Raw genomic sequence first — 57671 nt, forward strand, 5'->3', positions numbered from 1 at the left:
CGATAGTCGATAGTCGATAGTCGATAGTCGATAGTCGATAGTCGATAGTCGATAGTCGATAGTCGATAGTCGATAGTCGATAGTATTATTTTATGCATACCGTTAGTATATATATAATTATTCTATTTGTCAATATAAATATATCATATATGAACAATTTTTTAATATTTAAATACTAAAAATATAATATCACTTTTTCATATAATAAAATATATATAATAAACTTAATATAACGGAATCAATAACTATTATAATAAATAATAGTTATTGATTGAATAATAAAAATAGGCATTGAAAGTATACTGTAATTATTCTATTTGTCAACACTTGTTAATATATTTTTTATTGTTTATTAAAATTATTTGATTTTTTTATAAACTTGTTATATTTGTATTTTTATATTAGAATACTAAATATATTATAAAGAATTGGCGGTCATTTATGGAAAATATAAAATATAAACTTAAAGAATTAATAAAAAAACAATATTTGATAATAGACGGAGCTACAGGCACAGAATTACAGAAAAAAGAAATAAGGAAAGAAGATTGGATTATAGACGGAAATAATTTAGAAGGATGCAATGAAGTACTAAATATAACAGCTCCAAATATAATGAAAGAAATACATATAGATTATTTAAATGCTAATGCCAATATAACAAAGACTAATAGTTTTGGGGCTATACCTTGGGTATTAAGTGAATATGATATTGCTGATAAAACTTATGAACTTGCTAATAAGGCTGCTTTAATAGCCAATGAAGCTAGAGAAGAATATTTAAAAAATCATAATTCTAAAGGAGATTTAAATAGAGATATTTTTATTGCAGGCAGTTTAGGACCTGGTGTAAAATTACCAAGTTTAGGACAAATTAGTTTCGATGAAATGTATAAAGGATATATAGAAGCTGCTAAGGGATTAATAGACGGAGGAGCAGACATTATACTTCTTGAAACAGCACAGGATGTTCTTCAGCTAAAATCTGCTATACTTGCAGTTAATGATGCAGCAAAAGAATTAAATAAAGAAATTCCAATAATGGTTTCTGTAACAATAGAAAAAGAAGGCACTATGCTTTTAGGCACTGATATAGAAACAGCATATACAATACTTTCAAATTTAGATATATTTTCTATAGGTATGAACTGCGGTACAGGACCTGATATGGCGATGCGTCATATAAAAAAACTTTCAGAAATATCATGTCTTCCAATATCAATACACAGCAATGCGGGACTTCCTGAAAACAGAGGAGGAAAAGCGTATTATAGTATGACTCCTGAAGAGTTTGCTGATATTAATAGTGAGTTTTTTAATTTGGACGGACTTGCATTTATAGGAGGCTGCTGCGGTACTACTCCTCTCCATATAGAATCATTGGCTAAAAAAGTAAAAGGAGTAAAACCTAAAAATCCTGCATTAGAAAAACCTAGACCTTATATAGCAAGTCTTTTTAATGTTGTGAGCATTAAGCAAGAACCTGCCCCTTTAATGATTGGAGAAAGAAGCAATGCTACTGGAAGCAAAGTATTCAGAGAGCTTATGATTGCAGGCGATATGGACGGAATGCTTGATGTTGGTATAAAACAGGTTAAGGCTGGAAGCCATGCTATAGATGTTAATGCTGCTTGGGCTGGACGCGATGAAATAGAAGATATTACAAAAATTATTTCAGCTTATGTTAAACAAATTTCTCTGCCATTGGTTATTGATGCAATAAAACCTAATGTAATAGAGGCAGCTTTAAAAGTATATGGAGGAAAGCCCATAATAAACTCGGCTAATATGGAGCAGGGAGAAGAAAAATTTGATGCAATATGTTCTCTTGCTAAAAGATACGGTGCTTCTGTAATGCTTCTTACAATAGACGAAAAGGCTATGGCATTAACTTGCGAGGATAAATTAAGAATGTGCAGCCGTATGTATGACAGAGCGGTTAATATACATAAAATTTTACCGCATGATATAATATTTGATCCTCTTACTTTTACGCTTGCAAGCGGCGATGAGAATAGTTTTTTAGCAGGTGTTGAAACTTTAAATGCTATAAAAGAATTATCAATTAAATATCCAGAAAGCTCAATAAGTTTAGGTGTATCAAATATTTCATTTGGTCTTAAAGAAGAAGCTAGAAAAATAATGAACTCAGTATTTTTATATGAAGCAATTAATCATGGACTTACTACTGCTATAGTTAATGTTGCTCAAATAATTCCTTTATCAAAAATAGATGAAAAAGAAATAGATCTGGCAAGAGAATTAATATATAATAAGAATAACAGCAAAGAGCCTCTTATAAATTATATAAATCATTTCTCTGACAAAAAAGAAAAGAAAGAATTAAACAGTGAAGAAAATATAAAAAAGCCTATAAGAGAAGCCATAAGAGATGCTATGCTTGACGGCGAATGGAAAGATATGCAGATTTTATTAAACGAAGTGAAAGAAAACAGCGAAGAGTTTGGAGGAGAAAAATTATTTGCTCAGGCTATAATAGATGAGATACTTCTTCCAACTATGGCTGATATCGGAGTAAAATTCGGAGAAGGTACTATACAGCTTCCATTTGTTTTGGGTTCTGCTGAAGTTATGAAAAAAAGTGTGGATTTTTTATCTGAGTTTTTGGAGAAGAAAAAGCAGGATAAAACAGCTAAAATAATACTTGGTACTGTGGCAGGAGATGTGCATGATGTTGGTAAAAATCTAGTTGAAATTATTATAAAAAATAACGGATTTGAAACAGTCAATCTTGGCACTAAAGTCCCTATAGAAAAGTTTTTAGAAGCATATCATGAACATAATGCTGACTGTATAGGTATGTCTGGACTTTTGGTAAAATCTACTGAAGTGATGAAGGATAATCTTGCATACATTAGAGATAAAGGATTAAAGATACCAATTCTGCTTGGAGGTGCAGCATTAACAAGAGAATTTGTAGAAAATGATTGTAAAAAAGTTTATGGGGACAGCGGTAAAATTTTCTACTGTAAAGATGGATTTGATGATATACTTGCAATAAAGGAGATAATAGCAGACAGGGATAAATGAAAATAAATTCGATAATGTATCCACTTTTTCTAGTTTGCTGACATAACAATGATAAAAAGTTATAATTAAAAAATAAGTATGAAGCCAGATAGCTTATTACAGGCGGATGCGACCAAGTAGGCACCCTTACAGGTGACATAACAACAAAAAAAGCGAGAACGAGCAGAAACTATACGGCGAGTTCGAGCATAATAATAAATAGAAGTGAGCCGAAGCCAGCTAGTGAGTTTACTCGCTAGCTTATTACAGGCGTAGGCGAATATAACAATAAAGGAAAGAATTATGCCAGAAATAAATCACAAAAATCATGAACATTATGTAAATAAGCCTCCTTTCTATGGAAGAAAAGTTTTTGAGTTTAATAAAGATATAGAAAAAGAAGCTTTTGATATGATTAATAAGGTTAGGCTTTTTAGAGTTGGTTTTGGCTACTCTGCTAAAAATCAGGATATGGAAAAATATAATGAGATGATTAAAACTAAAGTAGAGCCTAAATACGAAGAGATGAAAAAAAATATCATAGAAAATAATTTAATGGAAGTAGTAATGATTTACGGATTTTATAAAACTACTACAGAAAATGACAAATTATATATATATGATGTTGATTTTGATACTAATCAATTAAAAGATGAAAAAATAGAAATACCATTAGAGCGTATGGAAAATGAACCTTATAATTCTATAGTTGATTTCTTTGATAAGGAAGAAGATACTATAGGTTTTACTCTTGTAAGTCTTGGAACAAAATTTGCTGATTTTTTGAAAGGGCTATATGATAATGACGATTATAAGGATTATTATTTCTATAATGCTATAGGAATACATATTATAGAAAATTATGTGGATATACTTCAAACTAATATGGATAATCTTTTAAATTTAAAAAATAATGGAAAAAGAAAACATGTAGGATGCAGATATTCTTTCGGTTATAAGGCCCTAAAAAATATGTATGGAAACAGAATCATATTTGATAAATTAAAGCCAGAAGAGTTTAATGTTACGCTTACAGAAAGCTATATGATGTATCCAGAACTTAGTACATGTGCAATAGTTTCATTTTGCGAAGATGCTTATTATTTTGCTAATTAATATAATTAGTAATTTTATGGAATTAAGGTTTATTATTTGCATGTTCCGTTAATTATTGTTATGTTAACTTTAATTATGAAAAAGTAATAATTTTATATATATTTTATTCATATTAAATTATGTTTTATACATGAATTATGATATTAAATTGATATTTTATGTATAATATTGACTTTATATAGAAATATAATATTATAATACTTACATAACAATAATTAGAGGTATATGTCTATGTTATATAATAATTATAGAGATTTAATAAATAAGAGAATAGCTTGGTTTATACCTATAAAAAGTTTAAGGGATAAATTTAGAAATATATTAGATGATATAGTTAATACTATGTATAAAATAGAATATCTAGTAGATAAAAATAATACTTTAGAAAACAAAGATGAACGCTTATTTATAATATGGCAATGCGATGGTTTTGCAGGTCAAATATGGAAATATATATTGGGAGAATCTATAAAGCAGAATCAAAACAATATAAGAATAAAATATGATATAAGTTGGCATATAAATAATGGTAAAGATGCTTATGGTAAAGATAAAAGAGTTTTTGATTTAGTTAATTGTTTTCCAGATTTAAATATAGAGGTAGCAGAAAAAGAAGAATTAGAAATTTATAGAAGATTGTTTACATATAGAGGTCCATATAATTATGATATAGAAAACATAGTATTTACAAAAAAGAATGCATATCTTGATGGATATCCGAAGTTATTAAAACATGATATCAATATTATAAAAGAAAAACTTGATTTAGATAAGCATCTATTTCATAGACTTAAAGATGAAAATTTAAATGTATATAATATGATAGTTAACCATGAAGCATCTGTAACAGTTCATATTAGAAGAGGAGATATAAATTTACATGGAGAGTATGCTTTTTTTAATAATAGTGATAAAGTATATAAGGAATATATAATAAAAGCTATTAATAAGATGATTGATAAATTAAAACCTATTACCCCAAAATTTTTCTTTATTTCAAATGATATGAATTGGGTAAAAAATAATATATTAAATAATTTTAATAATTCTATTGATTATTATGAAGTGAAAGGAAATGATGATCAAGTATATTTTGATTTATATTTGTTATCAAAAGGAAAAAATATGATATTAACTATAGGAGGATTTTCACATTTTGGAAAATTTTTTAATAAAAATGAAAATCCTATAATTATTAGTCCAGATAATATAGATTCTATTTAATATTTTTTAATAAATTAACAACAAAATCATAATTGTTCATACTCATTATATGCATCTTTTTATGAACTTTAATCATACTGTTAAATAAATTAATAGATAATTCTTCCGCAGTCTTTTTTTCTTCTTCTGGAGATTTATCGCTGGCATCTTTTAATTTATTTAACCATTCTTCTGGTATATAAGCACCTGGAAGTTTATAATATATAAAATATGCAGTTTTGTAAGTTAATACTGGAAAAAATCCAGGTACAAGTATAGGTTTTTCTTTTAATGGAAGCTCATCTATCCATTTTAAAAATAATTCTAATTGACTAACCTCATATATTGGCTGTGTAAAAATTGCTTTTACCCCTGATCCAGCTTTTTTGGCTAATCTTAATTTTAATGTATCATTATTTTTAGCATAACTGTTTATAACACAAAACGGATATATAGGCTTCAATTCTTCTTTAAAAGTAAACTCCCCTAAACTTTTTGAATTATTTAAATTATTGATTATTTTTATTAATAGTTCTGAATTACCTTCAAATACTCCTTTAGCTTGTTTCTGATTTCCATTAGCTACAGCATCTCCAGTAACAGCAAGCACCATTCTTATATCAAAATAATTAGCTCCTATTAAATCATTCTGCAATGCTATTGAATTTTTATCTCTCATAGTCTGAGTTGTTATAAACGGTTTATCATTATTTAATCTTTGCTGTAATTGTAAAGCAGCAAGTATAGATGAAATTTTTAAATTGGCAAAAGGAGAGTCAGTTACAACAAATGCATTTATATATTCATCTATTTTTGATTTACTTATTTTATCTTCTATATAGCTTAAATCATATTTTGCCTGAGGTGAAATTTCCAATGTAAAAGTATATTCATTATTATTTTCTAATTTAGATATAAAATTTTCTACTTTATTATTCATACTTATTTATCCTAATTATTATGTTTACTTAAATATCGTACTAGAAAAATAAAAAAAGTCAAACAAAAAAATCATATTGAAGTTATATAAAAAAGGTATATACTTTGATATATTGCTTGGAATATATTTTATTAATAGGTATTTGATATGGAAAATGATATAGTTAATGATGATTATAAAAGGCAGGAATTAAAATATAAAGAATTAACGGAGAAACCTGTTGAAAAACTTGTAGCAAAAATGGCTGTTCCAACAATAATAAGCATGCTTACAACTTCATTCTATAATATGGCAGATACATTTTTCGTAAGCAAAATAAATACGCAATCAACAGCAGCCGTAGGTATAGTATTTTCTATGATGGCTGTTATACAGGCTATAGGCTTCTTTTTTGGACATGGTTCAGGTACATATATTTCTATAAAGCTAGGTGCTAAAGATACTGCAGAAGCATCTAAAATGGCAGCTACTGGTTTTGTTTCTTCTATTATTATAGTGGGACTTTTTATACTTATATTTGGAATAATATTTATAAAGCCCCTAGCCTATATTTTAGGATCAACAGAAACCATACTTCCTTATTCAATAGAATATATGAAGTATATTTTAATAGGTGCTCCGTACATGACAGCTTTATTGGTGCTTAATAATCAATTAAGACTGCAGGGTAATGCAATTTTTGCTATGGTTGGACTTATAACAGGTGCCATAACAAATATAATATTAGACCCCATACTTATATTTACTTTTTCTATGGGAATAAAAGGAGCGGCAATAGGAACTATAATAAGTCAGTTTATAGGTTTCTGTATATTGTTAGTAGGTACTAATGTTTGGGGTACTTTGCCTATAAATTTAAGAGATTTTTCACCTAGTTTTCAAAAATATAAGGCAATTATAGCAGGAGGACTTCCAAGTCTTTGCAGACAAAGCATTGCCAGTGTATCAACTATGCTTTTAAATACTGCAGCAGGTCCGTTTGGAGATGCTGCAATAGCTGCTATTTCAATAGTAAATAGAGTGGCAATGTTTACAAATTCAGCAGTTATAGGTTTTGGTCAAGGATTTCAGCCTGTATGCGGTTTTAATTATGGAGCTAAAAAATATGACAGAGTTATTAAAGCATATTATTTCTGCATAAAAATATCTACTATAATACTTTTAATATTTTCCAGTATTATATTTATAAATGCTTTTCATATAGCAATGTCTTTTAATGATAAAGATGCTTTGCTTGTAGAAATTGCTTCAAGAACATTGAGATATCAGGCATTAACCATTCCATTATGGGGATTAATAACATTATCAAGCATGATACTTCAGACAACAAGGAAAACATTTAGGGCTTCTTTACTTGCTGTATCAAAACAGGGGTTATTTTTAATACCAGTAATATTTATGCTTCCTAGATTTTTTGGATTAACTGGTATAGAAACGGCACAGCCTGTTGCTGATTTTCTAACTTTTTTGCTTTCAATACCTCTTGGATACAGCATAATAAGAGAGATGAAATTAGAAGTCAAAAACTCTGCAAAAATAGTTTAACATAATATATTATAAATTGTTATATTTATGAATATGCTTTATTTTTTACTAAAACTAATATAAAAAATTAATGCTTGAACTTTAATATTATAGGTATATAATAGAGAATTATGGAAATTAAAGATTCTACAAGAAGTGCATTGATTAGAAAAGGAAATGAGCTTTTTAATCAAAAGGATATAGATGGGGCTTACCGATGCTATTTAACAGCCTCATATTTTGGCGGTATAGAGAAAATTGCGGATTATTATAATTTTGAAAAGAAAAATATTATAAAAGCAATGCAGTTATATAAATTTATCTTAAAAGAAGACTCTAATCTAGGAGGTAATGTAAGAGCCAAGCAAAAATTGGATAAATTATCAGAATCTGTGGTTAAAGTTTTGAGAAAATGGCTTAAAGAAGATGAAACTTTTGATGCTGAAAATAAAAATACTAAACTTGAATTGGATAGTAAAAATGCTGTGCTTCCTTCTAATTATAAAAAAAATAGTTTGGAAGATATACTAAAAGAAAAAGAGAAATTGGATAAAAAAGCTGAAAAAGATTTAGAAAATAATAATAATGATTTTTATTCCAAAGCATCAAATATAAAAAAGCCAGTTTTTGAAAAAATATATACAAATAAACAAAATAAAAAATAAAAACTATTAAACATAAAAATTAGGAGTTCTCTTTATGGAAAAAAATGTAGTAGAAATAGAAAATGCCCTTGCTTCACTTTCATCAAAGTTCTCAAAAAATGATACTTTGGTTATTATATTGGCTGCTGGTCATGGTAAAAGAATAAGAAGCTCCACTTCAAAGATGCTTCATACTATATGGGGCGTTCCTAGTATAGAAAGAGTTAGACTTGCAGTTAGAAACGGCATGCCTAAAAGTAATATTACTATAGTTGTAGGAATAAAAGCATTGGATGTAGCTAATGCTGTTGGAAAACAAGCCAATACAAATTTTGCGTATCAGGAAGAGCAAAGAGGTACTGGACATGCTGTCAAAGTAGGACTTGAAAAAAGCGATTTAAAAAATATTAAATATTGTTATGTAATATATGCTGATATGGGACTTATAGATTCTGAAACTATGAAAGAATTTCATGAAGAGTTTATTAAATCTAAAACAGATATGATAGTTATGACTGCTTTATATGACGGACCTAAAGGCAGTAATTATTATGGAAGAATACTTAGAAGCAGAGGCTTAACATGTGATGGTAAAGTAAGTAAATATAAACAAAAATCTCAGGGTAATGTACTTGGTGTTATTGAATATAAAGATATACTTGCCATGAATGATGATGATAAACTTTATAAAACATATAAAGATGAAAAGTTTTCTTATGAAAAAGATGAATTATTGGACAATTTTAATGAATATGTAGCTGGTATATATGGTTTTAAAATGAAGCCTTTAGAAGAGCTGATACAAAAGTTAGAGGCTAATAATGCCCAAAATGAACTTTATTTAACGGATTTAATAGAAATATTTTTCAATAATAATTTATCTATTTCTACATACATGCCTAAAGACAGCAGAGTTGTTTTAGGATTTAATGATAAAACAGTTCTTAAAGAGATGGAATCTATTGCCAGAGCTAATGTTTATAATAAGTTAAAGAATATTATTACTATATATGATGCAGAAGATTTCTTTATTGATGATACTGTTGTAGAGCAAATACTTGAAAGAGATAAAGATGAAAAACCTCTTGATATATATGTTGGCAAAGGAGCATATATTGGAAAAGGAGTTACTCTTAATTATGGAGTTACCATATCTCATGGAGCTAAATTAGAAGGAAATGTTTATCTTGGAGAGCATACTTATATAGGAGATAATGCTCTTATTTCATGCTTAGAAAATCAAAAACTCATACTTGATGATGATGTTCAAATATATTCAGGAAACCAAATTAAAGGAAATGTTTATATAGGAAAGAATACAATATTAGAAAGAGGAGTAAATGTTACGGGAAGTGATAATCATCCTATAAATATAGGAAGCAATGTACTTATAAAGGGAGTTAGTTATCTGTATGGTTCTATTGTTGATGACAATGCTTATATAGAACATTGTATATTCTATTATTCACATATAAAGGCATTATTAGATGATAAAGGGAATGTAATAAAATGCCGATTTATAAGACCTAAGGAAGAAGGTTTAGAATCAGTAAGTAAGATAGAAGATGGTAAAAAAACTAAGAAAAAATAGTATATTATTTATAATAATAGCATTGATTATTTTTTTATGTGCTAGTTTAACTGCCCAATATCAAAAAGATTTAAGAAATGATGCTCCTCCTCTTACAGAGCATTATATAAGAATGAGCGGATTTGAGTCGTTGATTACATGGTCTGTTGCTTCTTTGAGGGAAGAGCCTAATATTACTGATTTATTTGTTGATATAAGAAATAATATACATTTTGCTTATTATGATAATGTGCTGAATACAGCAGTTTATGTTACTGGAAAAGACGGCAAGTTTACTAGAACCTTGCTTGATGATAATAGAGATTTAGGCGGATTAATTACTTTAGCCACCAATAATAATAATATTCATACAGCATATAACAGGTCAAGCAAATTATTATATGCTAATAATAACGGCGGTTCTTTTAATAATTATGATATGGATTTAACAGCAAATAAAAAAATAATAGACTTAAAATTAGTTGTATCTGCTTTCTATTATCCTACATTGTTTTTTATAGACAGCAGAGGAATTTTATCCGTATCAAGATTTTATAGAGATAATTTCTTCTCTGATTTCGTTTATACAAATAATATAGTTGATAGTGTATATCCAGTGGCAGAAAAGGACGGATATGCTTTATTTATACATGATTATGAAACAGGAAATATATTTTATGGTTCTAGAAAAACAAATACAGCATTTAGATTTTTTGATAACAGAGCCATAGTAACTAATTCTGATATTTATACGGTAATACATGAAGAGCATAACAGATTCAATGTACTTTACACAACAAAAGATAATCAAAATGAAATAAGATATATGAGATTTTATCATGGAAGTTTTAGTAATGGAGTAATAACAGAAGATGATAAAAAAATTACTTCATTAGATGCTACATTAAATTATGGTTATGAGGTAACAGCATTATATTTAAAAGAAGATGGTAATAAAAGTTTGTATATGGATGGAAGAGTTATAGATTTATCAATACTTGGAACAAGTAAAGGTAATGTGAAAGTTGCTGCTGCTCAATATCCGTATTTTTATCTTTTATATTATAATGATATATTTCAAGAATTGAGGGTAACTAAGATAAATATAAGTGATGTTGAAAAATCAAAATAAGACGATAATAAATTTGACATTTTTACATTTAAAATGTTTAATTAAATAATTGTAAGAAATAGGATGTTTTTATGAGTGATGAACAACCAAAAGTATCTTTTATAGAAAAAAATCCAAGAACTTGTCCTGTATGCAAGGGTGATTTTTACCATGAAATGCTTCTAAGCGGCGGCGGAAGATTAATAGCAGGACAATTAAGAAATGACTTAAGAAGAACCTATGAAAAGAGTAAAAGATATGGTACTGTATATCCATTAATATATGTAGTTGTGGTTTGTCCGCACTGTTTATATGCTGCTTTTCAGGAGGATTTTCAATTAATAGATCCTAAGAAAAAGGATGCTGCTTCAGATTCTGCTGTTAATAGAGCTAAGTATATGAAAGAATTTTTCGGAGATGATGTAGATTTTACAAGAAACAGAACATTGCTTGAAGGTGCGGCAAGTTATTTTTTAGCATTGGATGGCTATCATTATCATGGAAAAGATACTGCCCCTACTTTAAAAAAGGCTTTATGTTCTTTGAGATTAAGCTGGACATTAGAAGATTTGGCAAGTGTTTACCCTAATGAAAATTATGAAAGACTTATACCATTTTTTCAATATAAAGCAAGCGAATTATATTCAGCTTCTATAGAATGTATGCAAAACGGAAAAGAAAATTTTGAGAAATTAAAATCTTTCGGACCTGATATAGATAATAATTTTGGTTATGAAGGTATGCTTTATATGGGGGCTTTGCTTGGAATGGATGCCTCTAAATTTATACCAGACCCTAAGGTTAAAGCTCAAACTTTAGTACAGGCTAAAAGAAAAATAAGTAAAGTATTTGGTTCTGGTAAGACAAGCAAATCTAAACCTTCAGCATTGCTTGAAAAAATAAAAGAATTACATAATAATATAACAGATGAACTAAATCGTCTTAATGAAGAATATGGTATAGATGTGAGTTAATGAAGAAGCTAAATCTGTATTTATTAAAAGAGTTCCTTTCTTTTTTCTTTGGATCATTATTTTTATTTGTTATTTTAGTTACAATAGCAGATTTAAGCAGCAGATTATCTTTTTATACTGCACATCCTGAATTAATGAGATATTTTGTTACATACCATTTGGCAAGAGCACCTCATAATACATATTATATATTTCCAGTAGCTTTAATGTTCTCTTCTACATATGTACTAGGAACTTTCGTAAAAAATAAAGAAATGATAGCTGTTGAAAATTCTGGTATTAGTTTATTTAAATTTTCTAGTCCGATATTTATAATAGTTATATTTTTATGTTTATTTCTTGTATTTTTTTGGGAATTTGTAGCAGCTCCATTAAATAAAGTATCATTTGATGCTAATGATAAGATGCATGGAAATACTAAAAGTTCAAAAAGCGGTCCTTGGCAGCTGTTTGGAGGAAATAATTATATTTACTTTATAGATACATATTTTTATCAAGAACAATATATGACAAATACGATAATATTAAAATTGGATGATAGCGGATCTATAAAAATGAGAATATCAAGTCCTTATATTCAATGGAATAATAATGATAGAAAATGGTATGTATCCAGCGGAATATTAACTACATTTAGTGACAATAAGGAAATAACTGTTCAAGAGATAACAAATTATCAACTAGATGTTTTGGAAAGACCGGAACATTTTTACGGACGTCCTCCATTAGATTCTATGAGCATAAGTGAAGAAGCACGCATTATAAGATTACAGAAAGAAGTAAATATGAATACATCAAAATTAGAAACGGATTTGCATTATAGAATATCATACTGTTTTTCAGGATTTATTATAGTTTTATTAGCATCATTATTTTCTAAATTTTCTACTCAAAGTGTATTAGTTGTAAGTTTAGTATTGGTTATATTAGTAGCATTGTTTTATTATTCTATTGTTATGATATTCAGATCTATGGGTGAAGCCGGAAATATGAATGCTTTTATTGCTGCTTGGATGCCTAATATAATATTTGGCATACTATGTATATTGGCTTTTAAGAAATTCCACTAATTTTATCAATTTGTTTTTCCATTATAATAGCGTCAAATTGATTATTATAATATTTGTTTCTAATTGATATTTCTTTAAAACCATTTTTTATATAAAAGTTTTTAGCTATTATATTTTTTTCATGCAAATCTAATTTTATGCTGTTTACATTATTATTTTTGGCTTCATTAAATAAATATGATAATAATTTATTACCATATCCATTGTTATATGGATAAACTGCTATAAATATTATATCTATTTCTGGCGGAAGCAAAAAATATATTAAAAAACCAAATATAGATTTATCATTTTTTATTATAACAACCTTATTATATTCATCTTCTATATATTTTTTTATAGTTTCTTTTGATAAATTTATATATTCACTTTTTAAAGATATAGAAAAAATTGAATCTATGATATAATCATCAGAATTATTTATAAACTCAATATTTTCCATATATTATAATTTATTATTAATTTCATCAAATAATTCTTGTTTCTTTGTTTTCACATATTCTATTATTTCATCAGCTTTTACTTCAATAGTATTAGATGAATTTCTTAGTTTAAACTCTACTACCCCACGCTGAAGAGATTTTTTTCCAACCATTATTCTCATAGGTATTCCTATTAAATCACAATCATTAAGTTTAACTCCAAGCCTTTCCTTTCTATCATCAAATATAGTTTCAATACCAATATTATTTAAAGACTTATATATTTCTTCAGCCTTTTTAAATGATTCTTCACCTTCCTTATCAATAGCAACAACAATAGCTTCATAAGGAGCAACGCTTATAGGAAATATTATTCCTTTATCATCATAATTTTGTTCTATAATAGAAGCCAAAGCCCTAGTAACTCCAATCCCATAGCATCCCATTATAGGAATTATCTCTTTATTATTTTCATCCAAAACTTTGAAATTAAATGCTTCAGTATATTTATCGCCAAGTTTGAAAATATGACCTAGCTCCAAACCTTTCTTTTGATAAAGAACTTCTCCGCATTCAGGACATTTATCTCCTTCTTTAGCTAACCTGAAATCTCCCCATACATCAATATTAAAGTCCCTATTTATATTAACATTTTTTATATGCGTATCATCCTTATTTCCTCCAACTATAGCATCAGATACCGATTTTATAGTATTATCAGCAAAAACTCTAACTTTTTTCTTTAATCCTATAGGCGAAGCAAAACCGACTCTAGCACCTGTAACTTCTTTTACAGTATCTTCATCAGCAAGTTCTATTTCCAATCCTCCTAATGCATTGCAAAGTTTAGTTTCATTAATTTCTAAATCACCTCTAATTACAACAAGTATAACTTCTCCCTCTTCTGTTTTGTATATTATACTTTTTATAAAATTATCAGCAGTTGTATTGAAGAATTTTTCCAAATCATTAATAGTTCTTATGTCAGGTGTATATACTTCCTCTAAAGGCTCATCTGTATAAGAATTAGAATACTCTTCATCTTTAACATTAGCTTTCTCTACATTAGCTCTGTAGCTGCATTTAGAACAAAAAATTATTGTTTCCTCCCCTACTTCGCTTAAAACCATAAACTCTTCACTGCCTTCTCCTCCCATAGCACCGCTGTCAGCTTTAACACTTACTGTATCAAGCCCCATTCTTTTAAATATTTTTGTATATGCTCTGCTCATATCATTATAAGTTTTATCCAAGCATTCCTTGGTTATATGAAATGAGTATGCATCTTTCATTATAAATTCTTTTGATCTTATAACTCCAAATCTAGGACGTATTTCATCTCTGAATTTTGTATGTATTTGATATAAAGTTAAAGGAAAATCTTTATACGAATGTATTTCATTTTGTGCAGTTATAGTAAACGCTTCTTCATGAGTAGGTCCCATAGCCATATCAGCATTATTTCTATCTTTTAATCTGAATAATTCTTTTTTAAATCTTTCCCACCTTCCTGAAGGAGTAAGAAGTTCTTTTGAAACAAGTATAGGCATTATGCATTCATTGGAATCTATGGCATCCATCTCTTCACGTATTATATTTGATATTTTATTCAATACTCTTACACCTAAAGGCAAATATGAGTAAAGTCCATTGGATATTTTTCTAGCAAGCCCCGCTCTTAGCATTAATTTGTTTGAAGCTATTACTGCATCTCTAGGAGCTTCTTTCAATGTTGGAATAAACATTTTTGATAAACGCATAATATTCACCTCATAAAATTATATAAAATTGTATTAATAATATATTATAAAACTAAAATTATCAACTGTTAATATAAAATGGTTTTTAATAATTATTTTTTCATTGAATCTATCATCCAAGCAGTTTCTTTTCTTATCTCATTATCCATATTTATAATATTTTCTATAGTTAAAGGAATATTTATTTTTCTATTGCATATTTTACTTACTATATTAAATATATCAGTAAATCCTATTTTCTTTTCTAAAAATGAATAAACACATATTTCATTTGCAGCATTCAAAATGCATGGATAAAGACCGCCTTTTCTTCCGCATTCATAAGCTAGTTTAAGCATAATAAATTTATCTATATCCATTTTATAAAAGTTTATTTCAGGATGTTCATATAATCTTAATTTTTCAAAAGGCGTATTTTTAATCTCTGGATAAGTAAGTGCATGCTGTATAGGAAGCCTCATATCATTTTTTCCAATCTGAGCATAAATTTCTCCGTCAATAAATTCTGCCATAGAATGTATTAAACTTTGAGGATGAATTATTGTTTCTATCATATCATAATCTAAATTAAATAAATGATGAGCTTCTATAACTTCAAAACCCTTATTCATCATAGTAGCACTGTCAATAGTTATTTTGCTTCCCATTGACCAAGTAGGATGTTTTAATGCCATCTCTACCGTAACATTTTTTAATTCTTCTTTCGGAGTTCTAAAAAAAGGACCTCCTGAAGCTGTTATTATTATTTTTGAAAGAGCGTTTTTAGGGAAATGTCTAAGCATTTGGAATATTGCAGAATGTTCGCTATCTATTGGTATTAAACTAGCATTATGTTCTTTTAATAGTTCATTTATTATATCTCCTCCTACAACTAAGGTTTCTTTATTTGCCAATGCTATAGTCTTTCCTTTTTTTATGGCCTCTATTGTAGGAAGAAAACCAGCATATCCTGTAAGGGCATTTACTAGTATATCAAAATCTGTATGTTTTACAAAATCAGCTATGCTTCCTTCATAAATGTTTATATTATCGGTGCAGTCATAGTCTTTAAAAATGTTTAATGCATTTTTATCAGATATATTAACTGTTTTAGGTTTAAACTCTGTGCATAAAGTTCTCAATACATCTATTTTACTGTTTGAAGACATGCCAACTATTTCAAAATCATTATTAAACTCTCTCACAACAGAACAAGTATTAGTGCCTATAGAGCCTGTAGCTCCCAACAAAAGAATTCTTTTTTTCATTTTCAATATCCGTTATAATATATATTTAAATGTTGTTTAATTTTATCATTGTTTTTTATGCAAGTAAAGAAAATTATATAAAAATAATTTTATTAATAATTTTTTATTTTTATTTAGTAAATCACAAATAAACCGATACTTAATTGAAGAATTGTATATAAATTAACATAACTATTGAAATTTATACTGGTTTATATATAATACTTATTCAAATTAATAAAAAACGGATTATTAGCTAATGTCAAATAAAAAATTTAATTTAAAAATTGCAATGATAGCATCTTGGGTGTTATTATTTTTTGCTTGGATATTCTTTTATGCTGTAACTCAAACTCCAACTCCTGTATTTTGGGTTGTTCTTGTAATATCTGCTATTTTAACCATTACAACATTGGTTATAGATAGAAAAAATATAGTATCTCTTTTAAAAATGAGATTCGTACATAAAGCATTTTTTGGCATATTATCTCTAGTTATAATATTAGCAATACTTGTAGGACTTTACATTATAAGTATAAACTTCCCTATAAGGTTTGATTTGACTCAAAATAAATCTTATACGGTATCACAGCAGACTATGGATGTACTATCAAGAATAGACAGTCCCCTTTCTATAGTTGTATTAAGATCTCCCAGCACTGACCCTACTTCAGCAGATTGGAAAGCTGACTTGCTGTTAGAACAATATAAAAGAATAAATAAACATATAACCGTTGAATATATAAATCCAATAGAAAAGCCTTCAGCTAAAAGTAAATATCAAATGACTCAGGTTGGAGAGATAGTATTCACTTACGGACAGGGAAAACAGGTAAGAGTATATAGAAAAGATTTGACGACTCAGTCTAAGGTTACTTCAGATCCTTTATTTGTTGGGGAAGAAAAATTTACTCAGTCTATATATACATTATTAGATAATGAATCTTATGTTATATATTTTACAGTTGGTCATGGTGAAAGACAGCTTCAGGACAGAGGCGGAGAAGGTTTATCTTATGTGAAAACATACTTAGAAAATGAGAATTATAAAGTTAGAGATTTAAATATAATACTTGAAAATATACCTACTGATGCAGCTTTATTAGTTATTGCAGCTCCAGTTGAAACTTTCAGTGATTTTGAAATAGAAAAATTAAACAATTATGTAAAAACAGGAGGAAAACTTTTAGTTTTATATGATAGTTTCTTGGATAGAAGTAAATTTAATTGTAATTTAGGTGATTTCTTATCCGATTGGGGATTTAAAACTAAAAATGACTATATAATAGATACAGCTTCAAGTGTTGTTATACCAGTTAATATAGTTCCTCAATATACTTCTCATCCTATAACTCAGACGCTTAAAGAAGGCAATGTATTTGCATGCTTAGTTGTAGCAAGAAGTATATTAAGAGGAGAAAACAAATATAACGGCAGCTTTGAAGATATAATAACTACTACTCCTCAGGGATACGGTAAAGAGGAAGCAACATTTGATTTATCTAGGGCTAGATTTAATCCTAGAACAGATATTTCAGGTCCTGTGCCTTTGGCTATAAGCGGTACTTATGAGATAGAAGGAAGAAAAGAGCCTGCAAGAATAGTTGTATTTGGTGATGCCACTTTTGCTTTGAATGCATATATAAATCCTGAACAAGGTCAGTCTGTTGATATTGCTTTTGCAGGAAATAAGGATTTATTTATGAATACAGTTGCATATCTTTTGGAAGCAAGACAAAAAATTACTATAAGACCGAAAGAAGCAAGCATAAAAAATCTTACTCTCACTACTACGCAGACTAACTTTATCAGATATGTTGCTCAAATAGGTTTGCCTTGTTTATTCGGAATATTAGGTATATTAATTTGGTTCTTAAGAAGAAGATAATAATATTACTATAATAAAGGTTATTAAGTTAATATAGTATGAATAATATTAAAGAATTATATAAAAAATATTCATATTATATTAACTATGCCATGCTTGTATTTATAAATGGTATTGCAAGCGTACTAAATTATGTATCTTCAATCTATATAAATAGAAGTTTATCAATATCAGATTTCGCACACTATAATGGTATAATAAATATATATTCTATAATAGTTTTAACTGTATCAAGTTTCAGCTATTATATAATGCATCATTATAAAGATGATGAAGATGCAAGGGCTTATTGGGCTTATGGATATATACTTGCGGTAATAATATTTATAATTTATATTTTATCAATACCTTTAATGGATATATTATTCAATATAAAAAGCTATAGTTCTCTTTTGATAATGTCGGTCGGTATATTTGCTTCAATTTTGGTAATAGTTTCTCAGTCTATATTAAAAATTAATAATTATATAGCTTATGATTATGCGGCAAGTTTGGCGGCAATATTTATAGCTAAAATACTGCTGTTGGCATATTTCATTATTACAGGACTTACTTTAGACAGGGCTATTATATCAGTATCATTATTTTGCGTTTTATATCTTATAATAAATTTAATAGAATTAAAAAAAGTAAATCTGCCTTATTATGCATCTCTAAAAAATATTAGAATGTATTTTTCTTCTAAAAATTTGTCAGTGTTTTTAACATATATAATTAATATTGTAATTATTAACTTTATATTTAACTGGATATCATTAAGCGATGTTTTAATGGCAAACAGATATCTGGATAAAACAAGTGCAGGCTACTACTCTACTATATCATTGATAATAAAAATGTTTTTCTATATTGGCACTCCAATAGCTTCAGTAATGTTTTCTTATATATTAATAGCTATGAGAGAAAATAATAAAAGCAAAGAAAAAAAAGTTGTTTACTATTCCATAGCTCTTTTGGTATTAGCTTCGCTTTTTTTATCAATATTTTTGATTGTATTTGCAAAACGGATAGTATTAATACAATTTACAAGCAGATATGAGGCTATTATTCCATTAATTCCTCAGGCTGTGATATTTGGTTTTTCTCTAGCCTTTACAGTACTTACATTTAATTATGGGCTTGCTTATAAATTATTTGCCCCATTTTACGGTTATTTGGTCATATTTGCCTACGTATATTTTTCATTAAGAAACGGACTTAGAACATTTGAAAACTTTATGTTCATAATGAAAATATTTTTTATAGCTTTGCTTATATACAATATTTTAATTATATTAATACATAGAATAATATTAAAAACTAATAAAAAAGTAAAATAGAAAATTATATATGAATGTTATTAACTTTTAAATCGGCAATAATAAATTATTTTTTATTACTTAGCATATTTTTCAATAAGCATTTTTGATATTTCATCTTGCTTATAAATAATAGAGAACATTAAATGACTAATCCCATCCTCAATGTTAAGATTTATATTAATTTTTTTTATTATCCAAATAATATACTTGTTTCAAAACTAAATTTATTAATATTTATAAATTTTTAATTTAATATTTTTTTAATTATAGTTGGGGCTTTGCCCCAAACCCCACTTCTTTTGGACGCTGTCCGCTTTCGGTGTGGCACAAAGAAGCATACGAAGTACGCCTGTGGCGAAAGACTGCATATTTATATACTAAAATGATAGTTTACACAACATATAAAACATTACTTTTATAATCGGTAAATTACGGAATTTTTATATATAATCTTGTCAAGTACTTTTGAAACAAGTCTAATTTGAAACACCTTCACTATTACCATAAAATTATATATAATAGAAATTTTATCTTCACTTAGTTTATTAAGTTTTGTCTTATTAGAATATTTTAATAAAAAATAACAATATATAAAAATACATTCTTTATAAAATAAAGAAGCAAACAAAGTTTTCATCCTATACGCCATACATGGCAGTACCAAGAGACACTATGTTTGCTTCGTATTAGTATTCTTTAAAATTATAAATAAAATTACTTTTTATTACTTAGCACCTTTTTGAATGAGCAGATGCTCTATTTTAGAATTATTTTTCTCTCTTGCATAACCCAATGCTGTTTTTCCGTCTTTATCTTTAGCATTAATATCTGCCCCAGATTCTATTAATAATTCAGCTATTTCTGTATTATCAGCAACAATAAACAACATTAAAGGTGTAGCATTTTCTAATTTTATATCACCATTTTTACAAGATAATTTAAGATTAATATCAGCACCAGCATTTATTAATAATTTCGCTATTTCTTTATCTTGGTTAAGTATTAAAGGAGTAATATTTTTCATATACACCCCATTTTCATTTAATGAAGTTTTTATATTGACATCAGCTTTTTTTTCTATAAGGATTTTGGATATTTCTGTTCTATTATACATTATAGAATGTATTAGAGCGGTAAATCCAGACTTGTCTTTTACATTGATATTAGCACCTTTTTCTATGAGCATTTTTGCTATTTCATCTTGCTTAAAAATAATAGAAAATATTAATGGTGTAGCACTATTTTTTATTCTAGCATTTATATTAATTTTCTTATTATCTATAAAATTTGAAACTTCTTCAATATTACCAGATGCTATATATGATAAGAATTCTGCTTCATTTTCAGAGTTTGATGGATACAGTGCATTAAAACTAAATAAAGTATACAATACTGTCATTAATACAATTTTTTTCATATAAACCTCTTTTTTAAAAATTTTTATAAAAAAGTATATATTAATTATATTATTTTGTCAATATTGATATTTTATTCTCAATAATAAAAATCAATATTGAGTATTTTAGTATAATAATATTGTGAATTATAACGAGGTTAAAGTGAATATGCTAAAAAATATATATTTTAAATGATTATAATATTTTAATAAAAAAGCTTGTAACCTAAATAATCAGTTCTCAGTTTGAGCGAGCGAACAATTTTTATTAGCAATAATAAAAAAATAATAATTTTTTAAATATTAGAATGCCAAATATAAAAATTGTGAGCGTCTAGTAAATTTATTTACTAGAGTAAAATAGCGAACAATTTTTATTAGCAATAATAAGAAATTATGATCTCTTTCTTTTTAAATCAATTTGTCTTTGAATCTCTTTTAAGTTTCTTACATATATTGTATTTGTTTTAATATCAATTTTACCAGTTTTTGATAATGTATTTAAAACTTTTTGAACATCATTAACTTTAACACCGCACCAGTTAGCAATATCATTTATTGTAGCATTTAATTCCTGAGGTTCATAATATTGATCTCTAGGTATATTCTGAAGTTCAGCAAGCAAAAGCAAACAATCATATACTCTTAAATCTATTTCATTTAATTGAAGTATTAAAAGTCTTCTCTTAGCATCGAATATTCTTTTTGCGAACATTTTTGAAAGTTTAAGTGCCATAACAGTATTATTTGATAATATGGATTGGAAATTCTCTTTTCTAAGCTCTATTAATACAGTAGGTTCATTTGCTATTGCAGATGCACTTCTAGTGGTATCTTCTAATATAGCCATTTCCCCAAAAAACTCTCCCTGATAAACTATATCCAATAACTTTTCAACATCTTTAATAACTTTTGTGATTTTCACAGAACCGCTTTGAATCATGTAAAATTTATCACCTTTTTCATATTCTAAAAATATAATATCATCAGTGTTGTATTTCTTTGTATGTGAAGATATATTATTATCCATTTTTGTTCCTTTTATTAAAATTAATTAAAGTTTAGACACTCTGGCATTAGCTTCCTTAGAGAAATTATCCATAGGAGGCATAGAAATAACTTTTTGATAATATGCCTTGGCTTTGGTTTTGTCAGCTTTAGCTTCACATGTTTTAGCCAAAAACAGTATAGCCTCTTTAACATTTGAAGATTTAGGATATTTTTTTATTGCTGATAAAAGCACTGTAGAAGCATTATCATATCTATTTAAATTATAGTAGCATTTTCCCATAAAAAACATTGAATTTTCAACTACTTTTTCATTACTGTTTTTAAGAAGTGAATTAAATATTTTTATAGAAGCAACATAATCATTATTATTATATAATTCTACAGCTTTAGTATAATCAGGATTATTAATTTCTTCTTTTTGTTTATTATCGCCTTTAGAATATGAAACAGTATCAGGAGGCGGTGCTATATCGCTGTCATCAGTTATATCAAGTTCATCCTTACATTCTTCAATCTTTTCTTTCACAGTATTATAGTAAGATGAATCTTCATCAGCATATTGAACATATCTTTTATATGCATATAAGGCATTTTTAAATTTTTTATTTTTGAAATAGAACTCCCCTATACTGTATAATCCTTCCAAAGGATCAGGTCCTTCTTCATTTATATCATTTTCTACAAGAACTCTAACTCTTTTATTTATTCTTCTAAGCTGATTAGAAAATACTTTAAGCATTTTTATTATTATAGGCTTATTTTTTTCTATAAGACTTTCAAACTCTTCATAAGTTATGATAATTACCACACAGTCACTCAAGCACTGAACAGTATCTTCCTGAGGATATGTTCCTAGTATACTTTTTACTCCGAAAAATTCACCTATATTTATAAGTTCTCTTGTTTCATAACCAGTTTCCTCAGATAAAAATATACTCTGTGCCTGACCTTGTTTTAATATGTAAACTCTATCAGAAGTATCCCCAGCAAAATATACTATAGAACCTGCTTTATATACTCTTGTTTGCATTAAAATTTCCTCAAATAATATTTATTCTAATTAAAACTTCATAGAATATATTAAAGATTTTTTTATCATTAATTTATTCTATCACTTATGATACTTTTTTCAAGTTATTTTTTTTATTATTTTCTCATTTTATTAATCATAATGATTGTTTCATTATCGATTATTGTACCCCTATTCTTCAAGTCATTTATAATAATATTAATATCATTATCGGGAATATTTTGCCCAAATTTTGCTTTTGAAGTAATATTCTCGGCTTTTAAAACCCCTATAAGTACATTTTTTTGTGAATAATCAAAAATATCATTATTTATGGATAATGAATAGTTGTATGGTTCATATTTTTTCACTATTTCATAAAGTATTTCTTTTCTCTTATCTGTATTATTAATAATTTCAAATTGACCTTCAATAAATACCGAAAAGAAAAACTGTGTAGGAACCATTTTACCAAACATAAATGAGGATGGTATATAAGAATATAGTTTTGAAGCGGTAAAAGAAACTTTTGGATTATTTTTTAGAATTTCATATTTTCTTCCAGCCATTGCACCATGAAAATATACCTCATTATTTTTATAGCAAAAACTTATAGGAACAGCATAAGGAATTTTATCAGGCAATGCCATAACCCCAAATTCTATACTATTAAGAATGGCTTCTATTTCTTTAGTATCTTCAAAAATAAAATCTTTTCTTCTCATTTGATTTTCTTTCAATAAAAATGTATACTTAAATTAATATTTTTTGTTATATTGTTTATATATACGGTTATTTATTTAAATTATTTAATGTTTTATTTATGGAGTATGATATATGAAAATAGCAATTTCGCAATTAGAGATAATTCCATCTATGCCATGTGATAATACTGTTAGAATTATAAGTTTTATAAGCAAGGCTAAAAAAGAAAATGCTGATATAGTAATATTTCCAGAATTATGCATATCAGGATACTTAATAGGAGATATGTGGGAAAGCGAATCATTTATAAGAGAATGTGAGGAACTTGGAGAAGAAATTATAAAGGCTTCTAAAGGTATATATGTTATATTTGGAAATGTAGCTTCAGATAAAACTAAAAAGAATTTTGACGGCAGAATCAGAAAATATAATGCTATGTTTGTATCAAAAGACGGAAAATTAGTGCATAATAATTCAGCTCCTTATCCGTATATAATAAAAACATTGCTTCCTAATTATAAGGAATTTGAAGACCCTAGGCATTTTTATAGTTTAAAGGATTTAGCTTTTGAAAATGGTGCAGATATTAAAGAATATTTGAAACCTTTAGAAATAGAATGTAATAATGGAAAAAAAATCAATTTAGGATTAACTATATGCGAAGATGCTTGGAGTAAGAACTATTCTGTATCTCCTATGGATGTTATAAATAGAGATAAAAATGTTGATATATTTATAAATATTTCAAGTTCTCCTTATACTTTGATTAAAGATTCTAAACGTCATCAAATGTACGGAGAGATAGCATGCAGGCATAATGTTCCGCTTGTATACGTAAATAATGTGGGTATCCAAAATAATGGAAAGACTGTATATAGTTTTGATGGAGGAAGTTCTGTTTATGATAATAATGGAAGGCTTCTTATTTCTGGAGTGAGATATGAAGAAGATTTATATTTTGTAGATATTGATGTAAAAAATAAAATATTTCCAAAGTACATTGAAATAAAAGAGAATAATGAATATAAACTTATATATGATACAGTAATTTATGGTATAAGAAAGTTTTTGAAATCTATAGGAATTAATAAGGTTGTTATAGGGGTTTCTGGCGGTATAGATTCTGCATTATCATCTGCAGTATATGTTAATGCTATAGGCAAGGACAATGTTCTTCTTGTAAATATGCCTAGCAAATTCAATTCTGATACCACAAAAAATTTAGCTAAAACGCTTGCTGATAATTTGGGATGTGCTTATATGGTTGTTCCTATACAGGAATTTGTAGATTATACTGTAAAACAATTGGAAAGCTCACCTATTATAAGAGATAATAAAGAAGATCATTTAAAGGTGTCATCATTTGTTATAGAAAATATACAGGCTAGAGATAGATCATCAAGAGTCTTATCTGCAATTGCTGCGAGTTTTGGAGGAGTATTTACATGCAATGCAAATAAAACAGAAACTATGGTAGGATATTCAACCATGTACGGAGATGGAGCTGGATTTTTTGCATGCTTGGCGGATTTATGGAAGTATCAAATTTATGGTTTAGCTGATTATGTAAATAAGGAAGTTTTTAATAAAGAAATAATACCTGAAGGCACAATAAAGATAGTTCCAAGTGCGGAATTATCAACTTCTCAGGCTGTAGATGAAGGCAAAGGAGATCCAATAAAGTATGATTACCATGATTATCTATTCAAAACTTTGATGGAGTCATGGAATAGAGTTATATTAGAGGATGTTTTGTCTTGGTATATTGATGGAGTTTTAGAGGAAAAAATCGGCTGCAGAAAAGGTTTAGTAAAAGAATATTTTAAAAGCGATGCAGATTTTATAGATGATTTAGAGAAATGGTGGAAACAGTATATGGGTATGGCTGTTTCAAAAAGAATACAGGCACCGCCTATACTTGCTATAAGTAGAAGAAGTTTCGGATTTGGAAACAGAGAGGCACAGAACAGAGTTTATTATACGGCTAGATATTTATATTTGAAAAATAAAATACTGAATGAAAAATAAAATAATATTTACTATTTATGTAAAAAATTATTATAAAACTATAAACTAATTAAATATTTTACTTGCAAAAAGCAATAATAAATGTTATATTTAGTTTGTAATATTATTTAAATACAATAAAATGTTAGGATAGTATATAAGTGGCAGCATCTAGTGTTATAGATAACAACATACATCAAGACATACTTGATTATTCAGCAATACTTGAAACAACTGTAAAAGATATTCATTCTTTTTTGGATGAAGTAGGAAGAGTATATAGTTTTATAGGTGAGAAGTTTCCTATTATAGAACAGGAAATGAAAAATGAAAATGAAAAGGCAAATGAATTGCTGTCATACTTTACAGATAAAGAGAAAGGTAATAAAAACTTTTCAAATGATTTAGATGAGAATCAGGAAGACTTTTTTAGATCATTTGAAAGAATGCAGGGATTTATTAATCAGGATAATGAACTTTCAGATTCATTAGTAGAAGACGTTGGTAAAACAAGCAATATAATGGACTCTATTGAACAGATAAGAATGCTTGCAGATCAAATTAAAGTTTATTCATTAAATGCGATTATCATATCATCTAAATATGGTGCAGGCGGTAAAGCTTTTGGAGAGATATCAAAAAATATTATTAAAATGTCTGAAACTTCAAATGAACAAGCATATCAGATGAATAGAATTGGTAAGGAATTATTTGTTAGATTTGAGTCATTTAAAACAGAAATTCTTAAGGCAAATGAATTACAGAGGCAGAATTTTACTATAATGAGAGAACAGCTTGATAAAGAGCATAATAATATGGTTAACTCTTTTGCTGTATTTTCAAATATTATATCTGATATAATATCAAGAGTTGATAATACTTATGATTTTATATTTGAAATAATGATGGTTTTGCCTCGTGAGGATATTGTAAGACAGCAGACTGAGCATATTATTGAATCTATCAATTCCATAGTTTATGAAAATAGAAATTTTATAAATTCTTACGGCGAAAATGTTGATACAATGAATGCTGAAGATTTAGAAAAATCTGAAAATGAAACATTAGAGCATAAGTTATTGGATTTGCTTACATTTGACGATGTTGTTTTAACTCTTATTATTGAGAACTTCAAATCAATACATGAAGAGATAAATATGACTAATGCGGATATATATAAGAGTTTAAAAGGTTTAAAAGATGCTTTATCTGATATAGCTTCTGATAGAACAACTATTGTGGAATATATGATAGGCGGTGAGAACGGTAAATCAGAATTTCCATTTACCGTATCTGAGTCTTTATTTGAAGAATATATGGGATTTATTAAACTATATTTGGAAAATTTCAAATTGTTCTTAACTAATAAATATAGAATATCAGACAGTAATATAGCTATAATTGACTCTATTGAAGAATTGGAGAGCATGTTCTTAGAAACAAAAAATATAGCTAAAACGTTTAACTCAATTAACTTTTTGGCTAAAATAGAATTAGAGAAAAATAGTAATATATTCAATAACTCTCAAACTTTCTCTATTGAAAGCGTAGAGGCTATAGCTACAAATATTACTGATACGGTTGACGGATGTTTGGAGCAGTTTCATAATATTAAATCTGCAATATTTAGTTCTATTAATAAATTTAAATCTAATATTAATCATCAGTCAAGCGAACATACTTTTATAGAATCTATGACTGAGAGTGTAAGTAAGCGTCTTGATGAATCAAAATTTATTATTAATAATAATATAAAAAGATTGGAAAGTTATGCTAAGGAATTATTCGGACTTATAGATAAAACATTAATAGATTTAAGTTCTTTGAGTACATTATTGACTAAAATTAATGAAATTATAGAGATTTTCAATAGCATGAGAAATGTTATAAGAGATAAGAAAAATAAATATTATCAATCATTAGGTATTGATAATTGGAAAATAGAAAGCGATAAATATTTAGATATAGTTAATTCTTATACTATAAAGAAAGAGAGAGCTATTGCTAATAGTATTTTATCTGGCGAAGAGGCACCTGATGTCGATATAAATATAGATGTAGGTGCTGATAGCGGTGATTTTACTATGTTTTAATAAAAGTAATGGAGGTATTACAGTATGGCAGTTTTAGAAATTAGTGATAATCTTAATATTAGAACAATGAGTAAATATTTTAAGAATGTCATAAAAAGTGCAAATTATAATGAAGATATTACCGTAAAATTTAATTGCGAAGGTCCGGCCCATGTAGATTTAGCAGGTTTACAAATACTATATGCTATGAAAAAAGAACTTGCTAAAAATCAAAAAAACCTTATAGTAGAGGGTATGGATAATTTATTTGTAGAATATTTAAAAATAATTAATGATAAAAATAATTAATGATATAAGAGGTTAAATGTATGGCTAAAACAATACTAATTGTAGACGATTCAAATACAGCTAGAGCATCTGTTGAATATACCTTGAAAAAGGGCAGTTATAGCGTGGTATCTGCAGATGATGGTACTACAGGATTAGAGGTTCTAGGTAAAACACCAAATGTTGATATGATAATAACTGACCTTAATATGCCTAAAATGGATGGTATAGAATTCATTAAGCATGTAAGACAGGTAGATCAACATAAATATACCCCTATCCTTATGCTTACAACAGAATCTCAGGATGAGAAAAAGATGGAGGGTAAAGCTGCTGGAGCAAGCGGCTGGCTGGTAAAGCCATTTAACCCTACTCAACTTTTAGACGTTGTTAAACGTTTTTTAAATTGATGTTTGACACTACCCTATTATTAGGGATTTTATTAAAGGCAGAGGTATGATATATGTTTGATAGTGATGAATTTATTTCGATATTCTTAAGTGAAGCTAATGAGATAGTAGAAGGTCTTGAAAACGACTTGGTGCTTTTAGAGGATAACAAGAGTGATGAAGATCTTTTAAATAAAATATTTAGAAGTGCTCATACTTTAAAATCATCTGCAGGTACAGTTGGTTTTACTACTATGAGTGAATTAAACCACGTTGCTGAAAACTTGTTGGAAAAGGTAAGAAGCGGTAAATTAGATGTAACTCCTCAAATGATAACAGTTCTTTTAGAGTTTTTAGATACTGTTAAATTGATGCTTCAGAATATCGTTGATGGTAAGAGCGAAACTGAAGGTGTTACAAATATAGAATCTTTAAAAGCCAAAATAAAAGCTATAGCTGATGGAAATGATGTTAGTACAGCAGCTCCTGCAAAGCCTGCTCCTGAGCCTAAGAAGGAAGAGCCTAAAGCTGAAAATACTGAAGAAAATAAAACAGAGGAGAAAAAGGAGGAAACAAGCGGCGGTACTGGAGATAATTCTTTCCATATAGAAATGGGATTTAAAGCTACTATTTTTGATAATGGTATAGACCCTCTTATGTTTTTAAATGACCTTAGAGCTATTGGTACTATAAGTAATTTAAAAATAGAATGTGTTAGTTTGCCTACCATTTTAAATCTTGAAGATCCTTATATTTGTTATACTCAATTTTCATTAGATTTTGAAACTAATGCTCCTGAAGACCAAGTTCAAAATATATTCTTATTTGTAATAGATGATAATGATATTAATATAGTTAATACAAAAGCAGATATAAAAGATGATGAACCTGCAGAAGCACCTAAAAAAGAGGAAGCTCCTAAAACAGAGGAGGCTCATAAAACTGAAGAAAATAATAAAGCAGAATCTCCTGCGAATTCTTCTGCAGCTGCTGCAGGAAATAATCAGTCGCAAGCAGCTGCTCATAAAAAAGTTCAAGCTCCTTCAACTGTTAGGGTTGATACTAGAAAACTAGATAGTTTGATGAACCTTATAGGAGAACTTGTTATCGCCCAGTCAAGAATAATGCAGCTTACTCAGAGTCTTGATATAGATAATGGTTTAAAAGAAGCTGTTAGTTCAATGGATAGAACTTCAAGACAAATACAAGAAGAGGTTATGAACATTAGGATGATGCCTATAGGTCCTATATTCAATCAGTTCCATAGATATGTTAGGGACCTTAACTTGGAATTGAATAAAGAAGTTAAATTAGTTTTAAAAGGTGAAAGTACAGAAATAGATAAAAATATGTTAGAGCAATTATCCGACCCTCTTAAACACATGATAAGAAACTCTATGGACCATGGTATAGAAAAAACAAAAGAGGAAAGAATTGCAAGAGGAAAACCTGAGTACGGTACCATAACAATGTCAGCTGCACACCAAGAGGGACATGTTGTTATAGAGGTAGCTGATGATGGTAATGGATTAAATAAAGAAAAAATACTTAATAAGGCTATCGAAAAAGGTTTATTATCGAAAGATGGTAAATATTCAGATGTAGAAATATATAGAACTATATTCTATCCTGGCGTTTCAACTGCTGATAAAATTACTGACATATCAGGAAGAGGTGTTGGTATGGACGTTGTTAGAGCCAATGTTGAAAAAATGAAAGGTAAAATAGAAATTAAATCTGTAGAAGGTCAAGGCAGTACATTTATAGTAAAACTTCCTCTAACATTAGCCATTATTGAAGGTATTACTTTTGCTTTAGGAAAACAGATATATATAATGCCTCTTATATCTATTATTGAACAAATTAAAGTTAAAAATGAGCAGGTAAAACCTTTTGAAGGCAAAGGAGAAATGATAAAAATAAGAGATGAATATTTGCCTTTAATAAGACTTCACAAAGTTTTTGAAATAGATACGCAAGTTGAAAATATAGAAGATGGTATTGTTGTAGTAGTTGAAGCTGGTTATAGAAGATGTGCTATATTTGTTGATGAGTTATTGGATCAGCAGCAGGTAGTTATAAAATCTTTGGATTCTGCATTTAGTAAGCATGCAGGAATAGCGGGCGGTACAATACTTGGAGATGGAAGAATAGCTCTAATTATTGATATACAAGGGCTAGTTAATATGTCTTTACAAGGAAAAATAAACAACGGCGTTAAATAAAAGGATTTAAATATGTTAGATAATCAAAAAATAAATGCTGATAGTATACCTCAAGTTGGAGGAACTTCTTTAGATCATGAGGATAATATTTCTACTGAACCAAGTCAGCAATTTTTAGTGTTTAAAATTGATAATGAAGAATATGCCCTTGATGTATTGAGTATTGACGGTATAGTTGGCGTTACTAATATAACACCTGTACCTGGAAGTCCTAAATATATGAGAGGGTTAATGAATTTGAGAGGTAATATTCTTCATATAGTTGATATAAGAATCAGATTCGGATTAGCTAGAAGGGATGATCATTCTATTGAGGATGATGTTATTATTGTCATATCAACTACAAATAGGAAATTTGGAATATTAGCAGATATGGTAAGTGATGTTATTACAGTTTATGAAAGCCAAATGACAGAAACTCCTATAGATAATATGAGAGGACTTCAAATTTCTAATGTTATTAGATTGGAAAACAAGATTATAATGGTTCTTCCTATAGAAGAAATAATTAAATCTAATGATGAAGAAAATAAAACTTTATGATTTTATTTAAGGAATAAAAATGGATGATTTAAATGCCAGTATGCCTGCATTGACTGATTCCGAATTTGCTGAATTAGTTAAAATTATTTATGATAAAACTCGTATACAGATGTCTAATCATAAAAGAGCTTTGGTTACATCTAGATTAAGTAAAAGACTCAGAGCTTTACATATGGATTCTTTTAGGGAATACATAGATTTTGTAAAAAATGCTAAAGACGAAGAATTAACAAATTTTGTAAATGCTGTTACAACTAATAAAACAGATTTTTTTAGGGAAAATAAACATTTTGAATATATGAAAAGTACATTTCTTCCAGATTGGGAGAAAAATTTCAAAGCAGGCAAAGTTAAAAATCTTAGAATCTGGTCGGCAGCTTGTTCTACAGGGGAAGAACCTTATACAATACAAATGACATTACATGAATATTTTGGTTCTAATTATGACAGATACGATATTAAAGTATTAGCAAGCGATATAGATACCAATGTATTAGCTCATGGCAGAGCTGGTATTTATAGAGAAGAATCTGTTGACCCTATACAGGATAATATTTTAAGAAAATATTTTTTGAAAGGTACAGGGGATAAGGAAGGACTTTATAAGGTAAAAGATATTTTAAAGAAAAATTTATTTTTTAGACAATTAAATTTTAAAGATGAAGATTTTGATATACATACTCAATTTGATTTAATATTTTGCAGGAATGTTATAATTTATTTTGATAAAGAATTTCAAAAGGAATTATTTAATAAATTTCATAGATATTTAAAAGAAGATGGTTTGGTATTTATTGGTCACTCTGAAACTTTATTTGGAGTATCGGACAAGTTTAAATATGTAGCAAGCAATATTTATAAAAAGATTTAAAAATTATAGGGGTAATAATAATGATTGATTTTCCAGCAGCAGCCAATAGTAATTTTAAGAGAATAACTATTTATATAGGCGGTTATTATGCTTCTAAAGAGCCAGCTGTTATTAAAACTGTTTTGGGCAGTTGTATATCTGTTTGTCTCTTTGAGAACAAATTAAAATTTGGAGGTATGAACCATTTTATGCTGCCAGAAATGAGAGAATGGGAAAATCCAGCAGAAGACTATAACAATACCAGATACGGCGTATTTGCTATGGAAGTTTTGATAAATGAAATAATAAAATTGGGCGGAAAAAAAGAAAATCTTACAGCTAAGATATTTGGAGGCGGACATGTTTTATCAGGTATGACAAGTAATATACTTCAAGTTCCTGATAAAAATATACAATTTGCCAAAAAATTTCTAGCTGATGAAAAAATCCCTATAGTTAGCGAAGATATTGGAGGTTCTTGGCCTAGAAAGGTTTTTTTCTTTAATACTGAAAATAGAGTTCTTATGAAAAAACTAGAAGGAAAAACTAAAGAATTCTCAGCAGAACAAGAAATTAAATACTCTAAAAACTTACAGCATAAACTAGAGGAAAAATCAGATATCACACTGTTTTAATATATTAATAATTAGGAAGGATTTTTTATGGCTACAAAAATTAAAGTATTAGCTATTGATGATAGCGCATTAATTAGACAATTACTTACTAAAATAGTAAATTCAGATCCTGCATTGGAAATGGTTGGAACAGCAGCAAATCCTATTTTAGCAGAAAGTAAAGTTAAAAATCTTAAACCTGATATTATTACTTTGGATATAGAGATGCCTGAAATGGATGGTATTACATATCTTAAAAAATTAATGCTTAATAACCCTATTCCAGTAATAATGTTCAGTTCTTTATTAGATAAACATAGAGAATTAGCTTTGGATGCTTTAAATATAGGTGCTTTTGATTATGTTATAAAACCATCAGCTAATGTTAGAGATGGAGTTGAAGAATTAGCTACTGATTTAGTAGAAAAAATAAAAAATGCTTATGCAAATAGAGCAAAATTCTATAGAAAGCATGGTGTAAATATGCCTACAGAATCTGCTGCTTCAGTTTCTGATAAAGCACCTTTAAGTTTAGAAGCTCCTAAAACTTCAGGATTTAAAGTATATCAAAAAAATACAGCTGATATTATACTTCCTCTTACACCGTCTAGAGAAACGCCTATGGATAAAATTATTCTTATAGGTTCTTCTACTGGAGGTACAGAGGCTTTAATAGAATGTCTTAAAAATGTTACTCCTTCAGCACCTCCTATTGTAATAGCTCAGCACATGCCTGAACATTTTACTACTTCTTTTGCTAAGAGATTAAATAGTTTATTAAAGATAGATGTATTTGAATCTGAAGACGGTATGCCTGTTGGAAGAGGACAAGCTGTACTTGCACGCGGGGCAAAACATACTATGATTGAAGTTAGAGGCGGTAAATATTATATAAAAGTAAAAGACGGTGAACCTGTTACTAGACATAAACCTTCTGTAGATGTATTGTTTAGAAGCGGTGCTGTTTATGCTAAAAATAAAGCTATAGGTATAATATTAACTGGTATGGGTGATGATGGTGCTAATGGTATGAAAGAGATGAAAGATGCAGGTGCATATAATATAGCTCAAAATGAAGAAACTTGTACTGTATTTGGTATGCCTAGAGAAGCAATAGCTAGAGGCGGAGTTGATGAGGTTTTACCTTTAGATAAAATTCTTGCTGCTGCTTTAAAAAGAGTATAATAAAAAATGGATTATTCAAATATAGATTTATATCAATATATAAATAAATGGGTGGGTGGTACTGCCATCTACCCTGCTTATAAAATAGATAAACAGCTTGAAGCAGTATCAAAATTAATATCCTCACATAAATCTTTCAATAATATTTCTTTAATTGCAACTGGTGCCAAAAGAAACGGTACTAATATAAGCTATATGGAATATTTAAATATTTATATAATTTTGGATGATCCTTCCAATGGAACAGATACTAGAAAATTTAAAAATTCAATACTTGAACTCATTAAGAAAAATAATAATTATTCTGATAAAATTATAGAAATAACAAATTCATTAATTCTTGATTATGATAATGAAAAGATTGCATTATTTCCATGTTTTAGAATTATTGAAGAAAACAATGTTGAAGGTGTGCTTATTACATCTGTTGATGCTGTTAATTATATGGATTATCCTAAATTAGATAATAAGAATTTTGATAAGAAAGAACATGACTGCGGAAAAAATTTTATTAATTTAGTAAAAATATTTAAATATATATTTTCTAATTTTTCATCTGAAATTAAATCTATAAATGAGCTTTCTCCAAATATTGTTGAGGCACTTATTTGGAATTTACCTGATGAGTATTTTAAATTTAAAGATTATGATGAAGGAATAATTGATGCTATAGATTATATATATGAAGTAATAGCAAGCGATGATTATATGTCATTATCTGAAATTAATGATATAAAAGTTTTATTTTCAACTAGAAATAATCTTCATAGAAAAGAAATTCTAAAAGCATTGTATGAAATAAAAGACTTTATTCATAAAAATATTTAAAAAAATCTCTTTTTTATTAATTTTTTAAATAACTATTGATAGTAATATTGCATTAATTTTAAGTAATGATATAATAGAAAAAATTTATAATATAAATTTTTTTAGGAGAAAATACTAAAATGAAAAAAATACCAGAAATTTTTGGTAGTATGGTTTTTAATGATAATGTTATGAAGGATAAACTTCCTAAAGACATTTATAAAAAATTGATAAAAACCATAAAAAATGGAGAGCGTTTGAATTTGGAAGTTGCCAATGTTGTTGCTCATGCTATGAAAGAATGGGCTATAGAAAAGGGAGCTACACATTTTACACATTGGTTTCAGCCTATGACTGGGATAACAGCAGAAAAACACACTAGCTTTATAACTCAAACTGATGATGGTTCCATACGTATGGAATTTACAGGTAAAGAATTGGTGCAGGGAGAGCCTGATGCTTCAAGTTTTCCTTCAGGAGGTCTTAGGGCTACATTTGAAGCTAGAGGATATACTGCTTGGGACCCTACTTCTTATGCATTCATAAAAGATGATACTTTATGTATACCTAGTGCTTTCTGTGCTTACAGCGGCGAATCATTAGATAAAAAAACACCGCTTCTTAGATCTATGCAGGTTATAGAAAAAGAAGCTTTAAGGATATTAAAACTATTTGGACATAATGATGTTAATAGGGTATTTACTACTGTAGGAGCTGAGCAGGAATATTTTTTAATAGATAGAGAATTATATTTACAGCGACCTGATTTAAGATATTGTAAAAGAACATTATTTGGAGCTTGTCCTCCTAAAGGTCAGGAATTAGAGGATCATTATTTTGGAGCAATAAAACCAAGAGTATTGGCATTTATGAAAGAACTTGATAATGAACTTTGGAAATTAGGAATAGTTGCTAAAACAGAGCATAATGAAGTTGCTCCAGGTCAGTATGAATTAGCTCCTGAATTCACTATTACTAATATGGCTACAGATCAGAATCAAATTACTATGGAGCTTATGAAAGTAATAGCTGAAAAACATAACTTAGCATGTATACTGCATGAAAAACCATTTGCGGGAGTTAATGGAAGCGGAAAACATAATAATTGGTCTATAGCAACCGATACAGGAATTAATTTATTGGATCCTACTGATAATCCTTCTAAAAATAAACAGTTTTTATTATTCTTATCAGCTATTATTAAGGCGGTTGATGAGTATCAGGATTTACTTAGAATAACAACTGCAAGTGCAAGCAATGATCATAGGCTTGGTGCCGCTGAAGCTCCTCCTGCTATTATATCCATGTTTCTTGGAGATGAATTGACTGAGATATTAGAATCTATGGAAAATTCTAAAAAATATAAAGGAAAAGAAAAAGTTGAAATGGAAATGGGTGTTAATTCTCTGGCAAGATTAACTAAGGATACAACAGATAGAAACAGGACTTCACCTTTGGCATTTACTGGAAATAAATTTGAGTTTAGAATGGTTGGCTCAAGTCTTTCTGTTTCAGGTCCTAATATAATAATGAATACAATAGTAGCTGAGGCTTTATCTCAATTTGCAGATATACTTGAAAAATCTTCAGATTTTGAAAAAGATGTAAATAATCTGATTGTAGATACAATAAAAAAACATAAGAGAATAATTTATAATGGAAATAATTATTCTGAAGAATGGATTAAAGAAGCTTCTAAAAGAGGATTATTCAATTTAAAAACTACACCTGAAGCATTACCTCATTTTATAACTAAAAAAAATATAGACCTTCTAACTAAGCATAAAGTATTAACTGAAGCTGAAATTCGCTCAAGATATGAAATAGGTATGGAAGAATATGTTAAAGTAATTAATATAGAAGCTCTTACATTAATGGATATGGTTCATAAGCAGATACTACCCTATTCTATAGAATATACTGGAGAATTAGCTGATATTGCTGATAAAAAGAGAAATTTAAAACTTAAATTTGATGTTGAAAAAGATTTAATAAATAAACTTAATGAGTTAATAAAATTATTAGATTATAAATTAAATAAATTGGAAGTATATATTGCTGAAGCTAAAAAAATAAATGATATATCAAAATTAGCAAAATTCTATAGGGATAAAATATTTGAATGTTTAGAAGATATGAGAGTTACAATAGATGAATTAGAGAAAACTGTATCTAAGAAATATTGGAAACTGCCTACTTATGGGGATATGCTTTACAGTCTTTCATAAAAATTATATTAATAGGCATGAATATTTTTGATATTTATGCCTATTATTTTTCATTCATAATAGATAACGCATTATTAAGATATTCCACAAATTCTATGTGAAATTCTTTAGGAGATATAATCTTAAAATGTCCAAGCCATGGACTTAAAAATATTCTAAGTTCTGTAAAAGATGAAAAATCAAAATTAATTAATATAGATCCATCATCTAATTCTTTTTTTATTTTTTGATTAAATCCATAATCCCTGCTCTTGAAATAATGTGCAACATTGGAATTAAATTCAACTAAAGTTTTTATAATCTCATCATCATTCCAATATATACTTCTTTTACTTTCTAAATGTTTAATTAATTTCTCTCTTTTTTCAGATCTTATTTTATATTGATTATCATACTCTTCTTTTTCCTTTTGAGAGTGAAATTTTAATGGTTTATGAACCTCAATATTGGATATATTATTTATTATATATGTTTTAATTTTATTATGCTTATTGTCATTTGCAACTAAATACCATATACCTTGAAAATAGTATATTAAATATGCAGCAGCATTAACTTTATAAACAATATCTCCTCTTTGAAGATAATAATCAAAACTTATATCATTTAAATCTTTTACATAGCAAATTAATTTATCAATAACATCATTATCTATAGATATATTATTTATTTCATTATTTGCTATTATAATAACATCATAATATTCATTATCAATATTTTGAGGAAGGATTTTTGATACTGTAGAATTGGGTATCAATGATAAATTACTGCTTATTTTCTTTATAAATACAGAAAATAATTTATCAACATTCTCTTTCAAATCTTTATTATCTAAATTAACACCTTTTTTAAGCCTTTTTAAATCTTCTTTTTTTAGAAGATATTTATCTTTTTCTGAAACTAAATCTATTTTTAGATATTTCTGTATATCTTCAATATCTCTTTGAGATGTTCTTGTGGACATGTCGGATGAGTTCATAACTTTGTTTTTTGGAATAAAACCATCCAATATAAGAGAAGTGTATAGTTCAAATAATCTTTCAAATTTTTTCTTTTCAGGCATATTATTAACCTCCTAAAATACACTGTGTACAAATTCTTTAACAGCATTTCCGTTAATTTTAAATTGCTCATCATTTATTGTAAAATATCCGTCTAATATTCCATTTACTATTTCAACATCCATTTTCTTTAAAGTTCCAAATGAATCATATAAATATTTTCCAGCAGCATTAAATACAAAGCTAAATCCATTTTCTTTAGAATAATAATCTATAACATCTTTATATTCATGCGATTCAAAATTATTATATATATACCATTTGCCTTTATATAAAAATTTTATCATTTTAGAATTTTGAGATTCTGGCTTAGCATCATAAATAAATACTGCTATAGGCTCTGTTGTATATGAAGTATATACTAAAGCTGCTATAACATTATGTGTATATTTTGACGGAATTCTTCCTGCTGTATTAATTGCCAAAACAGAACTGGTATCAGTAATAACATTTTCACTTCCTGGAACAACTAAATAACCTGCTGGTGCTCCATAATAAAATGAGGTATATAATGCTCTGTTTCTTGCCCAATTTACCATAGAAGCACTGAAGTTTGTGAATTTAAATGAAAATTCTGTGTCTATTAAATTACTTATTGATGATTTTAAAGATATTTTTGTATTATAGAAATTTGGTATTTCTAAATTTAATTCTCCTATACTTTTCTTAAATTGAGAGCGTATAAAATTATCATAAAAATCTAAAAAATCTTTTTCATCTTCTTTTATTATAAAATTCTGAGAATCTCCGTCTAATATATTAAAGGCATTGTATGAAAAATATCTTTTAAGTCCGTATTTATATAACTTCCAAAATATTATATGATTATCATGAAACAAATATAAATACAAATTTTCTACCATATTTTTATTTATCTGTATAGATTTTGGTACCTCAGAAAAATTACCAGTATAATATATTCCTTTAGCATTTGTAATAGATGTTACAGTATTATCCAATATGGGCAGATCATTCCTGCTGTATGATTTATTTGGCATAACATTATAGTTAACATATATAAAAATGAATATTGATATTGCAATAAACAAAATCACAGATATTATTAGAATATATTTTTTTATATAACTGGAAGAATATTCATAATAATCATCTTTTGCTATAAGACGTTTTTTTATACGCATAACTTTTCTTCTAAATTAGATTGTCATTCAGATTTTTTTATATCGTTTTGTACATCTTCTTCTGTTCTATTTTCCACAGAATTATCCAAAAGTTTGCTTAATGCAAATAAAGCAACTTCTATTTCATCATCCTGAGGTCTTCTTGTAGTTATTTTCTGCAGCAATAAACCCGGTAATATTGCAAGCCTCATGAGAGGAAAATTATAAAATTTGAATCCCAATTTTAGTATCTCATAAGATATACCAGAAACAATAGGAAGCAGTATTATATTAATAGCAAGCACAGTTAAATTTCCTATTAATTTGGGAGGAGTATAAGAAGCATATATATATGTATAAACAAAATAGCTTGTAAACATATACAATAAAATAGATACAGTCAATACTAAGAACATAAATGTAGTTCCGCATCTAGGATGTATTGTAGTGTATTCTCTTATATTTCCAGTATCAGGATTAAGTCCATGTTCATAAGCATTAACAACCATGTGTTCTGCACCATGATATTCAAATACTCTTTTTATATCCTTAAAAAATGATATTACTAATAAATATATAACAAATATGGCTAATTTGATTGCCCCCCTTGCCAAATTAAAAATGACAAAATGTTCTTTTTCATTTATTCCGATAAGAGTTGTAATAAAATAAGGCAACGCTATAAAAAGTCCTACAGCAAAAGCCAAAGATACAAGCATACTTAAAGTCATTGCTATATTATCATTTTTTTCTGATTTGTTATTATCGTTTTTATTGTACTTTTTATTTTCTTCTTCAATTCCTGCAGTATTGGCAGAAAATACTAAAGTTTTATATCCTAATTTCATCATATCTATAAAATTAACAACACCTCTGAAAAAAGGCATTTTACTTAATTTATTTTTATTTTCAGGTATGCTTTGCTTTATAAAATCAATCTGCTTATCAGGTTTTCTAACAGCAACAACATAATGACTTCTGTTTCTAAGCATTATACCTTCTATAACAGCCTGACCTCCTACACCTTCTTTTATTCTATTTTCATCTAATTTTTTATTCATTCAATAAATATCCTTATATATTTAAATTTTAATATTAAGTAGATATATAATATAATAAATATTATATTCTTTCAAGTATAAAAAAATATTGAATTTGTTAAAAAAATAATATATTATAGAGGTATGAAATTTTTAGGAGTTATCGTATTTTTTATTACTATCACTTTTATTTCATGTAAAAGTACTAATACTCAAGCTGTATCATTAGTAGAATATCATAATAAAGAAAATATTTCGTATGTAAAAACAATAAAATTAAAAGATAGAAGCGGATTCTATATGAGTAAAAGTCCATATTTTACATTTAATATAGATTTAAAAGAAAACGGATATGCTGATGTGGTATTGAGAGGATGGATGGTTTATAAAGGTATAGTTAAAGTAGGAGATCCTGAATCAGAAAATAAAAAATTTATATTAGATATAGATAATGTTACACATGTTATAGTAGAGTTTAAAGATATGAGTAATGCAAAAGCCTCTATAGTATTAGAGGGAGTTGTTCAGCAGGTTTTGGATATGACAAAAATTTAATTTTTAGAAAAATCCTTCACTTTTAGCATCTTTGCTCATGAGTTCAGTTAAAGTACTCTGTATATTGGCATTATTAAATAGTATATTATATATTGCTTCTGTAATAGGCATATAAATATTATTTTTTTTAGCATATTCATAAGCTGCCGTTGTAGCATAAACACCTTCAGCAACCTGTCCATGATTTTCTGCTATTACCTGTTCATATTTTTTTCCTTTAGCAAGTTCACGTCCAAGCCTGTTATTTCTACTAAGTCCGCTTGAACAAGTTACTATTAAATCTCCTATTCCAGAAAGTCCGTACATAGTATCTATTCTAGCACCTTTGCTTAATGCAAATCTCACTATTTCATGCAGTCCTCTTGTTATAAGAGCAGCCTTTGTATTATCCCCAAGATGAAGTCCGTCTACTATACCGCCTGCAATTGCTATAATATTTTTTAACGCCCCCCCTATTTCAACACCTTTCTGATCTGTAGAATTATATATCCTAAATTTAGGCGGAACAGTTAAAGTATCTCTTACATATTCAGAAACTCCCTTCTCTCCGCCAATAACTACAGCAGTAGGTACTCCTTTGGCAACTTCTTCAGCATGCGAAGGACCAGAAAGTGTAAGTATTGATAAATCTCCTGATATTATACTTCTAGCAACTTCGCTCATAGTTTTCCCAGTTTTTCTATCAAGTCCTTTAGTTGCAGATACTAATATTTGATCATTGCTTATATATGGTTCTATATTTTCACATGCCTGAGAAAAAGCAAATGAGGGAGTTACTATTATGATTATTTCATTATCATTAACAGCTTCTCCGATATCCATTGTGAAGTTTATATTTTTATTTAATTCTATATTTTTAAGATAATTATCATTTCTATGAGTTATACTTAATAATTTATAGCTTTCTTCACTATGAACCCATACTTTAATATTATGTTTTTCAGAAAAAATATTTGCAAGAGCAAGTCCCCAACCGCCTGCCCCTATAATACCTACATTTGCCATACTCAGCCCTACTTCATTTTATAATACAGTATCTATTAGTATATATAAAAAATAATTATTATCAATATATAATTATAAAAAAATATTATGTAAACTTATTGCATTTTTATTTAAAAGATTTTTCAAGTAAAATGCATATATTATTAAGCAAATCTTCTTTTTTTATTTTATTGTCATCTTTTACCCAGCAGAATATAACAGATACTAATGCTCCTGAAAAAAATTGAGACATTATTTTAGCATTTTGAATATCATCACTTTTTATTGTTTCATCTAAATATTCAGTAAATATTTTATATAATGATGAAACAAATAATAATGTGTTGTTATAATCTATTAGAGATACATTAAAATACTGCTTATTGTCATCAAAATAATTAATAACTTTTTCTAATATTTTTCTATAGTTTTTTTTAAAATCATATATAGAATTATCTTTTCTTAATTCTTTTATGATATCTTCTTTTATATCTTCTATAATAGAGTTTAAAAGATCCTCTTTATTATTAAAATGATCATAAAATGTAACTCTGTTTACTAATGCATGTTCGCATATTTCTGTTACGCTTATATCTTTTAATGAATTACTTTTTAGAAGTTCAAGCAATGATTCTTTCAAAAGTTTTTGAGTTTTTAATATTCTTAAATCTTTTTTAATCTTTTTTTCTTTTCTCATTTATAAAGTATGCCATATATTAGAATAAAAATAAAGTTATTAAATAAAATTTATTTAATATATTGATATATTGTGTATTACATAGTATAATACAATATATAAAGGATTTAATGTTGAATCATGATGATATAGTATTAAATTTGATGCAGGAACTAAGACGAGGAACATTGATAATAGCAGTTCTAAGTCAATTAAAAAAAGAAGAATACGGATACAATTTAATTACTAAATTAAAAGAAAACGGCATCACTGTTGAAGCAAATACTTTATACCCTCTTTTAAGAAGATTAGAAAATCAGGGTATTTTAAAAAGTGAATGGAATACCAAAGAAGATAAGCCAAGAAAATATTATTCTATAACAAAAGACGGAAAAGAAGTTTTCAAAAAGGCTGTTCATAATTGGAAAGAATTTTCATATAATGTTAATAAAATAATAGATGAATAATTTTTTAATAATAGGAGTTTATATGATTGAAAATAAAGAAAATAAAAAAGTAGAAGATATTATTGAAAGATATATTTATACCGTTACAAAATCAATGCCCGATAAAATAAAAGAAGATGTTTCAAATGAAATAAGAACTCTTATTGATGATATAATAAAAGAAAGATTTTCAAACTCAGAGTATAAACTAAATGATATAAAAAATATTTTAATGGAAATCGGAAATCCTTATGAACTTGCCTACAAATATAATACTGATTACAATAAATGTTTAATAGGATATCCTTACTATATTTATTATAAACTTATACTAAAAATTGTTTTATCTTCTACATTGCTTGGAATAGTAGCTTCATCAATAATTAATATATTTATAAATAATGAAGTTTTAAATTTGATTAATATAGCAAGCAATATTTTTACTGCATTATTATTAGCATTTTCATTTGTAACATTAATATTTGTATTAATTTCAAATAAGATAGATATTTCTAGCTTTATAATAGATTTTGATAATCTTCAAAAACCTCCTAATAAAAAAATAAATTTCAATACTTCAATTATTAAAATATCAGCAGCAATTATATTTTTATTACTTTTATTATTATCTCCAAATTTATTTTCAATAAAAATAGATAATGAGTATTTGGCATTCTTTAATACAGATATTATAAAAGATACTTTTTTATTTCCTTTAATATTTATTTTAATGCTTATATCAAGAGAAATTATAAAAATGTTTTCAAATGCTTATAATAAAAAGACATATACATTTTTTATTAGTATTGATATAGTATCTGCTATTGTTTCATCATTATGGCTATTATCATACAATGTAATTAATAATAATTTTATAAATACATTAACAAAATTAGAATCAGACAATTTTATTACTTTCAATATATTTAATAATTTTCAGTTATTTTGTTTAATATTTATATTATTTGCTTTGCTGATTGATAGTATATATGTTATATTAAAACTAAAAAATAGCCTTGCATATAAAGGCTAATATATGCAAGACTATAATATTATAATAAAAATTTATATAAATGCTAAATTGTAAAATCATTTATATATTAAGCAAACTACTGTAAATATTTTCATATTTTATAAATAAGATAAGTTATTCAAAAATAATATTACAATAAAAATAAAATCTGTCAAAAAAATTTAATATTTAAATATTAAATTTTTTTTAATAAAAATATATTTAATTGTTGTTAAATAACTGTTATTATTTATAATAATTATAGTTTTATATTTTATTATAAGGTTTATAAATATGGGCTTATTTAATTATATAATACATAAAATTCTTGGAAATATATTTTATGGTGATTCTCTTAAAGGAAAAATTGGAGAACTAGAAGTAGATAATGCTTTAAATCCATATTTTTTTGGTAAAACAGAACATAAGCAAATAAATAATTTAGTAATAGTTGATGAAAATGGAAAAAGCCATCAAATAGATCATATAGAGATAAGATCAAATGGTATATTTTGTATAGAAACTAAAAACTATAGCGGATTAATATTTGGAAGTGAAAATAATAATAAATGGACTCAGTGTTTAAGAAGAGGAAAAAAGAATTATTTTTATAATCCAATAAAACAAAATAAATCTCATATATTCCATTTAAAAAAAATATTAGAAAATAAATATAATATAAATTCATTAATCGTATTTACACAAAATAATGCTGATAATATAAATATTAATAATGTTATAAATTTGATAGATTTAAAAACATATCTAAATAATTTTAATGACGGAACTAATTATACTTCTGAGGATATGGATTATATTTATAATAAGTTAATTTCAAGTAATAAAAATATTTCTAATTCAGAACATATAGAAAATATAAAGAATACTAAAGAAGAAATAAGAAGCGGAATATGTCCAAGATGCAAAGGAAAATTAATATTAAGAGAAGGAAAATATGGAGAGTTTTACGGATGCAGCAATTATCCATATTGTAAATTTACCATAAAAAATAATTAACAAAAATAAAAAAATGTAGTTTATAATACAATAGTAATTTTGTTGTACTTGAATATAAAGTATAAAAATAATAGAATATATACAATATTTTTGGCAGGTGTTAGAAAGTGTTAAGGAAATTGATATATATTATTTTTATACATTCAGTTATTTTTAATTTTATTATTTTTGCACAAAATACAAACACTATGGTTCTTCCGTATACACAATATATGGAAAGGATAAAAGTACTAATACCAGAGATGAAATTAACAGCCTCGCAGGAGAGCAATGCATATAATAATTTAACAAAAGCAAAAAGCTCCGGAGATGTAAAGTTTGATTTGCAGGCAGGAGCTATAGGAAAGCAGGCTCATTTTGACGAATACAGTTTTATACCTACATCAGACTTTTATTATAATGGTTTTAGAATAGGTGCAGGTTTCAGCGGACTTATACCCTACTCTGGAACTAGATGGTCCGTAGAAATTAAACATGACAGTTTCTTTGGAGATTTTAAAACTGGAGATATTGTATTGCCTGTAGATACAGCTCTTGGAACAGTAAGCGGCAGAATTCCTAATTTGGGTACAAATGATTTTAAATATTATTATCCAAGCGTTAAAATACAAATTGCTCAGCCAATATTAAGAGATTTTTTTGGTAAATTAGACAGATACCCTATTAAAGATGCAGAATATCAGCTTACAATAGCAAAATTAAAAAGAATGATAGATGACAACAGCGTATTAACTTCTTATCAGAAAATATATTATCAATGGATAATGTCAAGAAAATTAATAGCTCTGTATGATGCTATGATTAGAGAAGCCAGAAGTTTTGAAAATCAGGTTTATAAGAGATATTCAAGCGGAGTTATAGATAATGACTCTTATCAGAATGCAAGAAGACAAACTTTAAAATATATAGAAGCAAAAGATAAATCAGAATTAATGCTCAAAAAAATTATAAGAAATATAAAGTTTTTCATACCAGAAGAAAATATTATACCAAATGAAGACGATTGGACTCAGACGCTTGAAACTTCTATTAATGCAAAAGTTGATATAGTGCCGTTTTTAGAAAGTGCTCAGGGACAAATGGCTTATCAGTTAAAATTAAGAAGCGAATATGCACTATCAATAATGAAAAATAATGCATTGCCTGATTTATCAATAGTAGGAAGCGTATCATTATCAAGTTTGGATGACAGCGGATATTTTAAATCTTTTTCTACTATGACAAATGTTGATTATTTTGTAGGGCTTATGTTTTCTTATCCTATAGGAGGACGAGATGCCAAAGCCAAAATGGAAGATGCTTATGCGGCTTTGAATGCTGTTACTGCTGACTTTGACAGAGTTAATAGGGATTTTGATGTGCAGATAGGTACTTATTATGATGAGTTTGAGGCGTATAAAAAAATGCTTGAAAATAAAAAATTGGAAGTTAATGCTATAGTGTCAAGAATAAATACTCAAAATGCTAAATTCAGACAAGGACGCCTTCCTATAGATGAGATAATAAATGCTAGGCTTGATTTAGCACAGGCAAGAGCAGAACTTCTAAATCTTGAATATATGATAATAAGCACTGTTATGGATTATAATTCACTGGTGCTTCTTAGTAATTAGTAAATTATTAATTAGTTATTATTTAAATAATTGGAAAATAATATATGAATAAAATTATAGAACTATTTGCAAAAAACAGATTATTAGTTAATGTAATAATTTTGATAACTTTAGCAGTTGGAATATACTCTTATCTTAATATAAAAAAAGAAGCATTCCCATCTACAAACTTTGACGTTATGATAGTGCAGGTTATATATCCGGGTGCCTCTCCTGAAGATGTTGAACAATATGCTATGATACCAATAGAAGATGAGCTTCAAACTATAGCAGGAATTGATGAGTTTTATTCTATAATAATAGAAAATGCAGGAATACTCACCATAAGAATAGATATGAATCTCAAAGATTCAAGACCTGTAAAAGATGAAATATTTAGAAGACTTCAGAATGCTCCTAATGTATCAAAAGATGTTTCAGAAATAAAAATTTTTGAAGCCAATGCCAACAGAATGCCTATATACAATTTAGGTATAAGATTTAAAGAAGGACAGGAAGGAAGTGAAAAAGAACTTTATGATATATCCAAAAGATTTGAAAAAGAATTAAAATATGTAGACGGAGTTGCAAATGTAGAAGTATATGGAAGAACAGACCCAGAAATACAAATACTAGCAGACCCTTACAAATTAAGAGAATACTACACTTCATTAACAGAAATCATACAGGCATTATCTTTGAGAAATATACGCTCTACAAGCGGAAGTATGAAGCCTTTGGAAAGCGATGATTTGGAAGATAAAAATAAACTTCTAGTTACAACAGGACAATTTCAAGACCCATTATCAATTACAAATGTTATAGTGCGTTCTATATTTAATGGAAAGCCCGTAAGAATTGGAGATATTGCAAGAGTTGAAGAATTATTCGTTGATAAAAGTGTGTATATGAGAGTTAATAGCAAGCATGGATACTCTATAAACATAATAAAAAAAGAAGATGCTGACATATTAAAAACTATTGATAATGTTAATAAATATTTTGAAAAAAATAAATCTACTATTCCAAGCAATATAGAAATAGTTCCTATGGCTGATAACTCAAGAACTATTACAGATTTGCTTAATGCAGTTTCTTCAAATATTATAACAGGTTTTATCATCATATTTATAATACTTATTATATTTTTGGATTTTAAGAGTGCAATATTTACTTCTCTTGGAATGCTTATAGTTATATCTGTTTCTCTTATTTATATGACATATTCTGGAATTACTTTTAATATAATATCTCTTGGTGGAATCATAACCGTACTTGGTATGATAGTGGACAATTCCATAGTAGTTTCAGAAAATATTTTTAATTATCATCAAAGAGGTATAAAAGGGCTTGAAGCTACAAAAAATGCAGTAGGAGAAGTATTTATGCCTATGCTTGTTTCTACTCTTACAACAGTTGCATCATTTGCTCCTATAATATTTGTTACTGGTACTATGGGAAGATTAATCAATCAGTATCCTAGAGTTGTTATTGTGGCATTAGTAGTAAGTATATTTCAGGCTGTTTTGCTTCTTCCTAATAACTTAATCACTAAAGAAGAACTTACGGGAGAACATAAAAGAAAAAGATTTAATTTCAAAAATCCTCTTGATTTTGATAAAGATAAATTATTTGATAAATTAAAAATCCCTTTTGTTAAGTTTTTAAGATTTACATTAAAGTTTAGATATATTGTTCTTATATTTTTTATAGTTACACTTTTTATCACTCTTTTAATAGCTAAATCAATATTTGCAAAGTTTACTTTAGTTTATGATACAAGTGCAGATGTTATAGTCATTAATATAGATACAGGTGTTGGAAGCTCTATATACAAGACAGAAAAATATCTTCAGAAAGTAGAAAATATTATTTATGAAACTATAAATACAAATGATATAATAGCAGTTTATAGTTTACTTGGAAAACAATTAGATAAGAACACTGTAGAAGTATCAGAAGAGATGGACAATATTGCAGGCACTATGATATATTTAGTTCCAGCCAATAACAGAAAAAAAATAGCTTATGATATAGTTGATGATTTAAATCTTGCTATAGAAAAAAGCGGAATAAAAGATGAATTAGAACTTATAACAGTTAATACCAAGCTTCCAATAAATCCCGGTAAAGCAGTTGATATAAAAATAATAGGTAATGATACTCTTATGGTTAAAGAAGTAAAAGATAAAATGAAAGAACATCTTTTGAGTTTGGACGGAGTAGTTAATTATGATGATGATGATAAAATAGGACAGGAAGAATTAAGAGTAATATTTGATTATGACAGAATGTCTGAACTAGGAGTTAATGTTGCTTATGCAGCAAGAGAACTTAGAGCAGCTTATGCTGGAATAGTAGCTACTTCAATACAGCAGTTTGAAAATAAATTAGACTTTAGAGTAAGACTGGATAAGCAATATACTTATGATACTAATGTACTTAATAATCTTTTAATACCAAATACCTATTACAGACTTATACAATTAAAAGATATAGCAGATATATACATTACAAACAATCAGTCAAGCATAAGACACTATAATGGAAAAAAATCTATCACTATGACTGCTGATATTGAACAGGGTAAAAATACTGCTATACAAGTAACCTATGCAATGCAAGACTATTTTAATTCTATATCAAAAGATTATCCTAATATAAGCGTGGAGTTTGCAGGAGAGGTAAAAGAAACAAGAGGCTCTATAATCGGTATTGCTTGGGGATATGTTATTGCTATAATTGCAATATATGTAATACTTCTTCTTCAATTCAATAAATTTGTTCAGCCTTTCATGATTTTGGGTATAATACCTTTTGGAATAATCGGCGTTATACTTGGGTTTGCAGCTCATAGAATGCCTATGTCATTTGTTGGTGCTGTTGGTATAGTGGGACTTGCTGGTGTTGTTGTAAATAATGGTATTATAATGGTTGACTTAATAAACAGAATACTTGAAGGAGGCAATATACATGATAAACAAGATGTATTAAATGCCGTTGTGGAAGGTGCAGGCGACAGATTCAGAGCAATATTTCTCACAACTGTAACTACAATATTCGGACTTCTTCCAACTGTTTATGGTATAGGAGGACGTGCTGATTTGATAGTACCTATGGTTATGTCTATGGCTTATGGGCTTTTATTTGCTGCTCTTTTAACTTTAATACTTCTTCCATCTCTGTTTATGATATCTGCAGATTTGAAATTAATAAAGATAAACTATAAAAAATAAGGAGATGCATTATAAAATACAGCTCCTTAAATATTTACTAAAAATCAGTGCAGAAACCCTGATACTTTTCAATATATCCTACTGGATTATATGACATTTTAGCTTTTCTAAGTCCTAAATCTCCTACATCCTGTTCTCTGTTTACAAATTTAAATCTATTATCACTATCAGGCAAATTTTCTAAAAATAATCTATTAATAGCCTGATAGCTTCCTTTATAATCCCTATCCCCTCTTTCTGAATGAACAACTATAGTATCTCTCATGCTCAAATCAGCTATAGTATATGCTGCTATTTTTTTATTTATATAAATAACACCTCCAACTATATTATTAATGCTGTCCCAATTATCTAATAATGTTTTTATCATAGTTACATCAGCTTCTGCCCTAACCTCATGAGATAATAATTTTCCCTTTTCAAAAGCCTCGCATGATTCAGTATTATCATCATTTGATTCTGTATTTGTATTGCTATTAAGTTCATCTATTTCCCATTTGCTTTCAAAATCAAAAATTTTATCTACCATTGAGCTGTCTATAGGCTTATATTCAAAATCATTTTTCATAAATTGATTGTATAAGTTTTTCTTATTATGAAATTTTTTACCCGGTAATGTTTTAAGTTCATTAAAGTCATATATATATTCCCACTCATCTCTTGATTCTTTTACTTTTATTTTTGTGGTTTTTTCCCAAAATAATGCAAGCTCTTTAGGAATTCTTATTATACTTTCTCCTGAAATTTCACATGGACTCATTTCATCACAAAAATTAGTATCAAACCAATCTCCAACTGGTGCCCAATAAATTGTATATGGAGATTTTTGCCTTATCCATACTAATTTTTCAGTAAAAGCCCATTCAAGCATATATGTATCTTTAAGTCCAAATAAGTTCATAAATGTATAATCGGCTGACTGCTCTGGAGTTATAGAAAAATATTTATTATATAATTGCTGTTTATCTAATGATATAGGTTCAAAATTAAGCATATTAAAATTTTCCTTATAAAAAATCTAATTATTGAGGATATATTATATATTAAAAAAAATTAATGTAAATATTATATTATTAGCTTGCCCATTTCAAATGCCTTGTTTAACTCAATTTTACCATTAATATCTCCAATTCTAAAAACACCTCCTGCTATCAAATACCCTAAATCTTTCCATCCAAGATAATTTAATAAATATTTATAATATTCTATGACAGGCTTAGAATTATTTTCATCATTTCCCTCTGCTGCCATTAACATAAAACATTCTTTATACGGCGTATTATAATGAGGATCTATCTCTGTTACAGCAAATAATCTGTCTATAGCCATTTTTAATTGGGCACTGAAAGACCAATAATACATAGGAGAAGCCAATACTAGTATATCTGCTTCTTTATAATACGGATATATTTTTAACATATCATCTTTTTGGGTACATGGACTTTCCTTATCCTTTCCTCCTTTCAAACAGCCTTTGCAGCAATGTATATTCATTTTATCTAAATCAAATCTAACTACATCGTGTCCGCTGTATTTTAAACCTTTGCTGAATTCTCCTATTAAAGCAGAAGTATTTCCATTAACTCTAGGGCTTCCATTTAATATTAATATTTTTTTCATTATATACTCCTTATTTCTATTGATATAATTATTATAGTATTATATATTATTAATAACAAGTACGAACAGAAAAGTTATATACTTACTATAAGTAAAGTATCAGGAGTATTAAATATGGAAAAAAACAAATTAAAAGAAAAATATATGGAAGATACAGGATTTGCTTATACAATGTCATTAATATCTGGAAAGTATAAAATGATTATATTATATATATTATCAGAGCTTAAAGTTGTAAGATATAATGAACTAAAAAGAATAATATCCAATATATCTCATAAAACATTGAGCTTATCTCTAAAAGAATTAGAAAAAGATGATTTAATATCAAGAAAAGAGTATCCTCAAATACCTCCAAAAGTGGAATACAGCTTATCTAAACGAGGTAAATCTCTTATACCTATATTAGATGCTATATGTATTTGGGGCGAAAAGAATAAAAAATAATTTTTCTATTTTTTACTGTTTCTAATAAATTTTCTTATGTTTCTAAAAAAATCAGATTTGCCGTTTTCATCTATTAGAACGTATTTTAGCATAAATCTCAAATAAGGATGATAAACATATAAAGTTTCTTTTATAGTCATTTTAGTTCTATTATCATCAGCATCTTCTAATACATAAGTCCATAAAACAGTAAATTCATTTTCCATTTTTACTATTGATATTTCGCTGTTTTCAATGCTTCTAACCTCTACGAATTCCTGATATGTCCTTCTGTTAGTATAAGTCTGCATTACTTTTAATTTATTTCCATCCAATCTTTGAGTATTAACTATAGATATATATTTAAGCCATATAGGATAATTATCATAATCTTTAAGAAGGCTGTATAATTCATTTCTTTGTATATCTAATATTTCAGTTTTCTCTTTAGAAAAAGCAGGCGGCATTCTTTTGCCTATTGATGTAGGCAGTAATATCATAATACCCATTAAAAATAACGGTAAGATTATAAATATTGGAACTAAATAAAATAGCATTTCTATTGTCCTTTTTTAATTAAAGTGTAGAATTTAGAATTATAATATTTATAGAAAAAGTTTCTGGATATAATAAGTATTATACCGCAGAATGGAACTGCAAATAATACTCCAAGAAGTCCGAATAATACTCCCCCTATAATAGTACTGAACATTACTGCTATAGGATGTATCTGAACAGATTTTCCTAATATTTTAGGAGCCATTAATCCTGAATCAAGTATTTGTATAACTCCATATATTATTCCCATCTTTAATGCTCCATGCCACCATATAGGTTCTGTTATAATACCTACGAATACCGCAGCCAAAAATGCTATGAAAGGTCCTATAAAAGGTATATAGTTTAAAAGTCCTCTAAGTAATGCCAGCATAAAAGCATATTTTGTTGATGTTATGGACAATAATATATAGCTTATTATAAAAAATGATACAGCAAGTATTGTCATGCCTCTTATATAGCTGTTAATTATATCATTTGATTTAATTATTATATTGCTTATTGATGTCTGCCATCTCATAGGAAGAAGCCTAATGATTTTAGATTTTATATTCTGAAAATCAAGCATCAAATAAAAGGTAACAAATGGAAGTATAACAAAATATGAAAATATTATACTGAATATTTTTGTGATGCTGTTTATATTTTGAAATCTTAAATCTGTAACTCTTTTATATATCAAAGTTAGCATGCCGTTGCTTCCAAATAAGAAGTCTTTTATAGAGTCAGCATCTATTGCCATGTCTATATCAAAACTTTTTCCTACGGTTCTATTCAATCTTTCAGATAAATATATCAGCAATGAAGAAATAGAATTATATATTTTATCAACATACTGAGGTAAATTTCTTAATATAATATCCATCTCTTCAATAGTTCTAGGCAGAATAAACATAAAAAATATTATAGCAAATATTACTAATGGTATGAATATTAATAAAACCCCTATTATTCTAGGTATCTTTTTTTCCATTTTTGTAATTAGAGGATCAAACATATATGCTAAGAACATACCCCATAAAAATGGAGCAACTAAATATCCAGCCTCTTTTATTATCCAAAGCATAAACAAAAAAGATATTAAGCATATCATTGTCTTAGCCCATATATATTTCCAAAATGGAATTATTGCAGCTGTCAAAATGATAAATAATATAATAGGATTAATAACATTCTTTATTAAATAGCAAAAGTAAAAAAAACCTGATGATACGGCTAATACTAATAGTATTTCACCACCATTTATTAATATTTTATTATGATTGAGTATATGTCCATTTTTATCTTTTTTGAAGAAGCTTTTATCATTGTTATTTATCATATTACATTATCCCATTAACAGCTTTTAATAATACAGCAGAAATCTATTTTTTACAATATTTCATAAAAATAAAAATTATAAAAAATATTGTTTTTAATAAAAAAATACTTGATATTTTTTTTATAGTATGTTATATTCTAGTTCATATCGTTGATGATTAAAAGGGCCTGTAGCTCAGATGGCTAGAGCGTTCGACTGATAATCGAAAGGTCGGTGGTTCAATTCCTCCCAGGCCCACACGCTCAGGTCTTAAAAATCAATACGGGGGTTTAGCTCAGCTTGGGAGAGCGACTGCCTTGCACGCAGTAGGTCGTGGGTTCGATCCCCATAACCTCCACATCTTTTATAAACGATTCTTAAATCTCAATATTTAAGGATCGTTTTATTTTATTAACTTTTAAATATTAAAAGTTAAAGGAGATTCTTAATGATAAAAAAATTATTAATACCATTAATTATAATATCATTAATATTAACGCCTTTAAATACTATATATGCCCTAACTCAGGATGAAGAAACTTTTTTGGATGCTGCTGTATTCGGTGATGAAGATGTAATAAAAGATATACTTCAAAAAAATATTAATATCAATATTCAAGATGATGTAGGAAATACTGCATTAATATTAGCATGCATGGAAGGACATATTCAGGTTGTAAAACTCTTAGTAGAAGCTAATGCTGATAAATCTGTATTAAATAAACATGGAAATAATGCATTATTTTATGCAAAGCAAAAAAATTACTCTGATATAATAAAACTTATTGAATAATAAAATTATTTTTTTGTATTTTCATCTATTATAATTATTATTTCGGCTTCTTTATTAACTTCATAATCATGTTCTGGATTTAAAACTATATTAGATTTATATTTAATTCCTATAGAAATAATATTTTTTTCAAGCAATAAAATATAAATATTTTCAAAATTCATAGATTCATTATCAGGAAAATATTTTTTATAAGGAACCATAATAATATCATTTCCATTTTTAGTAAGCAGATCATTAAATATATAAAGCAAATCCGAATTATTAGAAGCTGTAGCCATAAGCATTCCTATTAATTTACCGCTTACTATAAAATCTCTTATATCATTAGAGTCTATTAGATTTCTATTTTCTATAGAACTCATTAAAGAAAGAATAGGAATATCATAGTGGTCTTTAACTATTCTTCTTATTATTAAAAGAATATTGATTGCTTTTATATCTGTTTCTAATGTTTCTGATATTAATACTATTTTACTTATTTTATTTTCAGCTATCTTTGATGCAATAAAATCCTTTTTTATTTCTGCATTTTCTATATCTTCATAATAAAGTTTTACTATTTTTTCCTTTTCTGTATATTGTGATATTTCTTTGATAATTTCATTTTCTTTTTTGGTATCTAATATTAAAAGAACATTATGATCATACATTATTTTATCTGTCATATGAATAGTTGTATCTATGTTTTTAATATTATCTTCTTTTTGATAAAGAATTACTAACTTTTCTTTTTCTTTTATTTTATCATAATAGTTTGGTATTAGAAGGCTCTTTTTTGGTTTTATTACTTTATTAATTTCTGCTATTTCTTCATGAACTAAACCCATTAATATTTCTCTTTTTTTTTAAATATATAGAGGATAGTTCTTCAAATGTTTTATTTTGATTATTGTATTCTATCCTTATATCTATTCCGCTAACATCAAATAATTCTTCATAAATACTGCTTAATCCTGTATATGTTATACTTTGTCCTATTAATTTGTAAAGTATTTCATATTTATAAATTATATGTATATCAAATAGCTCGCTGTCATTTATAGATGATATAATTTCTATACTTTCTTTTTTATTAACTAATATACATATATCTATTTTTTTTATATGAGATGCAGATTTTAATATTTTTTTTAATGATAGTAATATTTTTAATGATTTAACATCATCATCATTAACTATTGTAACACTATGAGCTCTTTCTATATTAAGCATTTTTAAATTTTCAAATATGCTTGGATTTCCTTCTCTTATTACTATATTTGTTTTTTTATAATTAGGAAAGAATGATATTCTTTTTTTTATTTCATCTGGATTTGCTTCAGATAATAATACTATTTTTTTTGCTCTTCCTGATATAAACTCACTTATAATAGTTAAAGCTTCTTCTCCATATCCAAGTATGATAGAATGATTTCTCTCCATTATGAAAGCATTTCCATTACTAAGATTTTTTATTCTCTCTTGCAATGAATTATTAATCATAGCAATTAATAAACCCCATCCGCATACACCAAAAAATGTTACTCCTAAAAAAATAATAACAACTCCATTGAAGCCTCTGTCAGCTTCAGCGGCTGATATATTACCTGTATCTATAAACTGCATTAAACTATCCCAAAATGCTTCTAAAATTGGATAGTTAAAGAAGATTCTCATTAATACAGATATGATAAATAATGATATTACTATAATTAGTGTTAATATCATTAATTGGTATAATAATCCTTTATTAAATACTCTGTCTATTTTATATTTTATATATTTTGATAATCTATCTATTAACATAAAATCATTCCTATTGTAATTAATATAAATTAAAAAATTAATTCTTCATTTTCTTCTTCTAAAATATAATTGGTTATAATTATAATTTCATCCTTATTGTCTAATAAGCATTCATTATTAGGATTTAAAATAACATCATTATATCTTTTTACCCCTATTATTACTATTTTTTTCTTTAATAAAGATAAATAAACATCCTGAAAAGTTTTAGATTCCTGAAAATAATCAGAATACGGAGACATTATTATATCTTTTCCATTTTTGCTTAAAAGACCGTAAAAAATATATAATATATTTGAACTCAATGAAGCCTGAGCCATAAGCATGCCTATAAGTTTTCCGCTTACTATAAAATCTCTTACATCATCTGAATATATTAGATTTCTCTTTTGTATAGAATTAAGCAAAGATAATATTGCTATATTCAAATTTTCTTTCCTAATGATTTGCCTTATTATTAAAAGTATATTTATGCTTTTTACATCGGTAATATTATCCTCAGATATCAAAACTATTTTTGTTATTCCTTCTTTTTTCAATTTTTCAAGCATGAATTTATATTTGTTTTTTTGGGACTTTATTAAATCATAACTAATCATAGCTATATTATTATTTTCTATATATTCTGAAATTTCTTTGATTATTTCATCATATCTTTTATCTTCGCATATTAGCAGAATATTATTTTTATATTTTATAATACTTGGTTTTATATCAGGGTATTCATTTATAGAATCATCATTATTATTTCTTGATAATATGACAAGTCTATTTTCTTTTTTTATAAAATTGTCATAATTTGGTATTAACAAAGGACTTCTATCTTCTTTAGTTATACCAAGAAGTATCATTCCCTTCTCAAGATATTTTAAAGCAGCATCTTCAAATTTACAATTATCAAAATTATGATCCGTTTCTATATAAAATACATTTCCGTCATTAGAAAATAAATCCTCATATACATTGCTTAATCCTGTATAAATAATACTTTGTGCTATAAGTTTATAAAGAATTTCATATTTATAAATTATATGTATAACAAAGTTTTTTTCTTCAATAGATTTTATTATTTCAATAGTATCTTCTTCATGAACTAATACGCATATATTTATTTTTTTATCAAGTTCTTCTTCTTCAATTATTTTTTTTAATGCGAGAAGTATATTTAATGATTCTGTATCATCATTATTTATTATTGATATGCTTGAAGATTTTGCTATATTAAGGAGTTTAATATTTTCTATCCTGCTGGTATTTCCCTCTCTTATTATAACATTACTCTTTTTATAACCTTTTATGAAAGATACCCTCTTTCTTATAACATCAACATTATGATCA

At 27.0% G+C, this 57671-nt stretch carries 50 protein-coding genes, 2 tRNA genes and 1 pseudogene (1 of these 53 running past the window's edge); 32 read left to right on the top strand and 21 right to left on the bottom strand.

Going from position 1 to position 57671, the window contains the following annotated elements:
• The first annotated feature begins 441 nt into the window (after positions 1-441).
• From Q0J69_RS05810 to Q0J69_RS05820, 3 genes are all read left to right on the top strand, one after another.
• Positions 442-3051, top strand: coding sequence for a homocysteine S-methyltransferase family protein (locus tag Q0J69_RS05810; RefSeq protein WP_297205047.1), 2610 nt, complete (start codon positions 442-444; stop codon positions 3049-3051).
• Between the two features lie 282 nt (positions 3052-3333).
• Entirely contained in the window at positions 3334-4146 is an 813-nt protein-coding gene (locus Q0J69_RS05815) for a vitamin B12 dependent-methionine synthase activation domain-containing protein (protein ID WP_297205048.1), read from the top strand.
• Positions 4147-4377: 231 nt separating this feature from the next.
• Entirely contained in the window at positions 4378-5370 is a 993-nt protein-coding gene (locus Q0J69_RS05820) for an alpha-1,2-fucosyltransferase (protein WP_297205049.1), read from the top strand.
• Here Q0J69_RS05820 and Q0J69_RS05825 read toward each other — a convergent pair.
• Positions 5363-6289 carry a methylenetetrahydrofolate reductase gene (locus tag Q0J69_RS05825; RefSeq protein ID WP_297205050.1) on the bottom strand — a complete coding sequence of 309 codons (927 nt, stop codon included), beginning with the start codon at positions 6287-6289 and terminating at the stop codon, positions 5363-5365. The genes Q0J69_RS05820 and Q0J69_RS05825 overlap by 8 nt on opposite strands.
• 147 nt (positions 6290-6436) lie before the next feature.
• On the opposite strand from Q0J69_RS05825, the gene Q0J69_RS05830 reads away from it, so the two are divergent.
• From Q0J69_RS05830 to Q0J69_RS05855, 6 genes are all read left to right on the top strand, one after another.
• Positions 6437-7834 (top strand): MATE family efflux transporter, encoded by a 1398-nt coding sequence (locus tag Q0J69_RS05830; RefSeq protein WP_297205051.1) that lies wholly within the window; start codon positions 6437-6439, stop codon positions 7832-7834.
• A 110-nt stretch (positions 7835-7944) separates the two neighbouring features.
• Entirely contained in the window at positions 7945-8478 is a 534-nt protein-coding gene (locus Q0J69_RS05835) for a hypothetical protein (protein ID WP_297205052.1), read from the top strand.
• A gap of 34 nt (positions 8479-8512) precedes the next feature.
• Positions 8513-10048: an NTP transferase domain-containing protein gene (locus Q0J69_RS05840; RefSeq protein ID WP_297205053.1), complete on the top strand. Its 1536-nt coding sequence runs from the start codon at positions 8513-8515 to the stop codon at positions 10046-10048.
• The gene (locus Q0J69_RS05845) at positions 10023-11159 is read left to right on the top strand and encodes a hypothetical protein (RefSeq protein WP_297205054.1); all 1137 of its coding nucleotides are present in this window, start codon (positions 10023-10025) and stop codon (positions 11157-11159) included. Before Q0J69_RS05840 ends, Q0J69_RS05845 begins: the two co-directional genes overlap by 26 nt.
• Before the next feature lie 71 nt (positions 11160-11230).
• Positions 11231-12112, top strand: coding sequence for a DUF2225 domain-containing protein (locus Q0J69_RS05850; protein WP_297205056.1), 882 nt, complete (start codon positions 11231-11233; stop codon positions 12110-12112).
• The gene (locus tag Q0J69_RS05855) at positions 12112-13182 is read left to right on the top strand and encodes an LptF/LptG family permease (RefSeq protein ID WP_297205057.1); all 1071 of its coding nucleotides are present in this window, start codon (positions 12112-12114) and stop codon (positions 13180-13182) included. Before Q0J69_RS05850 ends, Q0J69_RS05855 begins: the two co-directional genes overlap by 1 nt.
• On the opposite strand, the gene Q0J69_RS05860 is transcribed toward Q0J69_RS05855, so the two are convergent.
• From Q0J69_RS05860 to dxr, 3 genes are all read right to left on the bottom strand, one after another.
• Positions 13166-13624, bottom strand: coding sequence for a GNAT family N-acetyltransferase (locus tag Q0J69_RS05860; RefSeq protein WP_297205058.1), 459 nt, complete (start codon positions 13622-13624; stop codon positions 13166-13168). The two genes, Q0J69_RS05855 and Q0J69_RS05860, sit on opposite strands and share 17 nt — an antisense overlap.
• 3 nt (positions 13625-13627) lie before the next feature.
• Positions 13628-15364: a proline--tRNA ligase gene (locus Q0J69_RS05865; RefSeq protein ID WP_297205059.1), complete on the bottom strand. Its 1737-nt coding sequence runs from the start codon at positions 15362-15364 to the stop codon at positions 13628-13630.
• A gap of 92 nt (positions 15365-15456) precedes the next feature.
• Positions 15457-16611 (bottom strand): 1-deoxy-D-xylulose-5-phosphate reductoisomerase, encoded by a 1155-nt coding sequence (gene dxr / locus Q0J69_RS05870; RefSeq protein WP_297205060.1) that lies wholly within the window; start codon positions 16609-16611, stop codon positions 15457-15459.
• A 238-nt stretch (positions 16612-16849) separates the two neighbouring features.
• Here dxr and Q0J69_RS05875 point away from each other — a divergent pair, with 238 nt between their 5' ends.
• Positions 16850-18478: a GldG family protein gene (locus Q0J69_RS05875; RefSeq protein WP_297205061.1), complete on the top strand. Its 1629-nt coding sequence runs from the start codon at positions 16850-16852 to the stop codon at positions 18476-18478.
• Positions 18479-18516: 38 nt separating this feature from the next.
• Positions 18517-19797, top strand: a complete 1281-nt coding sequence (locus Q0J69_RS05880; protein ID WP_297205062.1) for an oligosaccharide flippase family protein — start codon at positions 18517-18519, stop codon at positions 19795-19797.
• 62 nt (positions 19798-19859) lie between these two features.
• On the opposite strand, the pseudogene Q0J69_RS05885 reads toward Q0J69_RS05880, so the two are convergent.
• The 5 genes and pseudogenes from Q0J69_RS05885 to Q0J69_RS05905 all read right to left on the bottom strand — a co-directional run.
• Positions 19860-19967 (bottom strand): annotated as a pseudogene (locus Q0J69_RS05885) (ankyrin repeat domain-containing protein); the annotation flags it as partial.
• Positions 19968-20503: 536 nt separating this feature from the next.
• Positions 20504-21196 (bottom strand): ankyrin repeat domain-containing protein, encoded by a 693-nt coding sequence (locus tag Q0J69_RS05890; protein WP_297205063.1) that lies wholly within the window; start codon positions 21194-21196, stop codon positions 20504-20506.
• A gap of 373 nt (positions 21197-21569) precedes the next feature.
• The gene (locus tag Q0J69_RS05895; RefSeq protein WP_297205065.1) at positions 21570-22205 is read right to left on the bottom strand and encodes a Crp/Fnr family transcriptional regulator; all 636 of its coding nucleotides are present in this window, start codon (positions 22203-22205) and stop codon (positions 21570-21572) included.
• 24 nt (positions 22206-22229) lie between these two features.
• On the bottom strand, positions 22230-23216 hold the full coding sequence (locus Q0J69_RS05900; protein ID WP_297205067.1) for a cyclic nucleotide-binding domain-containing protein: 987 nt from the start codon (positions 23214-23216) through the stop codon (positions 22230-22232).
• A gap of 116 nt (positions 23217-23332) precedes the next feature.
• Entirely contained in the window at positions 23333-23920 is a 588-nt protein-coding gene (locus Q0J69_RS05905) for a pyridoxamine 5'-phosphate oxidase family protein (RefSeq protein WP_297205069.1), read from the bottom strand.
• A gap of 112 nt (positions 23921-24032) precedes the next feature.
• On the opposite strand from Q0J69_RS05905, the gene nadE reads away from it, so the two are divergent.
• From nadE to Q0J69_RS05960, 11 genes are all read left to right on the top strand, one after another.
• Complete coding sequence (nadE, locus tag Q0J69_RS05910; RefSeq protein ID WP_297205071.1) at positions 24033-25928, top strand: NAD(+) synthase; 1896 nt, start codon at positions 24033-24035, stop codon at positions 25926-25928.
• 140 nt (positions 25929-26068) lie between these two features.
• Positions 26069-28000 carry a chemotaxis protein gene (locus Q0J69_RS05915; protein ID WP_297205073.1) on the top strand — a complete coding sequence of 644 codons (1932 nt, stop codon included), beginning with the start codon at positions 26069-26071 and terminating at the stop codon, positions 27998-28000.
• 24 nt (positions 28001-28024) lie between these two features.
• Positions 28025-28288 carry an anti-anti-sigma factor gene (locus Q0J69_RS05920; protein WP_297205074.1) on the top strand — a complete coding sequence of 88 codons (264 nt, stop codon included), beginning with the start codon at positions 28025-28027 and terminating at the stop codon, positions 28286-28288.
• A gap of 20 nt (positions 28289-28308) precedes the next feature.
• On the top strand, positions 28309-28677 hold the full coding sequence (locus Q0J69_RS05925; RefSeq protein ID WP_297205075.1) for a response regulator: 369 nt from the start codon (positions 28309-28311) through the stop codon (positions 28675-28677).
• Between the two features lie 53 nt (positions 28678-28730).
• Entirely contained in the window at positions 28731-30881 is a 2151-nt protein-coding gene (locus Q0J69_RS05930) for a chemotaxis protein CheA (protein WP_297205077.1), read from the top strand.
• Between the two features lie 12 nt (positions 30882-30893).
• The gene (locus Q0J69_RS05935) at positions 30894-31424 is read left to right on the top strand and encodes a chemotaxis protein CheW (RefSeq protein WP_297205079.1); all 531 of its coding nucleotides are present in this window, start codon (positions 30894-30896) and stop codon (positions 31422-31424) included.
• Between the two features lie 19 nt (positions 31425-31443).
• Positions 31444-32295 carry a CheR family methyltransferase gene (locus tag Q0J69_RS05940; RefSeq protein WP_297205080.1) on the top strand — a complete coding sequence of 284 codons (852 nt, stop codon included), beginning with the start codon at positions 31444-31446 and terminating at the stop codon, positions 32293-32295.
• A 20-nt stretch (positions 32296-32315) separates the two neighbouring features.
• Complete coding sequence (locus tag Q0J69_RS05945) at positions 32316-32909, top strand: chemotaxis protein CheD (protein ID WP_012670039.1); 594 nt, start codon at positions 32316-32318, stop codon at positions 32907-32909.
• Between the two features lie 27 nt (positions 32910-32936).
• Positions 32937-34073, top strand: a complete 1137-nt coding sequence (locus Q0J69_RS05950; protein ID WP_297205081.1) for a chemotaxis response regulator protein-glutamate methylesterase — start codon at positions 32937-32939, stop codon at positions 34071-34073.
• Positions 34074-34079: 6 nt separating this feature from the next.
• Complete coding sequence (locus Q0J69_RS05955) at positions 34080-34901, top strand: hypothetical protein (RefSeq protein ID WP_297205082.1); 822 nt, start codon at positions 34080-34082, stop codon at positions 34899-34901.
• Positions 34902-35020: 119 nt separating this feature from the next.
• On the top strand, positions 35021-37108 hold the full coding sequence (locus tag Q0J69_RS05960; protein WP_297205084.1) for a glutamine synthetase III: 2088 nt from the start codon (positions 35021-35023) through the stop codon (positions 37106-37108).
• 43 nt (positions 37109-37151) lie between these two features.
• Here Q0J69_RS05960 and Q0J69_RS05965 read toward each other — a convergent pair whose 3' ends face one another.
• Genes Q0J69_RS05965 through Q0J69_RS05975 form a run of 3 tightly spaced genes read right to left on the bottom strand, consistent with a single transcriptional unit; the run spans position 37152 to position 40351 of the window.
• Positions 37152-38171 carry a WYL domain-containing protein gene (locus tag Q0J69_RS05965; RefSeq protein ID WP_297205085.1) on the bottom strand — a complete coding sequence of 340 codons (1020 nt, stop codon included), beginning with the start codon at positions 38169-38171 and terminating at the stop codon, positions 37152-37154.
• 12 nt (positions 38172-38183) lie between these two features.
• Complete coding sequence (locus tag Q0J69_RS05970) at positions 38184-39311, bottom strand: hypothetical protein (protein WP_297205086.1); 1128 nt, start codon at positions 39309-39311, stop codon at positions 38184-38186.
• A gap of 23 nt (positions 39312-39334) precedes the next feature.
• A complete protein-coding gene (locus Q0J69_RS05975) occupies positions 39335-40351 on the bottom strand; it encodes a DUF1385 domain-containing protein (protein ID WP_297205087.1) in 1017 nt (338 codons plus the stop codon).
• Between the two features lie 123 nt (positions 40352-40474).
• Between Q0J69_RS05975 and Q0J69_RS05980 the strand changes: the two genes are divergently transcribed.
• Positions 40475-40885, top strand: coding sequence for a hypothetical protein (locus tag Q0J69_RS05980; RefSeq protein ID WP_297205088.1), 411 nt, complete (start codon positions 40475-40477; stop codon positions 40883-40885).
• A gap of 3 nt (positions 40886-40888) precedes the next feature.
• Here Q0J69_RS05980 and Q0J69_RS05985 read toward each other — a convergent pair whose 3' ends face one another.
• Complete coding sequence (locus Q0J69_RS05985) at positions 40889-41890, bottom strand: NAD(P)H-dependent glycerol-3-phosphate dehydrogenase (protein ID WP_297205090.1); 1002 nt, start codon at positions 41888-41890, stop codon at positions 40889-40891.
• A gap of 106 nt (positions 41891-41996) precedes the next feature.
• A complete protein-coding gene (locus tag Q0J69_RS05990) occupies positions 41997-42566 on the bottom strand; it encodes a TetR/AcrR family transcriptional regulator (protein WP_297205091.1) in 570 nt (189 codons plus the stop codon).
• 110 nt (positions 42567-42676) lie between these two features.
• Here Q0J69_RS05990 and Q0J69_RS05995 point away from each other — a divergent pair, with 110 nt between their 5' ends.
• The 5 genes from Q0J69_RS05995 (at position 42677) to Q0J69_RS06015 (ending at position 49848) form a co-directional block, all read left to right on the top strand.
• Complete coding sequence (locus Q0J69_RS05995; protein ID WP_297205093.1) at positions 42677-43012, top strand: helix-turn-helix transcriptional regulator; 336 nt, start codon at positions 42677-42679, stop codon at positions 43010-43012.
• Between the two features lie 22 nt (positions 43013-43034).
• The gene (locus tag Q0J69_RS06000) at positions 43035-44024 is read left to right on the top strand and encodes a hypothetical protein (protein WP_297205095.1); all 990 of its coding nucleotides are present in this window, start codon (positions 43035-43037) and stop codon (positions 44022-44024) included.
• A 273-nt stretch (positions 44025-44297) separates the two neighbouring features.
• Positions 44298-45020, top strand: a complete 723-nt coding sequence (locus Q0J69_RS06005; RefSeq protein WP_297205097.1) for an NERD domain-containing protein — start codon at positions 44298-44300, stop codon at positions 45018-45020.
• 107 nt (positions 45021-45127) lie between these two features.
• A complete protein-coding gene (locus tag Q0J69_RS06010; protein ID WP_297205098.1) occupies positions 45128-46633 on the top strand; it encodes a TolC family protein in 1506 nt (501 codons plus the stop codon).
• Between the two features lie 44 nt (positions 46634-46677).
• Positions 46678-49848: an efflux RND transporter permease subunit gene (locus Q0J69_RS06015; protein WP_297205100.1), complete on the top strand. Its 3171-nt coding sequence runs from the start codon at positions 46678-46680 to the stop codon at positions 49846-49848.
• Positions 49849-49885: 37 nt separating this feature from the next.
• On the opposite strand, the gene Q0J69_RS06020 is transcribed toward Q0J69_RS06015, so the two are convergent.
• Both Q0J69_RS06020 and Q0J69_RS06025 read right to left on the bottom strand, forming a co-directional pair.
• The gene (locus Q0J69_RS06020) at positions 49886-50842 is read right to left on the bottom strand and encodes a phosphatidylglycerol lysyltransferase domain-containing protein (RefSeq protein WP_297205102.1); all 957 of its coding nucleotides are present in this window, start codon (positions 50840-50842) and stop codon (positions 49886-49888) included.
• Between the two features lie 71 nt (positions 50843-50913).
• On the bottom strand, positions 50914-51468 hold the full coding sequence (locus Q0J69_RS06025) for a flavodoxin family protein (protein ID WP_297205104.1): 555 nt from the start codon (positions 51466-51468) through the stop codon (positions 50914-50916).
• 114 nt (positions 51469-51582) lie between these two features.
• On the opposite strand from Q0J69_RS06025, the gene Q0J69_RS06030 reads away from it, so the two are divergent.
• A complete protein-coding gene (locus Q0J69_RS06030) occupies positions 51583-51915 on the top strand; it encodes a helix-turn-helix domain-containing protein (protein WP_297205106.1) in 333 nt (110 codons plus the stop codon).
• A gap of 5 nt (positions 51916-51920) precedes the next feature.
• Here the strand turns inward: Q0J69_RS06030 and Q0J69_RS06035 are convergent, their stop codons facing one another.
• Together Q0J69_RS06035 and Q0J69_RS06040 are read right to left on the bottom strand one after the other, a co-directional pair.
• Positions 51921-52451, bottom strand: coding sequence for an SRPBCC family protein (locus Q0J69_RS06035; RefSeq protein ID WP_297205108.1), 531 nt, complete (start codon positions 52449-52451; stop codon positions 51921-51923).
• A gap of 2 nt (positions 52452-52453) precedes the next feature.
• Positions 52454-53773 (bottom strand): AI-2E family transporter, encoded by a 1320-nt coding sequence (locus Q0J69_RS06040; protein ID WP_297205110.1) that lies wholly within the window; start codon positions 53771-53773, stop codon positions 52454-52456.
• Positions 53774-53936: 163 nt separating this feature from the next.
• Between Q0J69_RS06040 and Q0J69_RS06045 the strand changes: the two genes are divergently transcribed.
• The 3 genes from Q0J69_RS06045 to Q0J69_RS06055 all read left to right on the top strand — a co-directional run bounded on the left by Q0J69_RS06045 (position 53937) and on the right by Q0J69_RS06055 (position 54545).
• Positions 53937-54010 (top strand) — tRNA-Ile (locus Q0J69_RS06045).
• 26 nt (positions 54011-54036) lie between these two features.
• Positions 54037-54110 (top strand) — tRNA-Ala (locus tag Q0J69_RS06050).
• 90 nt (positions 54111-54200) lie between these two features.
• Entirely contained in the window at positions 54201-54545 is a 345-nt protein-coding gene (locus tag Q0J69_RS06055; RefSeq protein ID WP_297205111.1) for an ankyrin repeat domain-containing protein, read from the top strand.
• A gap of 5 nt (positions 54546-54550) precedes the next feature.
• On the opposite strand, the gene Q0J69_RS06060 is transcribed toward Q0J69_RS06055, so the two are convergent.
• The 3 genes in view from Q0J69_RS06060 to Q0J69_RS06070 are tightly spaced (at most 29 nt apart) and all read right to left on the bottom strand, a layout consistent with a single transcriptional unit that may run on beyond the window.
• Complete coding sequence (locus tag Q0J69_RS06060) at positions 54551-55375, bottom strand: hypothetical protein (RefSeq protein ID WP_297205113.1); 825 nt, start codon at positions 55373-55375, stop codon at positions 54551-54553.
• Entirely contained in the window at positions 55359-56333 is a 975-nt protein-coding gene (locus Q0J69_RS06065; protein WP_297205114.1) for a hypothetical protein, read from the bottom strand. Before Q0J69_RS06065 ends, Q0J69_RS06060 begins: the two co-directional genes overlap by 17 nt.
• A 29-nt stretch (positions 56334-56362) precedes the next feature.
• On the bottom strand, positions 56363-57671 hold the 3' portion of the coding sequence (locus tag Q0J69_RS06070; RefSeq protein WP_297205115.1) for a hypothetical protein. It continues 452 nt past the right edge of the window; the window shows 1309 of its 1761 coding nt (coding positions 453-1761); its start codon lies beyond the right edge, outside the window; the stop codon is at positions 56363-56365.

The organism is uncultured Brachyspira sp., assembly GCF_944388875.1.
Lineage (GTDB): Bacteria > Spirochaetota > Brachyspiria > Brachyspirales > Brachyspiraceae > Brachyspira.

Coding starts and splice junctions, on each gene's coding strand:
- Q0J69_RS05835 (WP_297205052.1), top strand. CDS start 7,945: ATGGAAATTAAAGATTCTACAAGAAGTGCATTGATTAGAAAAGGAAAT.
- Q0J69_RS05920 (WP_297205074.1), top strand. CDS start 28,025: ATGGCAGTTTTAGAAATTAGTGATAATCTTAATATTAGAACAATGAGT.
- Q0J69_RS05860 (WP_297205058.1), bottom strand. CDS start 13,624: ATGGAAAATATTGAGTTTATAAATAATTCTGATGATTATATCATAGAT.
- Q0J69_RS05955 (WP_297205082.1), top strand. CDS start 34,080: ATGGATTATTCAAATATAGATTTATATCAATATATAAATAAATGGGTG.
- Q0J69_RS06020 (WP_297205102.1), bottom strand. CDS start 50,842: ATGCTTAATTTTGAACCTATATCATTAGATAAACAGCAATTATATAAT.
- Q0J69_RS05895 (WP_297205065.1), bottom strand. CDS start 22,205: ATGGATAATAATATATCTTCACATACAAAGAAATACAACACTGATGAT.
- Q0J69_RS05960 (WP_297205084.1), top strand. CDS start 35,021: ATGAAAAAAATACCAGAAATTTTTGGTAGTATGGTTTTTAATGATAAT.
- Q0J69_RS05950 (WP_297205081.1), top strand. CDS start 32,937: ATGGCTACAAAAATTAAAGTATTAGCTATTGATGATAGCGCATTAATT.
- Q0J69_RS05830 (WP_297205051.1), top strand. CDS start 6,437: ATGGAAAATGATATAGTTAATGATGATTATAAAAGGCAGGAATTAAAA.
- Q0J69_RS06065 (WP_297205114.1), bottom strand. CDS start 56,333: ATGTTAATAGATAGATTATCAAAATATATAAAATATAAAATAGACAGA.
- Q0J69_RS06040 (WP_297205110.1), bottom strand. CDS start 53,773: ATGATAAATAACAATGATAAAAGCTTCTTCAAAAAAGATAAAAATGGA.
- Q0J69_RS05855 (WP_297205057.1), top strand. CDS start 12,112: ATGAAGAAGCTAAATCTGTATTTATTAAAAGAGTTCCTTTCTTTTTTC.
- Q0J69_RS06025 (WP_297205104.1), bottom strand. CDS start 51,468: ATGAAAAAAATATTAATATTAAATGGAAGCCCTAGAGTTAATGGAAAT.
- Q0J69_RS05930 (WP_297205077.1), top strand. CDS start 28,731: ATGTTTGATAGTGATGAATTTATTTCGATATTCTTAAGTGAAGCTAAT.
- Q0J69_RS06015 (WP_297205100.1), top strand. CDS start 46,678: ATGAATAAAATTATAGAACTATTTGCAAAAAACAGATTATTAGTTAAT.
- Q0J69_RS05945 (WP_012670039.1), top strand. CDS start 32,316: ATGATTGATTTTCCAGCAGCAGCCAATAGTAATTTTAAGAGAATAACT.
- Q0J69_RS05840 (WP_297205053.1), top strand. CDS start 8,513: ATGGAAAAAAATGTAGTAGAAATAGAAAATGCCCTTGCTTCACTTTCA.
- Q0J69_RS06060 (WP_297205113.1), bottom strand. CDS start 55,375: ATGGGTTTAGTTCATGAAGAAATAGCAGAAATTAATAAAGTAATAAAA.
- dxr (WP_297205060.1), bottom strand. CDS start 16,611: ATGAAAAAAAGAATTCTTTTGTTGGGAGCTACAGGCTCTATAGGCACT.
- Q0J69_RS05890 (WP_297205063.1), bottom strand. CDS start 21,196: ATGAAAAAAATTGTATTAATGACAGTATTGTATACTTTATTTAGTTTT.
- Q0J69_RS05985 (WP_297205090.1), bottom strand. CDS start 41,890: ATGGCAAATGTAGGTATTATAGGGGCAGGCGGTTGGGGACTTGCTCTT.
- Q0J69_RS05815 (WP_297205048.1), top strand. CDS start 3,334: ATGCCAGAAATAAATCACAAAAATCATGAACATTATGTAAATAAGCCT.
- Q0J69_RS05940 (WP_297205080.1), top strand. CDS start 31,444: ATGGATGATTTAAATGCCAGTATGCCTGCATTGACTGATTCCGAATTT.
- Q0J69_RS05875 (WP_297205061.1), top strand. CDS start 16,850: ATGTCAAATAAAAAATTTAATTTAAAAATTGCAATGATAGCATCTTGG.
- Q0J69_RS05880 (WP_297205062.1), top strand. CDS start 18,517: ATGAATAATATTAAAGAATTATATAAAAAATATTCATATTATATTAAC.
- Q0J69_RS05970 (WP_297205086.1), bottom strand. CDS start 39,311: ATGCGTATAAAAAAACGTCTTATAGCAAAAGATGATTATTATGAATAT.
- Q0J69_RS05825 (WP_297205050.1), bottom strand. CDS start 6,289: ATGAATAATAAAGTAGAAAATTTTATATCTAAATTAGAAAATAATAAT.
- nadE (WP_297205071.1), top strand. CDS start 24,033: ATGAAAATAGCAATTTCGCAATTAGAGATAATTCCATCTATGCCATGT.
- Q0J69_RS06005 (WP_297205097.1), top strand. CDS start 44,298: ATGGGCTTATTTAATTATATAATACATAAAATTCTTGGAAATATATTT.
- Q0J69_RS06030 (WP_297205106.1), top strand. CDS start 51,583: ATGGAAAAAAACAAATTAAAAGAAAAATATATGGAAGATACAGGATTT.
- Q0J69_RS05965 (WP_297205085.1), bottom strand. CDS start 38,171: ATGCCTGAAAAGAAAAAATTTGAAAGATTATTTGAACTATACACTTCT.
- Q0J69_RS05975 (WP_297205087.1), bottom strand. CDS start 40,351: ATGAATAAAAAATTAGATGAAAATAGAATAAAAGAAGGTGTAGGAGGT.
- Q0J69_RS05845 (WP_297205054.1), top strand. CDS start 10,023: ATGGTAAAAAAACTAAGAAAAAATAGTATATTATTTATAATAATAGCA.
- Q0J69_RS06035 (WP_297205108.1), bottom strand. CDS start 52,451: ATGCTATTTTATTTAGTTCCAATATTTATAATCTTACCGTTATTTTTA.
- Q0J69_RS05990 (WP_297205091.1), bottom strand. CDS start 42,566: ATGAGAAAAGAAAAAAAGATTAAAAAAGATTTAAGAATATTAAAAACT.
- Q0J69_RS05850 (WP_297205056.1), top strand. CDS start 11,231: ATGAGTGATGAACAACCAAAAGTATCTTTTATAGAAAAAAATCCAAGA.
- Q0J69_RS05935 (WP_297205079.1), top strand. CDS start 30,894: ATGTTAGATAATCAAAAAATAAATGCTGATAGTATACCTCAAGTTGGA.
- Q0J69_RS05925 (WP_297205075.1), top strand. CDS start 28,309: ATGGCTAAAACAATACTAATTGTAGACGATTCAAATACAGCTAGAGCA.
- Q0J69_RS05820 (WP_297205049.1), top strand. CDS start 4,378: ATGTTATATAATAATTATAGAGATTTAATAAATAAGAGAATAGCTTGG.
- Q0J69_RS05900 (WP_297205067.1), bottom strand. CDS start 23,216: ATGCAAACAAGAGTATATAAAGCAGGTTCTATAGTATATTTTGCTGGG.
- Q0J69_RS06000 (WP_297205095.1), top strand. CDS start 43,035: ATGATTGAAAATAAAGAAAATAAAAAAGTAGAAGATATTATTGAAAGA.
- Q0J69_RS05810 (WP_297205047.1), top strand. CDS start 442: ATGGAAAATATAAAATATAAACTTAAAGAATTAATAAAAAAACAATAT.
- Q0J69_RS05980 (WP_297205088.1), top strand. CDS start 40,475: ATGAAATTTTTAGGAGTTATCGTATTTTTTATTACTATCACTTTTATT.
- Q0J69_RS05995 (WP_297205093.1), top strand. CDS start 42,677: ATGTTGAATCATGATGATATAGTATTAAATTTGATGCAGGAACTAAGA.
- Q0J69_RS06055 (WP_297205111.1), top strand. CDS start 54,201: ATGATAAAAAAATTATTAATACCATTAATTATAATATCATTAATATTA.
- Q0J69_RS05865 (WP_297205059.1), bottom strand. CDS start 15,364: ATGCGTTTATCAAAAATGTTTATTCCAACATTGAAAGAAGCTCCTAGA.
- Q0J69_RS05905 (WP_297205069.1), bottom strand. CDS start 23,920: ATGAGAAGAAAAGATTTTATTTTTGAAGATACTAAAGAAATAGAAGCC.